The organism is Pseudomonas sp. QTF5, assembly GCF_000512695.2.
Taxonomy (GTDB): Bacteria; Pseudomonadota; Gammaproteobacteria; order Pseudomonadales; family Pseudomonadaceae; genus Aquipseudomonas.
Map to the genome: position 1 here is coordinate 114146 of NZ_AZRW02000009.1, position 57144 is coordinate 171289.

Annotated in this window: 52 protein-coding genes and 2 pseudogenes (2 of these 54 only partly in view); 19 read left to right on the forward strand and 35 right to left on the reverse strand. The window is 59.8% G+C overall.

Going from position 1 to position 57144, the window contains the following annotated elements; genetic code table 11:
- The 10 genes and pseudogenes from IC37_RS30945 to ubiE form a co-directional block, all read right to left on the reverse strand.
- Positions 1–925 (reverse strand): annotated as a pseudogene (locus tag IC37_RS30945) (methyl-accepting chemotaxis protein); its annotated part reaches 134 nt to the left of the window's first position; the annotation flags it as partial.
- A gap of 217 nt (positions 926–1142) precedes the next feature.
- A complete protein-coding gene (locus IC37_RS09930) occupies positions 1143–1850 on the reverse strand; it encodes a 16S rRNA (uracil(1498)-N(3))-methyltransferase (protein ID WP_030129239.1) in 708 nt (235 codons plus the stop codon).
- Positions 1847–2641: a twin-arginine translocase subunit TatC gene (gene tatC, locus IC37_RS09935; protein ID WP_030129238.1), complete on the reverse strand. Its 795-nt coding sequence runs from the start codon at positions 2639–2641 to the stop codon at positions 1847–1849. Before tatC ends, IC37_RS09930 begins: the two co-directional genes overlap by 4 nt.
- Positions 2638–3099, reverse strand: a complete 462-nt coding sequence (gene tatB, locus IC37_RS09940) for a Sec-independent protein translocase protein TatB (RefSeq protein ID WP_030129237.1) — start codon at positions 3097–3099, stop codon at positions 2638–2640. The genes tatC and tatB overlap by 4 nt, the downstream gene beginning before the upstream one ends.
- 10 nt (positions 3100–3109) lie before the next feature.
- Positions 3110–3388 carry a twin-arginine translocase TatA/TatE family subunit gene (locus tag IC37_RS09945; RefSeq protein WP_030129236.1) on the reverse strand — a complete coding sequence of 93 codons (279 nt, stop codon included), beginning with the start codon at positions 3386–3388 and terminating at the stop codon, positions 3110–3112.
- Positions 3389–3412: 24 nt separating this feature from the next.
- Positions 3413–3745 carry a phosphoribosyl-ATP diphosphatase gene (locus IC37_RS09950; RefSeq protein WP_007899279.1) on the reverse strand — a complete coding sequence of 111 codons (333 nt, stop codon included), beginning with the start codon at positions 3743–3745 and terminating at the stop codon, positions 3413–3415.
- A complete protein-coding gene (hisI, locus tag IC37_RS09955; RefSeq protein ID WP_030129235.1) occupies positions 3738–4139 on the reverse strand; it encodes a phosphoribosyl-AMP cyclohydrolase in 402 nt (133 codons plus the stop codon). The genes IC37_RS09950 and hisI overlap by 8 nt, the downstream gene beginning before the upstream one ends.
- A 91-nt stretch (positions 4140–4230) precedes the next feature.
- On the reverse strand, positions 4231–5835 hold the full coding sequence (gene ubiB / locus IC37_RS09960; RefSeq protein WP_030129234.1) for a ubiquinone biosynthesis regulatory protein kinase UbiB: 1605 nt from the start codon (positions 5833–5835) through the stop codon (positions 4231–4233).
- Positions 5832–6455 carry an SCP2 domain-containing protein gene (locus IC37_RS09965; protein WP_030129233.1) on the reverse strand — a complete coding sequence of 208 codons (624 nt, stop codon included), beginning with the start codon at positions 6453–6455 and terminating at the stop codon, positions 5832–5834. Before IC37_RS09965 ends, ubiB begins: the two co-directional genes overlap by 4 nt.
- A complete protein-coding gene (ubiE, locus tag IC37_RS09970) occupies positions 6455–7225 on the reverse strand; it encodes a bifunctional demethylmenaquinone methyltransferase/2-methoxy-6-polyprenyl-1,4-benzoquinol methylase UbiE (protein WP_008005057.1) in 771 nt (256 codons plus the stop codon). Before ubiE ends, IC37_RS09965 begins: the two co-directional genes overlap by 1 nt.
- A gap of 155 nt (positions 7226–7380) precedes the next feature.
- On the opposite strand from ubiE, the gene IC37_RS09975 reads away from it, so the two are divergent.
- The 3 genes from IC37_RS09975 (at position 7381) to IC37_RS09985 (ending at position 9125) form a co-directional block, all read left to right on the forward strand.
- Positions 7381–7656, forward strand: coding sequence for a polyhydroxyalkanoic acid system family protein (locus IC37_RS09975; RefSeq protein WP_030129232.1), 276 nt, complete (start codon positions 7381–7383; stop codon positions 7654–7656).
- Between the two features lie 274 nt (positions 7657–7930).
- Positions 7931–8353 (forward strand): phasin family protein, encoded by a 423-nt coding sequence (locus IC37_RS09980; RefSeq protein ID WP_030129231.1) that lies wholly within the window; start codon positions 7931–7933, stop codon positions 8351–8353.
- A 10-nt stretch (positions 8354–8363) separates the two neighbouring features.
- Positions 8364–9125, forward strand: coding sequence for a phasin family protein (locus IC37_RS09985; protein WP_030129230.1), 762 nt, complete (start codon positions 8364–8366; stop codon positions 9123–9125).
- 270 nt (positions 9126–9395) lie between these two features.
- Here the strand turns inward: IC37_RS09985 and IC37_RS09990 are convergent, their stop codons facing one another.
- The 10 genes from IC37_RS09990 to IC37_RS10035 form a co-directional block, all read right to left on the reverse strand.
- Complete coding sequence (locus IC37_RS09990; RefSeq protein WP_030129229.1) at positions 9396–10016, reverse strand: TetR/AcrR family transcriptional regulator; 621 nt, start codon at positions 10014–10016, stop codon at positions 9396–9398.
- A 59-nt stretch (positions 10017–10075) separates the two neighbouring features.
- The gene (gene phaC / locus IC37_RS09995) at positions 10076–11758 is read right to left on the reverse strand and encodes a class II poly(R)-hydroxyalkanoic acid synthase (RefSeq protein WP_030129228.1); all 1683 of its coding nucleotides are present in this window, start codon (positions 11756–11758) and stop codon (positions 10076–10078) included.
- A 129-nt stretch (positions 11759–11887) separates the two neighbouring features.
- Complete coding sequence (gene phaZ / locus IC37_RS10000) at positions 11888–12742, reverse strand: poly(3-hydroxyalkanoate) depolymerase (protein ID WP_030129227.1); 855 nt, start codon at positions 12740–12742, stop codon at positions 11888–11890.
- 134 nt (positions 12743–12876) lie between these two features.
- Complete coding sequence (gene phaC / locus IC37_RS10005) at positions 12877–14556, reverse strand: class II poly(R)-hydroxyalkanoic acid synthase (RefSeq protein ID WP_030129226.1); 1680 nt, start codon at positions 14554–14556, stop codon at positions 12877–12879.
- 242 nt (positions 14557–14798) lie between these two features.
- The gene (locus IC37_RS10010; RefSeq protein ID WP_030129225.1) at positions 14799–15176 is read right to left on the reverse strand and encodes a gamma-butyrobetaine hydroxylase-like domain-containing protein; all 378 of its coding nucleotides are present in this window, start codon (positions 15174–15176) and stop codon (positions 14799–14801) included.
- Positions 15177–15354: 178 nt separating this feature from the next.
- The gene (gene hslU, locus IC37_RS10015; RefSeq protein ID WP_030129224.1) at positions 15355–16695 is read right to left on the reverse strand and encodes an ATP-dependent protease ATPase subunit HslU; all 1341 of its coding nucleotides are present in this window, start codon (positions 16693–16695) and stop codon (positions 15355–15357) included.
- 54 nt (positions 16696–16749) lie between these two features.
- The gene (gene hslV / locus IC37_RS10020) at positions 16750–17280 is read right to left on the reverse strand and encodes an ATP-dependent protease subunit HslV (protein ID WP_030129223.1); all 531 of its coding nucleotides are present in this window, start codon (positions 17278–17280) and stop codon (positions 16750–16752) included.
- Positions 17281–17449: 169 nt separating this feature from the next.
- Positions 17450–18157 carry an SPOR domain-containing protein gene (locus tag IC37_RS10025; protein WP_030129222.1) on the reverse strand — a complete coding sequence of 236 codons (708 nt, stop codon included), beginning with the start codon at positions 18155–18157 and terminating at the stop codon, positions 17450–17452.
- Between the two features lies 1 nt (position 18158).
- Positions 18159–19895 (reverse strand): arginine--tRNA ligase, encoded by a 1737-nt coding sequence (gene argS / locus IC37_RS10030; protein WP_030129221.1) that lies wholly within the window; start codon positions 19893–19895, stop codon positions 18159–18161.
- A 213-nt stretch (positions 19896–20108) separates the two neighbouring features.
- On the reverse strand, positions 20109–22328 hold the full coding sequence (locus tag IC37_RS10035) for a primosomal protein N' (protein ID WP_030129220.1): 2220 nt from the start codon (positions 22326–22328) through the stop codon (positions 20109–20111).
- Positions 22329–22498: 170 nt separating this feature from the next.
- On the opposite strand from IC37_RS10035, the gene rpmE reads away from it, so the two are divergent.
- From rpmE to IC37_RS10050, 3 genes are all read left to right on the forward strand, one after another.
- Entirely contained in the window at positions 22499–22729 is a 231-nt protein-coding gene (gene rpmE / locus IC37_RS10040) for a 50S ribosomal protein L31 (RefSeq protein ID WP_007899231.1), read from the forward strand.
- Between the two features lie 14 nt (positions 22730–22743).
- Complete coding sequence (locus IC37_RS10045) at positions 22744–23544, forward strand: thermonuclease family protein (RefSeq protein ID WP_030129219.1); 801 nt, start codon at positions 22744–22746, stop codon at positions 23542–23544.
- A gap of 183 nt (positions 23545–23727) precedes the next feature.
- Positions 23728–24996, forward strand: a complete 1269-nt coding sequence (locus IC37_RS10050) for a malic enzyme-like NAD(P)-binding protein (RefSeq protein ID WP_030129218.1) — start codon at positions 23728–23730, stop codon at positions 24994–24996.
- A 240-nt stretch (positions 24997–25236) separates the two neighbouring features.
- Here IC37_RS10050 and IC37_RS10055 read toward each other — a convergent pair whose 3' ends face one another.
- Positions 25237–27681: a penicillin-binding protein 1A gene (locus tag IC37_RS10055; RefSeq protein WP_371916319.1), complete on the reverse strand. Its 2445-nt coding sequence runs from the start codon at positions 27679–27681 to the stop codon at positions 25237–25239.
- 217 nt (positions 27682–27898) lie between these two features.
- On the opposite strand from IC37_RS10055, the gene IC37_RS10060 reads away from it, so the two are divergent.
- The 11 genes from IC37_RS10060 (at position 27899) to hemE (ending at position 43695) form a co-directional block, all read left to right on the forward strand.
- Positions 27899–28963 carry a pilus assembly protein PilM gene (locus IC37_RS10060; protein ID WP_030129216.1) on the forward strand — a complete coding sequence of 355 codons (1065 nt, stop codon included), beginning with the start codon at positions 27899–27901 and terminating at the stop codon, positions 28961–28963.
- Positions 28963–29529 carry a PilN domain-containing protein gene (locus IC37_RS10065; protein ID WP_030129215.1) on the forward strand — a complete coding sequence of 189 codons (567 nt, stop codon included), beginning with the start codon at positions 28963–28965 and terminating at the stop codon, positions 29527–29529. Before IC37_RS10060 ends, IC37_RS10065 begins: the two co-directional genes overlap by 1 nt.
- Positions 29526–30149, forward strand: a complete 624-nt coding sequence (gene pilO, locus IC37_RS10070; RefSeq protein ID WP_030129214.1) for a type 4a pilus biogenesis protein PilO — start codon at positions 29526–29528, stop codon at positions 30147–30149. The genes IC37_RS10065 and pilO overlap by 4 nt, the downstream gene beginning before the upstream one ends.
- On the forward strand, positions 30146–30673 hold the full coding sequence (locus IC37_RS10075; protein WP_030129213.1) for a pilus assembly protein PilP: 528 nt from the start codon (positions 30146–30148) through the stop codon (positions 30671–30673). Before pilO ends, IC37_RS10075 begins: the two co-directional genes overlap by 4 nt.
- Before the next feature lie 13 nt (positions 30674–30686).
- Positions 30687–32762 carry a type IV pilus secretin PilQ gene (gene pilQ / locus IC37_RS10080; RefSeq protein ID WP_030129212.1) on the forward strand — a complete coding sequence of 692 codons (2076 nt, stop codon included), beginning with the start codon at positions 30687–30689 and terminating at the stop codon, positions 32760–32762.
- A 4-nt stretch (positions 32763–32766) separates the two neighbouring features.
- Positions 32767–33285 carry a shikimate kinase AroK gene (gene aroK, locus IC37_RS10085; protein WP_033864863.1) on the forward strand — a complete coding sequence of 173 codons (519 nt, stop codon included), beginning with the start codon at positions 32767–32769 and terminating at the stop codon, positions 33283–33285.
- Positions 33286–33436: 151 nt separating this feature from the next.
- Positions 33437–34537, forward strand: coding sequence for a 3-dehydroquinate synthase (gene aroB, locus IC37_RS10090; RefSeq protein ID WP_030129210.1), 1101 nt, complete (start codon positions 33437–33439; stop codon positions 34535–34537).
- A gap of 10 nt (positions 34538–34547) precedes the next feature.
- Entirely contained in the window at positions 34548–36131 is a 1584-nt protein-coding gene (locus IC37_RS10095; RefSeq protein WP_030129209.1) for an SPOR domain-containing protein, read from the forward strand.
- A 348-nt stretch (positions 36132–36479) separates the two neighbouring features.
- A complete protein-coding gene (gene gltB, locus IC37_RS10105) occupies positions 36480–40925 on the forward strand; it encodes a glutamate synthase large subunit (RefSeq protein WP_030129208.1) in 4446 nt (1481 codons plus the stop codon).
- Positions 40926–40957: 32 nt separating this feature from the next.
- On the forward strand, positions 40958–42376 hold the full coding sequence (locus IC37_RS10110) for an FAD-dependent oxidoreductase (protein ID WP_030129207.1): 1419 nt from the start codon (positions 40958–40960) through the stop codon (positions 42374–42376).
- 251 nt (positions 42377–42627) lie between these two features.
- Positions 42628–43695, forward strand: a complete 1068-nt coding sequence (gene hemE, locus IC37_RS10115; protein ID WP_030129206.1) for a uroporphyrinogen decarboxylase — start codon at positions 42628–42630, stop codon at positions 43693–43695.
- Positions 43696–43867: 172 nt separating this feature from the next.
- On the opposite strand, the gene IC37_RS10120 is transcribed toward hemE, so the two are convergent.
- Entirely contained in the window at positions 43868–45109 is a 1242-nt protein-coding gene (locus tag IC37_RS10120) for an MFS transporter (RefSeq protein ID WP_371916320.1), read from the reverse strand.
- 152 nt (positions 45110–45261) lie between these two features.
- Here IC37_RS10120 and IC37_RS10125 point away from each other — a divergent pair, with 152 nt between their 5' ends.
- Positions 45262–46164, forward strand: coding sequence for a LysR family transcriptional regulator (locus IC37_RS10125; RefSeq protein ID WP_030129204.1), 903 nt, complete (start codon positions 45262–45264; stop codon positions 46162–46164).
- A gap of 255 nt (positions 46165–46419) precedes the next feature.
- Here IC37_RS10125 and IC37_RS10130 read toward each other — a convergent pair whose 3' ends face one another.
- From IC37_RS10130 to IC37_RS10140, 3 genes are read right to left on the reverse strand one after another with little or no spacing between them, the layout of a single operon-like run.
- Positions 46420–46731, reverse strand: coding sequence for a ferredoxin (locus IC37_RS10130; protein WP_030129203.1), 312 nt, complete (start codon positions 46729–46731; stop codon positions 46420–46422).
- Positions 46732–46750: 19 nt separating this feature from the next.
- A complete protein-coding gene (locus IC37_RS10135) occupies positions 46751–47647 on the reverse strand; it encodes a DMT family transporter (RefSeq protein ID WP_030129202.1) in 897 nt (298 codons plus the stop codon).
- Positions 47647–48405 (reverse strand): iron-containing redox enzyme family protein, encoded by a 759-nt coding sequence (locus tag IC37_RS10140; protein WP_371916316.1) that lies wholly within the window; start codon positions 48403–48405, stop codon positions 47647–47649. Before IC37_RS10140 ends, IC37_RS10135 begins: the two co-directional genes overlap by 1 nt.
- Positions 48406–48543: 138 nt before the next feature.
- On the opposite strand from IC37_RS10140, the gene IC37_RS10145 reads away from it, so the two are divergent.
- Entirely contained in the window at positions 48544–49428 is an 885-nt protein-coding gene (locus IC37_RS10145; RefSeq protein ID WP_030129200.1) for a LysR family transcriptional regulator, read from the forward strand.
- Between the two features lie 67 nt (positions 49429–49495).
- On the opposite strand, the gene IC37_RS10150 is transcribed toward IC37_RS10145, so the two are convergent.
- From IC37_RS10150 to IC37_RS10195, 10 genes and pseudogenes are all read right to left on the reverse strand, one after another.
- Positions 49496–49747 carry a bacteriocin immunity protein gene (locus tag IC37_RS10150; protein ID WP_030129199.1) on the reverse strand — a complete coding sequence of 84 codons (252 nt, stop codon included), beginning with the start codon at positions 49745–49747 and terminating at the stop codon, positions 49496–49498.
- Positions 49744–51076, reverse strand: a pseudogene (locus IC37_RS10155) (S-type pyocin domain-containing protein). The gene IC37_RS10150 and the pseudogene IC37_RS10155 overlap by 4 nt, the downstream one beginning before the upstream one ends.
- Positions 51077–51437: 361 nt before the next feature.
- Entirely contained in the window at positions 51438–52241 is an 804-nt protein-coding gene (locus IC37_RS10160; RefSeq protein WP_030129198.1) for a hypothetical protein, read from the reverse strand.
- Positions 52242–52267: 26 nt separating this feature from the next.
- A complete protein-coding gene (locus tag IC37_RS10165) occupies positions 52268–53494 on the reverse strand; it encodes a beta-ketoacyl-ACP synthase (protein ID WP_030129197.1) in 1227 nt (408 codons plus the stop codon).
- A complete protein-coding gene (gene fabG, locus IC37_RS10170) occupies positions 53494–54222 on the reverse strand; it encodes a 3-oxoacyl-ACP reductase FabG (RefSeq protein ID WP_030129196.1) in 729 nt (242 codons plus the stop codon). The genes IC37_RS10165 and fabG overlap by 1 nt, the downstream gene beginning before the upstream one ends.
- A complete protein-coding gene (locus IC37_RS10175) occupies positions 54215–54679 on the reverse strand; it encodes a hotdog family protein (RefSeq protein ID WP_030129195.1) in 465 nt (154 codons plus the stop codon). Before IC37_RS10175 ends, fabG begins: the two co-directional genes overlap by 8 nt.
- Positions 54676–55884 carry a beta-ketoacyl-[acyl-carrier-protein] synthase family protein gene (locus IC37_RS10180; RefSeq protein WP_030129194.1) on the reverse strand — a complete coding sequence of 403 codons (1209 nt, stop codon included), beginning with the start codon at positions 55882–55884 and terminating at the stop codon, positions 54676–54678. Before IC37_RS10180 ends, IC37_RS10175 begins: the two co-directional genes overlap by 4 nt.
- Positions 55881–56363, reverse strand: a complete 483-nt coding sequence (locus IC37_RS10185) for a DUF3261 domain-containing protein (RefSeq protein WP_030129193.1) — start codon at positions 56361–56363, stop codon at positions 55881–55883. Before IC37_RS10185 ends, IC37_RS10180 begins: the two co-directional genes overlap by 4 nt.
- The gene (locus IC37_RS10190) at positions 56363–57088 is read right to left on the reverse strand and encodes a class I SAM-dependent methyltransferase (protein ID WP_030129192.1); all 726 of its coding nucleotides are present in this window, start codon (positions 57086–57088) and stop codon (positions 56363–56365) included. The genes IC37_RS10185 and IC37_RS10190 overlap by 1 nt, the downstream gene beginning before the upstream one ends.
- Positions 57085–57144, reverse strand: the end of a protein-coding gene (locus IC37_RS10195; protein ID WP_030129191.1) for an NAD(P)/FAD-dependent oxidoreductase. Its footprint extends 1188 nt past the window's final position; only the last 60 of its 1248 coding nucleotides appear in the window; the start codon falls outside the window, past its right edge — the gene reads right to left on this strand; the stop codon is at positions 57085–57087. The genes IC37_RS10190 and IC37_RS10195 overlap by 4 nt, the downstream gene beginning before the upstream one ends.

Below are 57144 nucleotides of genomic sequence, written 5' to 3' on the forward strand. Positions count from 1 at the left end.
GGGTGATGGCCCAAGCCGCGAACAAACCAAAGGCCGACGCGAGGACGGTGGCCATCAGCAGCAGGTTTTTGGCGTGTGCCGCATCGGTGTCACGCACGACGGTTTGCGAGACGGTGAGCTTTTTGCTGACGTCGAGCAGAATGTCGCCTTGCGCGCTCATACGCTTGAGGGCTGCGGCGCTGGCGACTTGGGAGTCGCGGAACTGGCTGACGGCTGCGCGGTAAGCTTTGAGCGAATCGGTCGCCTGTTGCAGATTGGCGATGTGTTGTTCCGGCAGTTGAGACGGCAGGCTCTCGAGGTTTTTCAGGGCGTTGTCGATGGCGTCCAATGCCGGCTGTTGGGCCTCGGGCTTGCCGCTGTAGGTGTAGCCACGGACCTGGAAGCGCGCTTGCTGAATCAGTTTGCTCAGGTCGATCACGCTGTTGAACTGGGCGACACTGTCGCCTTGCAACAGGGATTTTTCGACTTCAGCGACCCGGGCCACGGCGTTATCGGCGGTGGCGCCCAGTTTGCTGCGAGCATCTTCGCGGGTGGCGGTGGCCTGAGTCAGATCAGCGAACGCGCGTTTGTATTCACTGACTGCGGCCAATTGCTGGTCGATCATTGCCACGTCGGCAGGCTGTTCGATCAGCGTGCGGGCGGTTTTCAGGCCGGTATCGAGTTGGCCGGTCAGCTCGTTGACGGCGCCCGGGCCTTGTTCGCCACGGCGCATGTCGTAATCCAGGCGGGCCAGGCGCAGGTCTTTGGTCAGCTCATTGAGGCTGGAAATAAACCCAAGCGTATCGCCACGGCTGATCACACCGCTCAGGCCGGTCCAGCCGGTGAAGGTGATCAATAAGGTTAGAAGCAGCACCAGACCGAAGCCGACACCCAGTTTGCGATTGACGCTTACGTTTCCCAGTTTCTCGGCTAGCCAACGGTACATGCTGCAACTCCCCTAGGACCTAATCGGTTTTATGGGAGCTGTATCGGCCGGCGGGCAGGAATCTGTAGGCGAGTAAACACTTGTGGCGAGGGATCTTGCTCCCGCTTGGGCGCGAAGCGGCCACCGCTTTTTACCAGAAGGACCGCATTCACCGGTTTTACGACTGCTTCGCAGTCGAGCGGGGGCAAGCCCCCTCGCCACAGGTAGGTTGTTTGGCTTAAAACAGTCGCGAAAGCAGCGCGGTGACGGCGGTTTCGACCCGCAGGATGCGGTCGCCGAGTTGCACCGGTTGCAGGCCGGCCTTACCCAGCAAGTCGATCTCGTAGGGAATCCAGCCGCCTTCTGGGCCGATGGCCAGGGTCACGGGTTCGTCCAGGCCACGAGGGCAGGGCGGGTAATTACCGGGATGGCCGACCAGACCGAGGGTGCCTTCGGCAATGGCCGGCAGACGATCTTCGACAAAGGGCTTGAAGCGCTTCTCGATAACGACCTCCGGCAGCACGCTGTCCCGGGCCTGTTCAAGACCCAGGATCAATTGCTCGCGAATCGCCTCGGGTTCCAGGAACGGGGTTTGCCAGAAGCTCTTCTCGACGCGATAGCTGTTCACCAGCACGATGCGCGGCACACCCATGGCGGCCACGGTCTGAAACACCCGACGGAGCATTTTCGGTCGCGGCAGAGCCAGCACCAAAGTCAGCGGCAGCTTGGCCGGTGGCGGCTGGTCGAGGGTGACGCGTAACTCGGCTTCATCGGCGTCCAGGCGCAGCAATTCGGCCGAGCCCATCAAGCCGCCAATACGCCCGACCCGCAGGCTGTCGCCGACAACGGAACGATGGACTTCCTGCATATGAGTCAACCGGCGATCGCGCAGGATCGCCCGGTCGGCCGCAATGAAGTCGGCCTCTTCGAGGAGCAGCAGGTTCACGCTTGGGTCGCTGGCGGCTGGTCGTTGTGATCGTCAGCCGGCTGATCGTCCGGGTGCTCGCCGCGCTTGCTGATCAGGCTACCGAACAGGATGCCGATCTCGAACAGCAACCACATCGGAACAGCCAACAGCGTCTGCGAGAAGATGTCCGGCGGCGTCAGGATCATGCCGACCACGAAGCAGCCGATGATCACGTACGGACGAATCTTCTTCAGGTAGGCGACGTTGACCACGCCGATCCACACCAGCAGCACCACGGCTACAGGAATCTCGAACGCCACGCCGAAGGCGAAGAACAGCGTCATGACGAAATCGAGGTAGCTGGTGATGTCGGTCATCATTTCCACTCCGGCGGGAGTGGCGGCGGCGAAGAACTTGAAAATCAGCGGGAACACCAGGAAATAGGCGAAGGCCATGCCGGTGTAGAACAGCAGAATGCTGGACACCAGCAATGGCACTGCGATGCGCTTCTCATGTTTGTACAGACCCGGCGCGATGAAACCCCAGATCTGGTGCAGGATCACCGGAATCGCCAGGAACAGCGAGACCATCATGGTCAGCTTCAGCGGCGTCAGGAACGGCGACGACACGTCGGTGGCGATCATCGTCGCGCCGGCCGGCAGGTACTGGCGCAGCGGCGTGGAGACGAAGGTGTAGATCTGCTGGGTGAAGGCGAACAGCCCGGCAAAGATAATGAAAATCGCCGCTACACAGCGCAGCAGGCGAGTGCGCAACTCGGTGAGGTGCGAAACCAGCGGCATGTGCTGGTCGTTTTCGGGGAGATCGCTCATGAGGCTCGCGGCGGCAAAGTGGTGTCGTGAGGCGCCGGTGTTGTCGGCGCGGCGGCAGGAGCAGCAGGTTCTACGGACGCGACAACCGGCGCCGGTTCAACAGCTTTCACCGTTTCCGTCGCTGCAGCGGCAGGTGCAGCTTCTGCAGTCGGAGCATGAATCGTCTGCTCCGCCACAGGCTCAACCGGCTGAACCGGTGTGGCCTCCTGCTGAGTCGGCGTGAAGATCTTCCGCGCCTCCTGCTCCAGGGACAGAATGTGCTCGTTGTGCAGTTGCCGGCGGATCTCGTCGGCACCGATTTCACGTTCAACTTCCTGTTTGATCGCGTTGAAGCTGCGCTTCAGCCGCCCGACCCACAGGCCGGCGGTGCGCGCAGCACCCGGCAGACGCTCGGGCCCCAGCACCAGCAGGGCAACGAGGCCGACGAGCAGCAGTTCAGAGAAGCTGATACCAAACATTAGTCAGTGCTCACGAGTCTTTGCGGATCGGCTCTTCGACTTTTTGCGCCTGCACATCGATGGTGTGCGGCGGGTTCACGGACTGTGCGGCCTGCGGCTGAACAGGTGGGACCGGTTGGGCCGGGGTAACAGTCGGGTCAACCGGCTTGTCTTCATCGTTCATGGCTTTGCGAAAGCCCTTGATCGACTCGCCCACGTCGGTGCCGAGGTTTTTCAGCTTCTTGGTGCCGAACACCAGCACCACGACAACCAGGATGACGACCCAGTGTTTCCAGTCAAAAATGCCCATATTGCGTTCCTCTCTAATAGTTGTTCAGGCGGACGGGCGAGAGGCTTTCTCGGCATGTCCGGACAGACCGAAGCGACGGTCCAGTTCATCGAGCACAGCCTGTGGATGCTGCCCCAGTTGGGCGAGCATGACCATGCTGTGGAACCACAAATCGGCAGTCTCGTAGATCACATCGCTGCAGTCACCGCTGATGGCGGCATCCTTGGCGGCAATGATGGTTTCGACCGACTCTTCGCCGACTTTTTCCAGAATCTTGTTCAAGCCCTTGTGGTACAGACTGGCGACATACGAGCTGTCGGCAGCGGCGCCTTTGCGCTCTTCGAGCACCTGGGCCAGACGGGTCAAAGTGTCACTCATGTGTGTGTCCTGCGGAGTAGATAGCGTGCGGGTCTTTCAGAACCGGGTCGACAGTTTTCCAGTCGCCGTTCTCGAAGACACGGTAGAAACAGCTCTGACGGCCGGTATGGCAGGCGATGTCGCCGATCTGCTCAACCATCAGGATGATCACGTCAGCGTCACAGTCCAGGCGCATCTCATGCAGGGTTTGCACGTGGCCGGACTCTTCGCCCTTGCGCCACAGCTTGCCACGGGAACGTGACCAGTAAATGGCACGGTTCTCGGCAGCGGTCAGTTCCAGCGCTTCGCGGTTCATCCAGGCCATCATCAGGACGCGTCCGGTCTTATGATCCTGGGCAATCGCCGGCACCAGGCCATCGGTGTCCCACTTGATCTCGTCCAGCCAGTTTTTCATCTTCGACTCCGACAGCGGGCTCTACTTCAATAGTTGAGGCCAATGTTCAAATTCAGCGTTCAAACAGTGTGCCAGCCGATCATCCAACTGGCTATCGGCGAACGACCAGATACAAACCGACCGCCACCATGATCCCGGCGGGCCAGTGCCCCAGTTCGTTCAACGGGCCACCGGCGGCGAGTATCGTGCCACCGGCGAGGTGAGCGCTGCCGAGCAGGCGCATGAACCAGTCGTCCTTGCGCTTGTGCCAAGGGGGCGGCGGGTCCTTGGCATGGGGCTGGGACATGCGCTCGAGCAGGTCGCGGGCCATGTTGGTCAGGTGCGGGATTTGCTCGAACTGGCTCTGCACGTTGCCCAGCAAGGCTTTGGGGCTGACACGCTCGCGCATCCAGCGCTCGAGGAATGGCTGGGCGGTGTTCCACAGGTCGAGGTCCGGGTACAACTGACGGCCCAGGCCTTCGATGTTCAACAGGGTTTTTTGCAGCAACACCAACTGCGGCTGCACTTCCATGTTGAAGCGTCGAGCGGTCTGGAACAGGCGCATCAGCACCTGACCGAAGGAAATATCTTTTAACGGTTTTTCGAAGATCGGCTCGCACACTGTGCGAATCGCCGCTTCGAATTCGTTGAGTTTGGTTTCCGCCGGCACCCAGCCCGAATCGATGTGCAACTGCGCGACACGGCGGTAATCACGCTTGAAGAACGCGAACAGGTTGCGCGCCAGATAGTCCTGGTCTTCCGGGGTCAGGCTGCCGACGATGCCGCAGTCGATCGCGATGTACTGCGGGCTCCACGGTTGCACGGTGCTGACGAAGATGTTGCCGGGGTGCATGTCGGCGTGGAAGAAACTGTCGCGGAACACCTGGGTGAAGAAAATCTCCACACCACGCTCGGCGAGCATTTTCATGTCGGTGCGCTGGTCGGCCAGAGTCGCGAGGTCGGTGACCTGAATCCCGTAGATGCGCTCCATCACCAGCACTTTCGGCCGGCACCAGTCCCAATAGACTTGCGGCACATAGAGCAGCGGCGAACCTTCGAAATTGCGTTTCAGCTGGCTGGCGTTAGCCGCCTCGCGCAGCAGGTCGAGTTCGTCGTAGATGGTTTTTTCGTAGTCGATGACCACGTCCACCGGGTGCAGCAAGCGAGCGTCGGCCGAGAGCTTTTCCGCGGCGCGGGCAAGAATGAACAGCCACGCCAGATCCTGGGCAATGATCGGTTTCAGACCCGGGCGGATCACTTTGACGACGACTTCTTCACCGGTTTTCAGCTGCGCGGCATGCACTTGCGCCACCGAGGCCGAGGCCAGCGGTTCGACGTCGAAACGGCTGAAGACTTCACTGATTTTTTTGCCGAGCTGCTCTTCGATCAGCTTGATCGACACTTGCGAGTCGAACGGCGGCACGCGGTCCTGCAGCATCATCAGTTCATCGGCGATGTCTTCGGGCAGCAGGTCGCGGCGCGTCGAAAGGATCTGGCCGAACTTGATGAAAATCGGCCCCAGGTCCTGCAACGCCAGGCGCAATCGCATGCCACGACTCAGCTCCAGCGTCTTGCGCGGGAACCAGCGCCACGGCAAGGCGTAGCGCAGGGCCAGCAGAAACCAGGGCAGCGGCAGGGCGAACAGCAAGTCATCGAGGCGGTAGCGGATCACGACGCGCTGGATGCGCAACAAACGGCGGACGGCAAGCAGCTTCATGCGTTATCGCTTGGGTCGAGGGATCGGGAGAGGCGCTCGAAACGCGCCTCGAGACGTTCCAGATCGAGCTTGATCTGGTCCAGTTCATTGAAACGGGCTTCAGCTTCGCGCAGACCGACGAGGGTGCGCGATTCTTCGGCCAGGTATTCGCCCAGGTTCTGGTTCAGGCTGGCGAACCCTTGCTGATACCAGCGTGCGCGACTGCGCAGATGACCGCCGACCAGTTGCGTAGCGACAGGTCCGAGCCAGCGCGAGAGTTCGTACTCCCAGTCCAGTTCGAGGTCCTGAAGGATCGCCGCCAGTTCCAGCAGCACGCCACTGTCGCCGTCGAGTTCGACTTCAGGCTCATGCAGGACCGAGGTCTTGTCCTTGTTCATCGCCAATTTCAGCAGGCTTGAGGCCGGTGCACGCAAGGTGCAGTCGGCGCCGGTTTCCCACTGGGACGCCAGCATCAGGCCTTCATCGCTGGGCAGGATAAACAGTTGCAGGACCGGGCTACGGCAGTCGACGGCAATCACCTTGCCACTCAAATGCGCCAGCCGCGGCAGCGCCGTGCTGTCGAGACGCAGCACCCGGTTCAGGCCGAGCTCAACGCTGGCAAGCAGGCCGGCCAGCAACATCAGGGCTTGATGCCGCGGTGCAGGGCAACGATGCCTGCGGTCATGTTGTGGTACGTCACGCGGTCGAAACCGGCCTCGACCATCATCGACTTCAGGGTTTCCTGATTCGGGTGCATGCGGATCGATTCGGCCAGGTAGCGATAGCTTTCCGAATCATTGGTGATCAGCTTGCCCATCAACGGCATGAAGGCGAACGAGTAGGCGTCGTAGGCTTTGGACATCAGCGCGTTGGTCGGTTTGGAGAATTCCAGCACCAGCAAACGGCCGCCCGGTTTCAGCACGCGCAGCATCGAGCGCAGGGCATCTTCTTTGTGAGTCACGTTGCGCAGACCGAAAGCGATGGTGACGCAATCGAAATGGTTGTCCGGGAACGGCAGTTTTTCAGCATCGGCCTGGACGAATTCGACGTTGCCGGACACACCCAGATCCAGCAGGCGGTCACGACCGACCTTGAGCATGGATTCGTTGATGTCGGCCAACACTACCTGACCAGTCGGTCCCACAAGATGCGAAAACTTGCGGGTCAGGTCGCCAGTGCCGCCGGCGATGTCCAGCACGCGGTTACCGGTGCGCACGCCCGACAGTTCGATCGCGAAGCGCTTCCACAGACGGTGCATGCCGCCCGACAAGAGGTCGTTCATCAGGTCATACTTGGCGGCTACCGAGTGGAAAACCTCAGCGACTTTTTCCGCTTTCTGGCTTTCCGGAACGTTTTTGAAGCCGAAGTGAGTGGTGGGTTCGGCATCGCTGCCTTTGCGCTGATCAGTCATATCGCTGTCACCAAAAGAGAATGCGGGACATTCTAATCCCGGTGGCCTGCTTTGTCTTGGCAAGGCTGAAGGTAAGATAGGCAATTACCGGGACGTTTTGACGCATGCAGGGTCAAGATGTCTTGAGCAAGTCACGATAAAGCAGGAGTCATTCGATGGCCCGTATTAGTGTTGAGCGTGCCCATGGCCTGGGTAAGGAAGCGGCCCGCGAGAAGGCCGACAAGTTGGCGCAGAAACTGTCCGAACAATATGGCCTGGAGCCGCAGTGGTCCGGCGACACCCTGAATCTCAGACGCTCGGGTGTAAAAGGGGCGGTGTATGTGGGCGAGGACTCGATCAAGGTCGATGTCGAACTGGGCCTGTTGATGTCCGCCATGAGCGGCACCATCAAATCGGAAATCGAAAGGGCGCTCGATAAAGCACTGACCTGATCCATTTCCTTCTATGAAATGCGATTAATGTGGGAGCGGCGGTGCGACGATTCGACTTGCTCGCGAATGCGGTGTGTCAATCGACATCAATGCTGAATGACACACCGCATTCGCGAGCAAGTCGAATCGTCGCACCGCCGCTCCCACATTTGTTCTGCGTCTACAGGTTTTGTGTCACTTGTTAGGGTGCCGTTTCTAATTATTCTCACTACTTTGTGCCTGAGCCCGACTCTCTGCGGGCAGTTCCTCGACCCTTCTGCGCGTGAGGTGCACCATGGCCAAAGTTATTTTGAAGAAAAAAGTCGACGTTGAGACTAACGCTCCGAGCGACGTCAAATCGTATGCACGCAAAATCTGGCTGGCTGGTCTGGGTGCTTACACCAAGGTCGGTCAAGAGGGTAGCGAGTACGTTCAAGAGTTGATCAAGGCTGGTCAAGCTGTTGAAAGTAAAGGAAAAAAAGTCGTCACTGAAAAACTTGAAGCGGCCAATGCCGAGATCGATGAAGCCAAGAGTGAAGTGAGCACTTTCAAAGGCAAAGTCGAACTTCAACTCGACAAAGTCGAAAGGGCTTTCGATACACGTATCGCAAGCGCCTTGAATCGTATCGGCATTCCGTCTAAACATGACGTGGAGACACTCTCTGCTAAGCTCGATGAGCTGACGGCATTGCTCGAACGTGTCGCGCGTAAATCTTAAGGAGAACGGGATGGCTGGCAAAAAGACTACTGAAAAAGAAGGCAGCTCGTGGATCGGGAAGGTCGAAGACTACTCCCGCAAGATCTGGCTGGCTGGTTTAGGCGTGTACTCGAAGATTGACACTGACGGCAGCAAGCTCTTCGATACATTGGTCAAGGACGGTGAGAAAGCCGAGAAGCTCACCAAGAGCGCTGTCGGCAAAAAAGTCGATGCCGCCAAGGACTCCGCTTCGTCGGCCAAGTCGCGCATCAGCGGCGTGAAAGATCGCGCACTGGGCAAATGGGATGAGCTGGAAGGGGCTTTCGACAAGCGTCTGAACAGCGCCATTTCGCGCTTGGGTGTACCGAGCCGCAATGAGGTAAAAGCGCTGCACAGCAAGGTCGATACCCTGACCAAGCAAATCGAAAAACTCACCGGTGCCAAGGTTGCGCCTGTTGCGGCGAAAACCGCGGCAGCCAAACCAGCAGCCAAAAGCGTAGCCAAACCGTTGGCCAAGGCTACCGCTAAACCGGCAGCCAAAACTGCAGCGGCGAAACCTGCTGCCAAAGCGGCCGCTAAACCTGCAGCTAAAACCGCAGCGGCCAAACCGGCTGCCGCGAAGAAGCCAGCAGTGAAAAAACCGGCAGCCCCGAAAGCGGCCGCACCGAAACCAGCAGCGGCCGCCGCCAAACCGGTAACCCCGGTCAGCACGGCGAACTCCGCCGCTGCGCCGACCCCTGCTGTAACCCCGACTATCGCGCCGGCTCCGTCGACGCCAACCAGTCAGTCCTGATGATCGTTCCCACGCTCCGCGTGGGAATGCCTCACCGGACGCTCCGCGTCCATTGCGGCAGTGACGCAGAGCGTCACCGGCTGCATTCCCACGCGGAGCATGGAACGATCACGCCCTGCCTGCGAAGGTCGGGCGTTTTTGTTTGTGCATGCATTCTGGAAGGCTCCGAAGATCCAATGTGGGAGCGGGCTTGCTCGCGAAAGCGATTCATCATTCAACAGTGATGTCGATTGACACACCGATTTCGCGAGCAAGCCCGCTCCCACAGGGTCAGTCGTGCTCTTCGAGGTACTGCAACGCCAACCGCTCGGTTGCGATTTTCACCGGCGGCAGCAGATGCGGCGCCACCAGCATCATGATCTGATACACCACCAGTCTCACTTCACCTTCACGGTCGAGAATCCGCTGATAGTCCAGCGAGAACAGCAACGTCATGGTGATTTGTTCCACCAACTGCCCCAGCGCCTGGGTGTCACTGACCAACTGACCTTTAGCTTTCAACTGCGCCAGCAATGACGCCAGTGTGCGCTTCAACGCATTGAGCAGGTTGCGTATTCCCTTGGCCAGTTTCGGCAGGCGGCCGGCAAGGTTCGACAGGTCCTGGAACAGAAACCGGTAGTGGGCCAGGCGTTCGACGATCAGGTGCAGGAACAGCCAGTAATCATCAGGCGCCAATTCCACATCGGACGGTGGATCTAGCAAGGGCGTCAGCTCGGCCTGGAAACGCTCGAACAGCCCGAGGATCAGCGGTTCCTTGCCGTGGAAATGGTAGTAGAGGTTGCCCGGGCTGATGCCCATTTCGTTGGCCACTTCCATGGTGGACACATTCGGTTCGCCCTTCTGATTGAACAACTGCAGGGCACATTCGAGAATCCGGTCGCGGGTTTTCATCCAGTCTTCTTAATGGTCGAGTCATGCCACGGCCATTGGCGGCCGTGGTTCGTTGAACGTCAGCGCACGCGCACGTAAGTACCGGGTGCCGCCTCCATCGGTGGATAGTTCTGGTTGCCGAGGGCCATCTGGGTTTCGTGTTGCGCGCCGGAGCGTTCCTGAATCCAGCCCAGCCATTGTGTCCACCAACTACCGTCGACGCGCTTGGCGTCGTAATACCAGGCTCGCGGGTCGCTGCTCAGTTTCGGATTCTCGACGTAGTTCGCTTTCGGACTATTGGGCGGGTTGAGAATGCTCTGCACATGACCGCTGTTGGACAGCACAAAGCGCCGCTCGCCCCCCAGCAGCAATGTCGAGCGATACACCGCATCCCATGGGGTGATGTGATCATTCATGCCCGCCACGCTGAAACTGTCGACGGTGACTTTCTGCAGGTCGATTGGCGTGCCGCACACTTCCAGCCCGCCCGGATGATTCAGCGGGTTGTGCTTGAAGAAATCCAGCAGGTCGCCATGAAATGCCGCCGGCAGGCGCGTGTTGTCATTGTTCCAGTAGAGGATGTCGAACGCCGGCGGCTCCTTGCCCAGCAGGTAGTTATTGACGAAGTAATTCCAGATCAAATCGTTGGGCCGCATCCAGGCAAACACCCTGGCCATGTCGCGACCTTCCAGAACACCCTTCTGATACGAGCGGCGCTTGGCCGCTTCCAGCGTCTGTTCGTCGGCGAAGAGGGTGGCCGGGCTGTCTATCTGGCTGTCGAGCATACTGACCAGGTAGGTCGCACTGGACACACGTCGCAGCTGCCGCTTGGCCTGCAAATGCCCTTGCAGCGCGGCGATGGTCAGCCCGCCGGCACAGGCCCCCATCAGGTTGACCTCGCGAGCGCCGGTGATTGCCCGGCACACATTCATCGCTTCTTCGGCGGCTTCGACGTAAGACGACAACCCCCATTCGCGATGACGCACATCGGGATTGCGCCAGCTGATAATGAAGGTCTGCAAGCCGTTTTTAAGGGCGTACTGGACGAAGCTGTTGCCGGGGCTCAAGTCGAAAATGTAGTACTTGTTGATCTGTGGCGGGACAATCAGCAATGGCTTGGAATACTGCTTTTCGCTCATCGGCTTGTACTGGATCAGCTCCAGCAGCTCATTGCGAAACACCACGGAGCCGGTGGTGGTGGCGACCGTTTTGCCCACCTCGAATGCTTGTTTGGTGACTTGTCTTGGCAGACCGTCGTTGTGCATAAGGTCGTCGAGCAGATGGCCGATACCCCGCACCAGACTATTGCCGCCGGAGTTGAAAAACTCCTTGATCGCCAGCGGATTGAGCAGGGTGTTGGACGGCGCCACGGCATCGTTGATCAAGGCAAAGGCGAAGTGGGCGCGGGCACGATCGTCCGGGCTCATGTTGCTTTCGTCGATCCAGCTTTTGACTTCTTTCTGCCAGCTCAGATAGGCCTGCAGGCTGCGGCGATAAAAAGGATTGAGGCTCCACGTCGGGTCGGCAAAGCGACTGTCCTGCGGGTTGGTCGGGTGCAGGGTCTCACCCAACAGGACGCGGCCCAACTGGCCGCCCAGCTTCAAGGCATGCCGGGCCGTATACACCGGGTTGCGCAGGCCGTGGGTGGCCAGGCTGCGCAAGGTCGAAAGCAGGTCCCGGCCGCGCAGACCGGTAACCGCACTTTGTGCATTGATGAATGCAGCGGGAGTGGGCAAAGAGCCCTTCGCTGGTTTGTCGCGCATGAGTTAACACTCCTTCGTCATCAGGCCAAAAACAAACACACCCGAACAAAACACCATAGACGTTGTTACGGGTTGTTGCGCGGCACGGCCTCTTGCCGACTCCTTTTCATAAACAAAAGTCGGGATCGGTTAACCGCCCGATGGCGCCGGATGTGGATGCATTACTGCGCGCTGACGTTCTTCCTCAAGAAACTTCATGATGATCGGTGCCACCGCTTCGGCACGGGTAATCAAAAACAGATGCCCATCGTCGATGATGTGCAATTGGGCGTTGGGAATTCGCCAAGCCAACATGCGCATGTTGATCAGGGGGATCAGTGGATCGTCGTCGCCGGCCAACACCAGGGTCGGCTGGTTGATCTTGTGCAGCCAGTGAATGCTGGTCCAGCCGAGGCCGGCGAACAGCTGCCAGTAATAACCGAGTTTGCCTGCCGAGCGGACCCTGGCGGCGTGACTGGCTGCCAGGGTCGGATCGCGACGGAACGAGCCGCCATAGATCATCGGTGCGATACGGATCACATGGGATGGCTGGATGTAGCGCCGTGGGCTGGCCATCATCCACAGCACTTTCGGCTTGCCCGGCACCATCACGGCACCGGCCGCCGTGGCCGCCAATACCAGCTTCTTGCAGCGCTCGGGATAGTCATGGGCGAACTGCTGCGCCAGGGCGCCACCCCACGACACGCCGATCACGTTGACTTGCCCGTAATCGAGATAGTCGAGCATTCGCGCCGTGAGTTTCGCCAGGCCCGAAAAACGATACGGGCGGTTGGGAGTCGATGAGCCGCCGACGCCGGGTACGTCGAAGGCGATGACTTCCAGGTCCGGATCCAGAGCCTGGACGAACGGGAATATCAGCTCCAGGTTGGCGCCGATGCCGTTGAAAATCAGCAAGGGCGTCAAGTGAGGCTTGCCGGGGCGTACCGCAGTGCGGAGGGTCTGGCCATCCAGGTTGACGGTACGAAAGACGAACGGTTGCGGCATGCACGGAGCCCTGTAGGTTTTAAACGCGGATCGAGCCGTCCCGGGCCGTCGCAGAATGTTCGAGGCTGGCCTCGAGAGTGATGGGTAGAAATCGCGGCACCTCCCAGTGCCGCGGACTGCGAGTTATTTGAAGCTCAACGTTCATGCACGTAAGTGCCCGGCGAAGCCTCACCCGCTGGATAGGCCTTGTTGCCAAGGTTGGCGGGGGATTTTTTCAGTTTGCCCGAACGCTCGGCCTGCCATGCCTGCCAATGCAACCACCAGGAATCGGTGTGCTTGGTGGAGTTTTCCATCCACTCTTCGGCTTTGACCGGCATGTCGGTGCTGGTCATGTAGCGCGCTTTCGGATTGCCCGGAGGGTTCAGAATGCTCTGGATATGCCCACTGCTGGACAGTACGAACTCGACTTTACCGCCGAACAGCTGTGCGGATTTGTAGCAGGACTTCCACGGAGTGATGTGATCGTTGGTGCCGGCCAGGGAAAAGATGTCGGCGGTCACCTGCTTGAGGTCGATCGGCGTGCCGCACACTTCCAGGGCATCGGGGCGGATCAGTGGGTTGTTTTTGAACATCTCGATCAGGTCGCCGTGGAACGCCGCGGGCAACCGGGTGGTGTCGTTGTTCCAGAACAGAATGTCGAAAACCGGCGGCTCATTACCCAGCAGGTAGTTGTTGACCCAGTAGTTCCAGATCAGGTCGTTGGGGCGCATCCAGGCGAAGACTTTCGCCATGTCGCGACCTTCCAGCACACCGGCCTGGTAGGAATGGCGCTTGGCGGCTTCGAGGGTCTGCTCGTCGACGAACAGGGCCACATCGCTGTCCAGGGTGGTGTCCAACACGCTGACCAGCAGGGTGAGGGCGTTGACCTTCTTCTCGCCGATCGCTGCGTAGTGGCCCAGCAGGGCGGTGCAAGTGATGCCGCCGGAGCAGGCACCGAGCATGTTCACGTCTTTGCTGCCGGTGATCGCCGTGACGACATCGACCGCTTCCTTGAGCGCTTCGATGTAAGTCGACAGACCCCACTCGCGCTGCTCCTTGGTCGGGTTGCGCCAACTGACGATGAATGTCTGCACGTTGTTGCGCAGGCAGAAGCGCGCCAGGCTCTTGTCCGGGCTCAGGTCGAAAACGTAGAACTTGTTGATCTGTGGCGGCACCACCAGCAGCGGGCGTTCATGCACCTGCTCGGTGATCGGTCGGTACTGGATCAGCTCCAGCACGTCGTTGCGAAACACCACTGCGCCTTCAGTCACGCCCAGGCTCTTGCCGACTTCGAACGCGCCCATATTGACCTGGCTCGGCATGCCGCCGTTGTGCACCAGATCCTTGGCCAGATGGGAGAGACCGTCGAGCAGGCTTTTGCCACCGGTTTCGAAGAAGCGTTTGACCGCCGCCGGGTTGGCCGCCGTGTTGGTCGGGGCCATGGCTTCGGTCATGAGGTTAATCACAAAATGACCGCGAGCGACGTCCTTGGGCGAGAGGTTGCTGTCATCGATCCACGCGTGAAGCTCCTTGCGCCACGCCAGATAAGTTTGCAAATAACGTTTGTAGAGCGGGTTCTGACTCCAGGCCGGATCAAGGAAGCGACGGTCATCGCTTTGTGGTTGAAGCTCGGATTTTCCCAACAGCACGTTCTTGAGTTCGATGCCGAAATGGGCGACATGTTTGACACTGTGGATGGGTTGCCTGATGGCCTGGCTCAGCACCATGCGAGCAGAGCCCAAGAGATCCTTTCTACGTAGTCCAACAACAGGATTCAGCCCCAAGGTGTTTTCCGAAGCCTGAAATTTCAAGTCATCGTTAAGCTTGTTACTCATCTACGACGCTCCATTGTCCTGAGGCGAGTACCTGAGCCCAGCTGTGTAGTCACACAACAAACGCCAGGTACTACTGCTCGGGTGACCGTTAATTGCGCATAGCTACAAATGCACGGAACTTGCCAGCTCCATTGGTTACCCGAGTTTAATTTTTTTCGCAAGCGGGCCAATCGTTGACCCGGCAGCCAAGCATTCAAACAGATGGAATTAGAAAATGCCCTCTAAACAGCCAGAGGCCTGACCTAGAGCATCAGCTTGACGACGGATTCATTCGGATCACGGGTCTTTCCAGCCGCTTTGAGTTCCGCAAGATAATCACTCCAGAGATCTTCTTGGCGCACTGCCAGCTGGTACAGATATTCCCAAGTGAACAGTCCGCTGTCGTGGCCGTCGTCGAAGGTCAATTTCAGTGCGTACTGACCGGCCGGTTCGACCTTGCTCAGGCCTACGCCGATCTTGCCAAATTGCAGGACAGGTTTGCCGTGGCCCTGGACTTCGGCGGAAGGAGAATGCACGCGAAGGAACTCGGCGGGCAGGTGATATTCCTCGCCGGACGCGTATCTGAGCGTCAGGGTTTTTGAGGCTTTGTGGAGTTTGATGTCGGTGGGGAGTTGGGTCATGGCCGGCAGTCCGTCTTTGTGGGAGACCTGTTGAACCTGATCTGCAAAACACCACAGTTCTAATGTGGGAGCGGGCTTGCTCGCGAAAGCGGTGTAGCAGTCAACACAGGTGTTGAATGTTACGGCCTCTTCGCGAGCAAGCCCGCTCCCACAGGTTCGCTGACACTGTAAGTATGGCTTACAGGATATAACGGGACAGGTCTTCGTTCTGCGCCAATTCGCCCAAGTGGCTGTTGACGTAATCGGCATCGATCAGGATAGGCTTGTCCTCGTGGGTGCTGGCCAGATCACCGGCGCTGAACGACACCTCTTCGAGCAGACGCTCGAGCAGGGTGTGCAGGCGACGGGCGCCAATGTTTTCGGTTTTCTCGTTGACCTGCCAGGCGATCTCGGCGAGACGCTTGATGCCGTCCGGCTGGAACTCGATGTTCAGGCCTTCGGTTTTCAGCAGTGCACAATACTGCTCGGTGAGTGAGGCATGTGGTTCGCTGAGGATGCGCTCGAAATCTTCCGGGCTCAGGGCCTTGAGCTCAACCCGAATTGGCAGACGACCTTGCAGCTCGGGCACCAGATCGCTCGGCTTGCTCAGGTGGAACGCACCGGAAGCGATGAACAGGATATGGTCGGTCTTGACCATGCCCAGTTTAGTGTTGACGGTGCAGCCTTCGATCAGCGGCAGCAAGTCGCGCTGTACGCCCTCGCGGGACACGTCGATGCCACCGGAATTGCCACGCTTGGCGACCTTGTCGATTTCGTCGATGAACACGATGCCGTGCTGCTCAACGGCTTCCAGGGCCTTGGCCTTCAATTCTTCTTCGTTGACCAGGCGACCGGCTTCTTCGTCGCGAACCAGTTTCAGCGCTTCCTTGACCTTGAGCTTGCGGTTTTTGCGCTTGCCCTTGCCCATGTTGGCGAACAGGCTCTGCAACTGGTTGGTCATTTCTTCCATGCCCGGTGGCGCGGAGATATCGACGCCGGACACTTCGGCCACTTCGATTTCGATCTCCTTGTCATCCAGCTGACCTTCACGCAGGCGTTTGCGGAATAGCTGACGGGTGTTGGAGTCGGCCGACGGTGCGGAGTCCTCGTTGCTGAAGCCCATGCGTGCCGGTGGCAGCAAAGCGTCGAGGATGCGTTCTTCGGCGGCGTCTTCGGCGCGGTGGCGAACCTTGGTCATTTCCTGTTCGCGCAGCAGTTTGATCGCGGCGTCGGCCAGATCACGAATGATCGATTCGACGTCGCGGCCGACGTAGCCCACTTCGGTGAACTTGGTTGCTTCGACTTTGATGAACGGCGCGTTGGCGAGCTTGGCCAGGCGACGGGCGATCTCGGTTTTACCGACACCGGTCGGGCCGATCATCAGGATGTTCTTGGGGGTGACTTCGACGCGCAGCTCTTCGGGCAGCTGCATCCGGCGCCAGCGGTTGCGCAAGGCGATGGCGACGGCGCGTTTGGCATCGTCCTGGCCAATGATATGGCGATTGAGTTCGTGGACGATTTCACGGGGGGTCATGGGCATAATAATTGGCGGTCCTCAAGCAAAAGTGAGCCGTGGCGCTAGGCCGAAACAGGCTTACTCAGCGAGGTCCTGCTCCTCGATGGTGAAGGTGTGGTTGGTGAATACGCAGATGTCGCCGGCGATGCCGAGCGCTGTTTCGACAATTTCCCGGGCCGACAAATCGGTTTTCTTCAACAGGGCACTCGCGGCAGCCTGGGCGTAGCCGCCGCCGGAACCCATGGCGATCAGGCCTTCTTCGGGCTCAACCACGTCACCGTTGCCGGTGATGATCAGGGAGGCATCTTTGTTGGCGACCGCGAGCATGGCTTCGAGGCGGCTGAGGGTGCGGTCGGTGCGCCATTCTTTGGCGAGTTCGACGGCGGCGCGAACCAGGTGGCCCTGATGTTTCTCGAGCTGGCCTTCGAAACGCTCGAAGAGGGTGAAGGCGTCAGCGGTGGCCCCGGCAAAACCGGCGATAACCTGGCCGTGGTACAGGCGGCGAACTTTCTTCGCGTTGCCTTTCATTACGGTATTGCCGAGCGAAACCTGGCCGTCGCCGCCCATGACGACTTTGCCGTGGCGGCGAACTGAAACGATGGTGGTCAAGGGAGAGTCTCCACGCAGCGGGGCGAAAATGCCTTCTGCCAACTCATATGGGGGTGGTGGAGCGTTTTTCAACTGTAGGACGCGGCGGGGGACGAGCGGTGTGGGGCAGGGATGGGGTGTTGTCTGATCGATCGTTCCCACGCAGAGCGTGGGAACGATCAGTGGAAGGTCAGCGACTCTGGCGTTGTTGTAACAGCAGGTTGCTGAAACCGCTGCCAGCCAGTTGTTTCTGGGCGGTGGTCAGCTGTTCGCGGTTGCTGAACGGGCCGACCAGCACCCGATACCAGGTCTCGTCCTTCACGGTGCCGGATTCAACCGCCACGGCCTGCCCCAGCAGGATGATCTGCGCACGCACCTTGTCGGCATCGGCTTCTTTGCGGAATGAGCCTGCCTGCAGGAAGAACTTGGTCACCGGCGCAGCTTTTGCCACGGGTGGCGCTGGCGGCGGGGTGATGCCGGCCAATGCCGCTTGAGCCCGGGCGGTGTCGATCTTCGCCGCTTCCGCAGGCGTCACCGGCGTGGTCGGAATGGCCGGCACTTGCGGCGTCGGCAGAGTTTTCTCCGGCACCGCGTCCGGCGGCACGATGACTTCCGATTCCGGCAGCAAGGTGTAGAAGTCGTACTTGGGCTTCACCGGTTGCGTCGGGCTCGGCGGGGTCTTGTTGGCCTCGGCGATCTTGGTGGCTTTCTGCTGCTCGATCTTCTCGCGCTTGACGGTATCGCTGCCCTTGCCCGGCTCCAGCTTCATCAGGAACACAATGAACGCGCCGACCGTCAGGCCGATGGCCATCCACAGCCAGCCCGGGATCGGTTGCTTTGCAGGAGCTTGGTAACGGCTGGCGCCACGCTTGGGTGCAGGTTTTTTCTTGGCAGCCAACTTACATACGCTCCAGAGTTTCCAGACCCAAGAGTTCCAGGCCTTGCTTGAGAGTGCGACCGGTCAGCGCGGCGAGGCGCAGACGGCTCTGCATTTGCGCCGGGGTGTCGGCGCCGAGGATCGGGCAGTTCTCGTAGAAGCTGGAGAACAGGCCGGCAACATCGTACAGGTAGGTGCACAGGATATGCGGCGTGCCTTTGTCGGACACGTTATTCAGGATTTCGCCGAACTGCGCCAGTTTCGCCGCCAGCTCATGTTCGTGTGCGGCTTCGAGGACGATCTGTCCTTCGACTTCGCTGAAATCCTTGCCGAGTTTGCGGAACACACCGGCCACGCGGGTGTAGGCGTACAGCAGGTATGGCGCGGTGTTGCCTTCGAAGTTCAGCATCAGGTCGAAGTTGAAGCTGTAGTCGCTGGTGCGGTGCTTGGACAGGTCGGCGTATTTCACGGCGCCGATGCCCACGACCTTGGCGATGTTGCGCAACTCGTCTTCGGCAAGCGTCGGGTTCTTCTCCTTCACCAGCGTGTAGGCGCGTTCCTGGGCTTCGGTCAGCAGGTCGATCAGCTTCACGGTGCCGCCGTCACGGGTCTTGAACGGACGGCCATCGGCGCCGTTCATGGTGCCGAAGCCCATGTGTTCCATTTCCATCGGGTGCGTCACGAAGCCGGCCAGGCGCGCGACCTGGAACACTTGCTGGAAGTGCAGGGCCTGGCGCTGGTCGACGAAGTACAACGCGCGATCAGCCTTGAGCTTGCCGCTACGGTAGCGCACGGCCGCGAGGTCGGTGGTGGCGTAGAGGTAGCCGCCGTCGGCCTTGACGATGATCACCGGCAGCGGTTCGCCATCAGCGGTCTTGAATTCGTCGAGGAACACGCACTGGGCGCCGTTGCTTTCGACCAGCAGGCCAGCGGCCTTGAGGTCGTTGACCACGTTGATCAGGTCGTCGTTATAGGCGCTTTCACCCATCACGTCGGCCATGGTCAGTTTGACGTTCAACAGTTCATAGATTTTCTGGCAGTGCGACAGCGAGATGTCTTTGAACTTGGTCCACAGCGCCAGGCAGTCTGGGTCGCCGGCTTGCAGCTTGACCACCAGGCCACGGGCGCGATCAGCGAACTCTGCGGATTCGTCGAAGCGTTGTTTGGCGGCGCGGTAGAAGTTTTCCAGGTCCGACAGCTCGTCGCTGGTGATCGGGTTTTCCTGCAGATAAGCCATCAGCATGCCGAACTGGGTGCCCCAGTCGCCCACGTGGTTCTGGCGGATCACTTCGTCACCGAGGAATTCCAGAACCCGGGCCACGCCATCGCCGATGATGGTCGAACGCAAGTGGCCGACGTGCATCTCTTTGGCCAGGTTCGGCGCCGACAGGTCTACCACGGTGCGCTGCACCGGGCCGGCTTTGCGCACGCCGATGTGGTCGTCGGCCAGCGCCGCGTCCAGGCGGGTCGCCAGGGCTTGGGTGTTCTGGAAGAAGTTCAGGAAGCCAGGGCCGGCGATTTCGGCTTTGGAGACGTTCTCGTCAGCCGGCAGCGCGGCGATGATTTTCTCGGCCAGGTCACGCGGCTTCATGCCCGCAGGCTTGGCCAGCATCATGGCGATGTTGCTGGCGAAGTCGCCGTTTTTCTTGTCGCGAGAGTTTTCCACCTGGATCGCCGGCGACAGGCCTTCAGGCAACACACCTTCGTTGACGAGTTGGGTGATGGCTTGTTGGATCAGCTGGCGAATGGTGTCTTTCATGGTGTTCTCTGTCGACCGCAAGCGCGGCGGCGCTTCGATGCGCTGGTGGAAAAACTGGGTATTATCCGTGGCGAAGACGGGCTTGCCAACTATAGCGGGCAGGTTATGGATATGTGGTGACAAATAGGGCCTCTTCGCGGGCAAGCCTCGCTCCTACGGGGATGCGTTTGACCACCGTAGGAGCGAGGCTTGCCCGCGAAGGCAATCTTCCAATCAATACAAATCGACCGGATCCACATCCAGCGACCAACGCACCGCCCGCCCGCTCGGCATCTGCTCCAAAACCAGCAACCAACTGCTTAGCAATCGATGCAGCGGTGCCCGGGCCGTCGCTTGCAGCAACAACTGCGCACGATAACGTCCGGCTCGGCGCTCCATCGGCGCAGGCACTGGCCCCAGCAACTCAATCCCGGTCAGATTTTGCTCGACCAGCAAACGCTCGGCCTCGCTGCACGCTTCATCGAGGAAGCCTTCAGCCTGCCCCGGTTTATGCGCTTCGGCCCGCAGCAGCGCGAGATGCGCAAACGGCGGCAAACCGGCCGCGCGACGCTCGCTCAACGCCTGTTCGGCAAAGGCGAAATAGCCCTGTTCGGTCAGTTGCACCAGCAGTGGATGATCCGCCAGGTGCGTCTGGATAATCACTTTGCCCGGCTCTTCGGCCCGGCCCGCGCGCCCGGCGACCTGGACAATCAACTGCGCCATGCGTTCGCTGGCGCGGAAATCACCAGAGAACAATCCGCCGTCGGCATCGAGAATCGACACCAGGGTCACCCGTGGAAAGTGGTGTCCTTTGGCAAGCATCTGCGTGCCGACCAGAATGCACGGCTGGCCTTTCTGAATGGTGGCGAACAGTTGATTCATCGCATCTTTGCGTGAAGTGCTGTCGCGGTCGACCCGCAATACCGGAACACCGGGAAACAGGATGCCCAGCCGCTCTTCGGCACGCTCGGTACCAGCACCCACGGGGCGCAAATCGACTTTGCCGCATTTCGGGCAATGGCGGGGCACCCGCTCGACTTCGCCGCAATGGTGACAACGCAGTTCGCCTGAGCGCTGGTGCACGGTCATCCGCGCATCGCAGCGCTTGCACTCGGACATCCAGCCGCAGTCGTGGCACAGCAGCGTTGGGGCGAACCCTCGGCGATTGAGGAACACCAGCACCTGCTGGCCGGCGGCCAGGGTCTGACCGATGGCTTGCTGCATCGGCCCGGAAATGCCGCTGTCCAGCGGGCGACTTTTCACGTCCAGGCGCAGGAAGCGCGGTTGCTTGGCGCCACCCGCCCGCTCATTCAGGCGTAAGAGGCCGTAACGACCGGTGTAGGCGTTTTGCAGGCTTTCCAGCGAAGGCGTGGCGGATCCGAGGACAATCGGGATGTTTTCCTGCCGGGCGCGGACCAGTGCCAGGTCGCGGGCGTGGTAACGCAGGCCTTCCTGCTGTTTATAGGAGCCGTCGTGCTCTTCATCAATGATGATCAGTCCGGGGTTCTTCATCGGCGTGAACAGTGCCGAACGGGTACCGATAATAATGTCGGCCTCGCCATCCCGCGCCGCCAGCCAGGCTTCCAGGCGTTCGCGGTCATTGACTGCGGAGTGGATCAGCGCGATGCGCGCATTGAAGCGCTGCTCGAAGCGCGCCAGGGTTTGCGGGCCGAGGTTGATCTCCGGGATCAGCACCAGGGCTTGCTTGCCGGCCTCGAGCGTTTCGCGGATCAGTTGTAAATAGACTTCGGTCTTGCCGCTGCCGGTGACGCCGGCCAGCAGGAACGCGTGATAACGGTCGAACCCGGAGCGAATCGCCTCGTAAGCGGCGCGCTGCTCCGGGTTGAGCGGCAATTCGGGTTGCGCCAGCCAGTGTTCGTGGCGCACTCCGGGCGCGTGCTTGCGGATGTCTACCTGCACCAGATCCTTGGCCAGCAACAGATCGAGGCTGTCCTTGCTCAGCATCAATTTGCTCAGCAGTTGATGAGCGACGCCGTGGGGATGCTGGGCCAGGGTCGCCAGGGCTTCACGCTGTCGCGGTGCGCGGGCAATGCGCGGATCATCGAGGCTGGCGCCGGGCGCGGCGGACCAAAAACGCTCCTGACGAGCTTCGGCCAGTTCACCCTGACGCAATAATACCGGCAGCGCCCAGCTCAACGTGTCGCCGAGGCTGTGCTGGTAATACTGGGAAGTCCATAGGCACAGCTTGAACAGCGCGGGCGGCAGTGGTGGTACGGCATCGAGCAGTGCCAGGGCCGGTTTGAGTTTTTCTGCCGGTACTTCGCTGGTGTCGGTGACCTCCACCAGAATCCCGATCATCTCTCGCCTGCCGAACGGCACCCGCAAGCGCATGCCAGGGTGTAGCTGGGCGCGCAGGACTCCGGCCGGCGCGCGGTAGTCGAACAGGCGACGCAGGGGAGAAGGCAGGGCGAGGCGCAAAATGGCGTTGGGCACGCGATTGTTTTCTCGATGAGAGGGCGATGAAGAAGGCCGGGAGCCTAGCAGACGACTGGTTTAAGCGACAGCTTGCGTGAATGGCATTGTCTGGTAGAATCCGCGGCCTAATTACGTGCGGTATTCAACAATGGTGTTGAGTGGCGGCACGCTAGCCTGAGGAATACATCATGAAAGCCGATATCCATCCAACATACGAAATCACCGCAGTTACCTGCAGCTGTGGCAACAAGTTCGAAACTCGTTCGAACCTGGCCAAGCCTCTGGCGATCGACGTATGCAACGAGTGCCACCCGTTCTACACCGGTAAGCAGAAGACTCTGGATACTGGCGGCCGTGTACAGCGCTTCGCAGACCGTTTCGGCGCTTTCGGCAAGAAAGCTCCAGCAGCTGCAGAGTAAGGTTGAAGGGCCCGATGGGCTTTTCCTTGCTGATGAAAAAGGCGTCCCTCGCGGGCGCCTTTTTTATGTCTGCGATTTGGCTTTCCGGTGCCCAGGCTTTCTGCCCGGCGCCGAGCGGGCTGACGTCGGTCGCGGTGCAGCGGGTGGTGGATGGCGACACCTTGCGCCTGCGCGATGGTCGCAGCGTGCGCATGATCGGTTTGAATACGCCTGAGCTGGGCAAGCAGGGCCGTTCCGACGAGCCGTTCGCCGTGGCCGCGCGCAAACGCCTTGAAGCGCTGGTGGCTGCCAGCGACGGGCAGGTCGGTTTGCTGCCGGGTAAAGAAAGCGAGGACCATTACGGTCGCACCCTGGCGCATGTCTACGGCGTCGATGGTGCCAACTTCGAAGCGCAAATGCTCGCCGAGGGCCTCGGTTTTCAGGTGGCGGTGGCGCCGAATGTCGATTTGGTCGCCTGTCAGCAAGCCGCGGAACGCAGTGCTCGTCAGGCCGGTCTCGGGTTGTGGCGACAATCACCTGTACTGAAAGCGGAGCAGATCAGCGCCTCCGGTTTCGCCATGCTCAGTGGTCGTGTGAGCAAGGTTCAGCGCAATCGCGGCGGGGTTTGGATCGAGTTGCAGGATTCGGTTGTATTGCGGGTTGCACCCAATCTGCTTGGTCAGTTCGATGTCGCGTCGCTTGAACAGCTCAAAGGCAAGCAAGTCGAGGCTCGAGGCTGGGTAGTGGATCGTTCGCGTCGCGGCGGACTGCAGCCGGGGCAGGCGCGCTGGCTTCTGCCGCTGACCGATCCGGCGATGTTGCAGGCGGCACCGTAAGAAAAAACTGTAGACATTTTTTATATTGATTGTGAACAGTCTATCCCTTGTGTTTCGTGGCTCTTGGCCCAAAGTCGTAGGGCCGGGCGCTTGACAGGGGTGACTGGTCAGTCTTGTGAGGACTTTGCGAGGCGAGTATCCTCGGCGGTCCGTCTGTCCAACAGTAAAAAGCGGAATGCCCATATGTCTGATTTGAAAACTGCCGCTCTCGAATATCACGCCCATCCCCGTCCAGGGAAGCTGAGTGTCGAGCTCACCAAGGCCACCGCTACCGCCCGCGATCTGTCGCTGGCCTACAGCCCCGGCGTAGCCGAACCAGTACGCGAAATCGCCCGCGATCCTGAACTGGCCTACAAATACACCGGCAAGGGCAACCTGGTTGCAGTCATTTCCGATGGCACCGCGATTCTCGGCCTGGGTAACCTCGGCCCATTGGCTTCCAAGCCGGTTATGGAAGGTAAAGGTGTACTGTTCAAGCGCTTCGCCGGCATCGACGTGTTCGACATCGAAGTCGACTCCGAAAGCCCGCAAGCCTTCATCGACACCGTCAAGCGTATCTCCATCACCTTCGGTGGCATCAACCTGGAAGACATCAAGGCACCTGAGTGCTTTGAGATCGAACGCGCTCTGATCGAGCAGTGCGACATTCCGGTATTCCACGATGACCAGCACGGCACCGCAATCGTTACTGCAGCCGGCATGATCAACGCCCTGGAAATCGCTGGCAAAACCCTGGCTGACGCCAAAATCGTCTGCCTGGGCGCCGGTGCTGCGGCCATCTCCTGCATGAAATTGCTGGTGAGCATGGGCGCCAACATCGAAAACATCTACATGGTTGACCGTACCGGCGTGATCCACTCCGGCCGTGACGACCTGAACCAGTACAAGGCTGTATTCGCTCACGCGACCGAGAAGCGCACCCTGGCTGACGCGCTGGAAGGCGCTGACGTGTTCGTTGGCCTGTCCGGTCCGAACCTGCTGAGTGCTGAAGGCCTGAAATCCATGGCGGCCAACCCGATCGTGTTCGCGTGCTCGAACCCGGATCCGGAAATCTCCCCGGAACTGGCTCACGCCACCCGTGACGACGTGATCATGGCCACCGGCCGTTCGGACTACCCGAACCAGGTCAACAACGTACTGGGCTTCCCGTTCATCTTCCGTGGTGCCCTGGACGTTCGCGCCAAGCGCATCAACGAAGAAATGAAAGTGGCGGCCGCCAACGCCCTGCGTGAACTGGCCAAGCTGCCAGTGCCTCAGGAAGTGTGCGACGCCTACGGCGGCATCAAGCTGGAATTCGGTCGTGAGTACATCATTCCGAAACCAATGGATGCCCGTCTGATCACCCTGATCTCCGATGCCGTGGCCAAAGCTGCGATCGAGACCGGTGTGGCGACCCTGCCGTATCCGAAGAACTACCCGCTGAAAAGCGTGGATGACGTTTTCAACGGCTAAGCCGTTGTAGCGCTTCAACCAAAAGCCCCGGCTCTAACGAGTCGGGGCTTTTTTTTCAGCAGATGATCGTTCCCACGCTCTGCGTGGGAATGCCTCAAGGGACGCTCCGCGTTCCAGCTCTAGAAAAGGGACGCGGAGCGTCCCGGGCTGCATTCCCACGCAGAGCGTAGGAACGATCGGCAGGCCAAAAAAAGCCCCGCACTTCTTTCGAGGGCGGGGCTTTTAGGTGTTGCTACACGATCAGAACAAATCGATCGGCGCCGCTTCATCCGCTGGCAGCGGGCTGCCCGGCACATTGCCGTTGCCCAGCTCGTTCGCCGACGGTGGCGTGTCTTCGGCCTTGAACAGTTCGAAGTAGGCGCCTGGCGTGCCAGGGGTGGCTGCACGGCCGCTGATCGGGTCGACACGCAGGCTGAGAATGCCTTCCGGCTCCGCCTGGGTGTGAGGCGGCTTGTCTTTAAGGGCCGCCGCCATGTAGTTCATCCAGATAGGCAAGGCAACGGTGCCGCCGAACTCGCGTTTACCCAGGCTTTCCGGTTGGTCGAAGCCAGTCCAGACGGTGGTTACGTAATCGGCGTTATAGCCGGAGAACCAGGCGTCCTTGGATTCGTTGGTGGTGCCGGTCTTGCCTGCGATGTCGCTGCGACCCAGGGCCAGCGCACGGCGGCCGGTGCCGAGTTTGATCACATCCTCAAGCATGCTGTTGAGGATGTAGGTGGTGCGCCCATCGACGATACGGTCGGCCACGGCTGGCGTTTGTGGCACTGGCTGGGCGCTCGGCGCTTCGCCTGGAGTGGCATTGACCGTGAAGGTGTTGGAGGCCGGCACAGCGATGCCATCGCTGGCTACGGCGCCTTTCGGAACACTCGGCGGGTTGGCGACGAATAGCGTGTCGCCGTTGCGGCTTTCGATTTTATCGATGATGTATGGGGTGATCTTGTAGCCGCCGTTAGCGAATGTAGCCCAGCCAGTGGCGATCTCCATGGGGGTCAAAGTCGCGGTGCCCAGCGCCAGGGACAGGTTGCGCGGCAGATCCTGTTTGTTGAAGCCGAACTTGCTGATGTAGTCGATGGTGCGGTCGACACCCAGCGCTTGGAGCAGGCGGATCGATACCAGGTTGCGCGACTTATAGAGCGCTTCACGCATGCGGATCGGGCCGAGGAAGGTGTTGGTGTCGTTCTTCGGACGCCAGACCTTGTCCAGGTATTCGTCTACGAACACGATCGGTGCGTCGTTCACCAGGCTGGCGGCGGTGTAGCCGTTGTCCAGGGCGGCGCTGTAGACGAACGGCTTGAAGCTCGAACCCGGCTGACGCTTGGCCTGCATGGCGCGGTTGTAATTGCTCTGCTCGAAGGCGAAACCGCCGACCAGCGAACGAATGGCGCCGTTCTGCGGGTCGAGGGAAACCAGTGCGCCCTGGGCCTGTGGAATCTGGCTGAATTTGAGTGAATTGTCTGGTTGACGCTGTACGCGAATCAGATCACCGACCTGCGCGACCTCCGACGGCTGCTTCGGATTGGCGCCCATGCTGTTGGTGTTCAGGAACGGACGAGCCCACTTCATGGTGTCCCAGGCGACGTGCTCTTCGCCAGTACCCGTGCGGGTCAACACCTGTACGCCGTTCTTGTCGACCTGGGTCACGATCGCCGGTTCCAGGCCGCTGATGATTCGCTGTTTGGTCAACTCCTGAGTCCAGGCCTCTCGGGTTTTACCCGGCAGGCGTGACTCGGGGCCGCGATAACCGTGCCGTTGGTCGTAGGTCATCAAGCCTTCGTGAACCGCGGTGTTGGCCATCTCCTGCAAATTGCTCGGCACTGTGGTGGTGACACGGAAACCTTCGGTGTACGCATCGCTGCCATAGCGGCCGACCATTTCGGCACGGGCCATTTCGGCGACGTACGGTGCGTTCACTTCCGGGGTCGGCACATGGTAGCTGGCGTTCAGCGGCTCATTGATCGCGGTTGTGTAGTCGGCTTCGGTGATCTTGCCGAGCTTGTACATGCGCCCCAGGATCCAGTCGCGACGCTCCTTGCTGCGGGCCGGGTTGGCCAGCGGGTTGAAGCGTGACGGGGCTTTTGGCAGGCCGGCGATCATCGCCATCTGCGCCAGGCTGACGTCACGAATCGACTTGCCGTAATAGACCTGTGCCGCCGCCTCGATGCCATAGGCGCGGTTGCCCAGATAGATCTTGTTGACGTACAGCTCGAGGATCTCGTCCTTGGTCAACTGCCGTTCGATCTGCAGGGCCAGGAGGATTTCGGTGGTTTTGCGCGAGAAGCTGCGTTCGCTGGTCAGAAAGAAGTTTTTCGCCACCTGCATGGTGATGGTGCTGCCGCCGGACTGAATGTGTCCGCTCTTAATCAACTGCGTGGCGGCACGCATCAGGCTGCTGGGATCGACGCCGTAGTGGTTGGCGAAATTGTCGTCTTCAGCACTTAGTAACGCATTAATGAAATTGGGGGGAATGTCGGCGAAACGGATTGGCGTACGGCGCATTTCGCCAAATTCTGCGATCAACTTGTTGTCGCTGCTGTACACCCGCAAAGGAATCTGCAACTGAATGCTTCTCAGCGCCTCCACGGATGGCAATCCAGGGCTAAGGTAAAGAAAAGCGCCGCTCAGACCCAGGAGCAGTCCGCAGAAAACGGCGACGATGGACCAACCGAAAAATTTCAGCAGACGAATCAAGGCTTTTGGATATCCAGGGCAAAAAATGAATTAGGCATCAGGGTTCAGGCTATACAGAGAATGACCCGCGCTTGCAGTGAAAGCGGAAAAACGCTCGGCATTATAAGCATTTTTCCGTCGGGAGCGTCATTTGCGCTTCTGTCAAGACGGGGGGTATTGAACGCAATGGATATTACAGAGTCCGTAACTCACGGATAGTCATAGGGAATTGGTAGTGCTAGGACTCTTCAATAAAAAAGCCAATTCGCTTCTGGGGATCGACATCAGCTCCACGTCGGTGAAGCTATTGGAGCTAAGTCGCCAGGGCGACCGCTATCGGGTTGAGGCCTATGCGGTCGAACCGCTGCCCGCCAGTGCCGTGGTCGAGAAAAATATCGCCGAGCTCGAAGGCGTGGGGCAGGCTCTTGCGCGGGTGCTATCCAAGGCCAAAACCAGCCTCAGGAACGTTGCCGTGGCTGTGGCCGGTTCGGCGGTAATCACCAAGACCATCGAGATGGACGCCGGTCTTTCCGACGACGAGATGGAAAACCAGCTGAAGATCGAGGCTGATCAGTACATTCCTTATCCACTGGACGAAGTGGCGATCGACTTTGAGGTGCAGGGCGTGTCGGCGCGCAACCCCGAGCGGGTCAATGTGCTGCTGGCGGCGTGTCGCAAGGAAAACGTTGAAGTCCGTGAAGCGGCCCTGGCCTTGGCCGGGCTAACTGCGCGAGTGGTCGATGTCGAAGCCTATGCCCTGGAGCGATCGTTCGGCCTGCTGGCAACCCAGTTGGCCGCTTCTCAGGAGCGGCTGACCGTGGCGGTGGTCGACATCGGTGCCACCATGACCACCCTGAGCGTGCTGCACAACGGGCGGATCATCTACACCCGCGAACAATTGTTCGGCGGCCGTCAACTGACGGAAGAGATCCAGCGTCGTTATGGCCTGACGGTCGAACAGGCGGGGCTGGCGAAGAAACAGGGCGGTTTGCCGGACGATTACGCCAGCGAGGTCTTGCAGCCGTTTCGTGACGCGCTGGTGCAACAGGTGTCGCGTTCGTTGCAGTTTTTCTTTGCCTCCGGTCAGTACAACTCGGTCGATCACATCCTCCTGGCCGGCGGCACCGCCTCGGTCCCCGGACTGGATCGGTTGATCGAGCAGCGACTGGGTACGCCGACCCAGGTCGCCAATCCATTCTCCGACATGACCCTGAGCAGCAAGGTCAACGCCGGTGCCCTGGCGAGCGATGCCCCGGCACTGATGATCGCCTGCGGGCTGGCCCTCAGGAGTTTCGACTGATGGCGCGGATCAATCTTTTACCCTGGCGTGAAGAGTTGCGCGAAGGGCGTCGCAAACGCTTTTTGCTGGCGTTGGTTGGTGTGCTGGTGGGGTCAGTGGGCGCGCTGCTGATTGCGGACCAGGTCATTAACGGCGCCATTAATCGGCAAGTCGCCCGTAACGATTACATCGGCAAGCAGATTGCGGTGGTCGACGAGCGGATCAAACAGATCAGCGACCTGAAGGCCCGTCGACAGCAACTCGTGGAGCGCATGCGCATTATTCAGGACCTGCAGGGCAACCGGCCGATCAGCGGGAGAATTTTCGATCAGTTGGCGCGGACGTTGCCGGACGGAGTTTATTTCACCGAGGTGAAAATGGTCGGCAAAACCGTGTCCATCACCGGCGCGGCGGAGTCCAACAATCGTGTTTCGGATCTGATGCGCAATCTTGATGCGTCCGACTGGTTCGATGCGCCCAATCTCACGGAAGTCAAAGCGACTACCGCCGGTCAGCTGGATCAGGCCAATGTTTTTCAATTGACCGTCCGTCAGACTCAGCCCGCCGTTGTGGGGGTCGCTAAATGAGACTGTCCGAATGGTTCGAAGGGTTGCGCCAGATCGACATCAACGATCTGGACACCAACAACATGGGGTCCTGGCCTCCAGCGATCAAGGTCCTGGCGAGCGTCCTGCTGATGGTTCTGGTGCTGGCCCTGGGCTACAGCTTCTTGATCAGCGACCTGCAAAATCACCTGGAACTCAGGCGCGAGGAAGAGTCGACGCTCAGGGAGCAATTCGCGACCAAAGCCCATATGGCGGCGAATCTGGAGCTGTATACCCAGCAGATGAAGGAAATGGAGAACTCCTTCGGCATGCTATTACGGCAATTGCCCAGCGACACCGAAGTGCCCGGCCTGCTGGAAGACATTACCCGTACCGGTCTGGGCAGTGGCCTGGAGTTCGAAGAAATCAAGCTCCTCCCGGAGGTCACCCAGCAGTTCTACATCGAGCTTCCTATCCAGATCACCGTCACTGGCGCCTATCACGATCTGGCCACTTTCGTCAGCGGCGTGGCCGGGCTGCCGCGGATCGTCACCCTGCATGACTTCGACCTGGCGCCGGCCAATCCCGACGGCGGTCCGAAGTTGCGCATGAGCATCCTTGCCAAGACCTATCGCTACAACGACAAGGGGTTGCAGAAATGAACCCGATTCGTTGCCTGTCGATGGTTATGTGCCTGGTCATCCTGGCCGGTTGTGGCGGCGACAATGATTTCAGCGACCTGGATGCCTATTTGAACGAAGTGCGCCTGCGTGCGCCCGGCAAGATTGAACCAACGCCGACATTCCGGTCTTACCCCACATTCACCTACAACGCTGCCAACCTGCGTAGCCCGTTCTCCCGGCAGGTCAGAGTCGATCTGGCCGGGCAGAAGCACGGCTCGCGTAACGTCAAACCCGACCCCAACCGGGTCAAGCAGTACCTCGAAGGTTTCAACATCGAGCAATTTGAAATGGTCGGCACGATCTCCAATTCGAATGGCTCCTTTGCGCTGCTGCGCGGGGCGGGCGGCGTGCACCGGCTGAAAGTCGGCGATTACCTGGGGCGTAGCGATGGACGGATCGTCGCCATCAGCGGTTCGCAAGTCGACGTGGTCGAAATCGTTCCCGATGGCGAAGGTGCCTGGCTGGAACGGCCGCGAACCATCCCTTTGAAAGAGCACTCATAGTGGAACTCGAATAATGAACAGGATTTTCTCAACCTTCGGTATTTCGCTATGGATAGCGTTTCTGTCGCCGATGGTACAGGCGGCCAACCTCAAAGCGCTGGATGTCGCCGCGCTGCCCGGTGACCGTGTCGAGTTGAAGTTGTCGTTCGATGGGCCACCGCCGCAGCCCCACGGTTACACGACTGAGCAGCCTGCGCGGATTGCGCTGGATCTGCCGGGGGTCACCAGTCAGCTGGCGAACAAGAATCGGGACCTGGGTGGCGGCAATGCCCGCAGCGCCACGGTGGTTGAGGCAAAGGACCGCACACGGCTGATCATCAGCCTGACTCAATTAACCCCGTACAACGCACGCGTCGAAGGCAACACTCTGTTCGTGGTCGTCGGGCAAGAGGCCGGTAACAAGGCATCCAAACCGATCACCCCCGCACCGCGGGCAGCCACTGCGACGCCAGTGCCTGCCAGGGTCAATGCGCCCGTGGGCAAAGCCATCCGGGGCGTGGATTTCCAGCGCGGCACTCAGGGTGAGGGCAATGTGGTCATCGATCTGTCGGATCCGTCCATCGCCCCGGACATTCAGGAGCACGATGGCAAGATCATCGTCGGCTTCACCAGGACTCAACTGCCTGAGCGGTTGCGTGTGCGCCTCGACGTCAAGGATTTCGCCACGCCGGTGCAGTTCGTCAACGCCAGCGCCACGGGCGACCGGGCCATTATCAGTATCGAGCCCAGCGGTGCCTTCGATTATTCGACCTATCAGACCGACAACAAACTGACCGTCAGCATCCGTCCGATGACTGTCGATGACTTGCACAAGCGCAACGCCGAACGCTTTGCCTACACTGGCGAAAAACTCTCGCTGAATTTTCAGGACATCGATGTGCGCTCGGTGCTGCAACTGATCGCCGATTTCACCAACCTCAATCTGGTGGCCAGCGACACGGTGCAGGGCGGCATCACGTTGCGTCTGCAGAATGTGCCGTGGGATCAGGCGCTGGACCTGGTGTTGAAAACCAAAGGTCTGGATAAACGCAAGATTGGAAACGTGCTACTGGTGGCGCCGGCCGATGAAATCGCTGCTCGAGAACGCCAGGAACTGGAGTCGCAGAAGCAGATCGCTGAACTGGCGCCTCTGCGTCGCGAGCTGTTGCAGGTCAACTACGCCAAAGCCGCCGATATCGCCAAGCTGTTCCAGTCGGTGACCAGCGCCGAGGCGAAAATCGACGAGCGAGGGTCAATCACTGTCGATGAGCGAACCAACAACATCATTGCTTACCAGACCCAGGATCGGCTCGACGAACTGCGTCGCATCGTCGCGCAGCTGGATATTCCGGTGCGTCAGGTAATGATTGAGGCGCGCATCGTCGAGGCCAATGTCGATTACGACAAAAGCCTTGGCGTACGCTGGGGTGGTTCGGTGCAGAAGGGTAACTGGAACACGTCCGGGGTCAACGGCTCTTCGACCACCATTGGTACGCCGGGCAGCACCAGTACCAATTCGCCGTTCGTTGACCTGGGGACCTCTGCCAATACCTCGGGAATTGGCATCGCCTTCATTACCGACAATGTGCTGCTGGACCTTGAGCTTTCGGCCATGGAGAAAACCGGCAACGGGGAAATCGTCTCGCAGCCCAAGGTGGTCACGTCCGACAAGGAAACTGCGAAAATCCTCAAGGGCACCGAGATTCCCTATCAGGAAGCCAGCTCCAGCGGCGCTACCTCGGTGTCGTTCAAGGAGGCCTCGCTGTCCCTTGAAGTGACGCCGCAGATCACTCCAGACAACCGCATCATCATGGAGGTCAAAGTCACCAAGGACGAACCGGACTACCTGAACAAAGTGCAGGACGTGCCGCCGATAAAGAAAAACGAGGTCAACGCCAAGGTCCTGGTCAACGATGGCGAGACCATCGTTATTGGTGGTGTTTTCTCAAATACTCAGAGCAAGGTTGTAGATAAGGTGCCATTTCTCGGTGATGTGCCGTATCTTGGCCGCCTTTTCCGGCGTGACGTGGTCTCGGAGAAAAAATCCGAGCTGCTGGTGTTTCTCACTCCGCGTATCATGAACAATCAGGCGATTGCTGTGAGTCATTGATTCTGTGCGAAATTTGATTCTTGTTGGACCGATGGGGGCTGGAAAAAGCACCATCGGCCGGTTGCTGGCCAAAGAGCTGCGCCTGCCGTTCAAAGATTCCGATAAGGAAATTGAATTGCGCACGGGCGCCAATATTCCGTGGATTTTCGATAAGGAAGGCGAACCGGGCTTTCGTGACCGCGAAGAGGCGATGATTGCCGAACTGTGCGCGTTCGACGGCGTAGTGTTGGCGACCGGTGGCGGAGCGGTCATGCGCGAAGCCAATCGGCGGGCGCTGCACGCCGGTGGTCGGGTGGTGTATCTGCATGCGTCTGTCGAGCAGCAGGTCGGCCGAACGGCTCGCGACCGCAATCGGCCATTGTTGCGCACTGCCGATCCAGCCAAGACCCTGCGGGACTTGCTGGCGATCCGTGATCCGCTATATCGGGAAATCGCCGACCTGGTGGTGGAAACCGATGAGCGGCCACCGCGGATGGTGGTGCTCGACATCCTTGAACGCTTGCAGCAGCTACCTCCACGTTAATGCGCGGCGCGAAATGCGCTATCCTCGGCGTCCTGTCGCGGCCATTCAAGGTTATGGCGGCTGGCTACCGAACGGCGTCACACCAGCAGACGTCGTGGAATTCGTTAACTCAAGGCAGGGATGCCTGATTCCATCTTCACTGTGGGGACACATGCAGACACTCAAGGTCGATCTAGGCGAGCGCAGCTACCCGATTCATATTGGCGAAGGTTTGTTGGATCAGCCTGAGCTGCTGGCCCCGCATATTCGCGGGCGGCAGGTGGCGATCATCTCCAACGAGACCGTCGCGCCGCTCTACCTCGAGCGTCTGACCCGCAGTCTTGCGCAGTTCTCGGTAATTTCCGTGGTGCTGCCCGAGGGCGAAGCCTTCAAGACCTGGGAAACCCTGCAACTGATTTTCGACGGCCTGCTGACTGCCCGGCACGATCGCCGCACTACGGTAATCGCCCTGGGTGGCGGCGTGATCGGTGACATGGCCGGTTTTGCGGCCGCCTGCTACCAGCGTGGCGTCGATTTCATCCAGGTGCCGACCACGTTGTTGTCGCAAGTCGACTCCTCGGTGGGCGGCAAGACCGGGATCAATCACCCGCTGGGCAAGAACATGGTCGGCGCCTTCTATCAGCCCAACGTGGTGCTGATCGATACCGCCACCCTCAACACCCTGCCGCCCCGCGAACTGTCCGCCGGGCTGGCGGAAGTCATCAAATACGGGCTGATCTGCGACGAGCCATTTTTGACCTGGCTCGAAGAAAACGTCGATCGCCTGCGAGCGCTGGACCAGGTCGCCCTGACTTACGCCATCGAACGCTCCTGCGCGGCCAAGGCTGCGGTGGTCGGTGCCGACGAAAAAGAGACGGGCGTGCGTGCCACGTTGAATCTGGGCCATACCTTCGGCCACGCGATCGAAACTCACATGGGCTATGGTGTCTGGCTTCATGGTGAAGCAGTCGCTGCTGGCACCGTAATGGCTTTGGAGATGTCCGCGCGCCTGGGCTGGATCAGCGAACAGGAGCGTGATCGCGGTATTCGCCTGTTCCAGCGTGCCGGCCTGCCGGTCATTCCGCCGGAAGAGATGACCGAAGCCGATTTTCTCGAACACATGGCAATTGACAAGAAAGTGATCGACGGTCGTTTGCGCCTGGTGCTGCTGCGCCACATGGGCGAAGCAGCGGTGACCGACGATTATCCGAAAGAGATTTTACAGGCCACGCTAGGGGCGGATTACCGCGCCCTGGCTCAGCTTAAAGGTTAATAAGATCCCGATGACTAGTTTGCATGCCGACGAGGCTTTCCTCGGCCATTACCAGTTAAGTCATGACCCTTTCGCTCCACGGGTGCCTGGCTTCAAATTTTTCCCGGCCCAGCGCAAACCGGTGCTGGGGCAACTGCATCATCTGGCCCGTTACAGCCAGTTGTTGCTGGTAGTCACTGGCCCCCAAGGCAGCGGCAAAACCCTGTTGCGTCAGGCCCTGGTGGCCAGCACCAACAAACAGTCAGTGCAGAGCGTGGTGGTTTCCGCCCGTGGCGCCGGCGATGCGGCTGGTGTGCTGCGTCAGGTGGCTCAGGCGCTGAACGTCGAACAGGCCGAAATCGGCGCCATTCTGGCCCAGGTGGTACAGCTTGCCCTCACGGGGCAGGAAGTCTATTTGCTGGTGGATGATGCCGAGCAACTCGACGAGTCCGCTCTGGAGGCCTTGCTGGCTTTGGCCGCGGGTGCGCCGGAAGGTCGCCCGCACGTGTTCCTGTTCGGCGAGTCCTCGCTGATTGCTCAGCTTGACGCGTTGAGCCTCGAGGAAGAGCGTTTCCACGTCATCGAATTGCAGCCTTACACCGAAGAAGAAACCCGCGAATATCTGGACCAGCGTCTTGAAGGTGCCGGCCGGGGTATCGAACTTTTTACCGCGGATCAGATCTCTGATATTCACGAAAGCTCCGACGGTTGGCCTGGCACCATCAACCAGGTTGCCCGCGATGCGATGATCGAAGCCATGATTGCCAGCCGCTCAGCGGTGAAGCGTCCAAGTATGGGGTTCAACATGCCGAAGAAACACGTATTGGCGATTTCCGCCGTTGTCGTGGTCGCGGTAGCCGCCGCCTGGTTGATGCCGGGTCGCAGCAAAGCACCGACCACCGGCGCGCCTGCCAACGAACAGGCGCAACTGCCGCTGGGTCAGGGCACGCCGCAACCTAACGGCGGCGCACCGGCCGTCGAATTCGCCGGTAACTCGCAACCGATGCCATTGCCGTTGGTCGGCAACTCGCAACCGGTCATGCGTGGTCCGTTGGCTGAAGCCGCCGGCGGTATCACCGAAGGCGACGACGGCGTGCCGGTCGAAGGTTCCAGCGCTACACCGCCAACCGTGACCACCATTGCGCCGCCTGCCGGCATCCAGCCGGGCCCGGCGCCAACGCCTGTCGCCAAACCGGTTCCGGCGCCGACCCAGGTCGCGACCGCCAAACCGGCACCTGCACCTGTTGTCAAACCGGTTCCAGCTCCCGCCAAGCCGGCCGCCGCCGTCAAACCTGTCGAGAAGCCAGTCACCGTGGCCAAAGCCGCCGGTGGTAGCTGGTACGCAGGCCAGGCGCCGGGTAACTACGTGGTGCAAATCCTTGGTACCAGCTCCGAATCGGCCGCGCAAAGCTTCGTCAAGGAGCAGGGTGGCGAGTACCGTTACTTCAAGAAAGTGCTCAACGGCAAGCCGCTTTACGTCATCACCTACGGTAACTTCGCCAACCGCGATGCAGCCGTTACCGCCATCAAGGCCTTGCCAGCGAAGGTTCAGGCTGGTAAACCTTGGCCTCGCACTGTCGCCAGCGTCCAACAGGAACTGGCAACAACTCGCTGAAGATTCGGCGGCCTTACCCAGGCCGCCTCTCCAAGCACCTCAAATTTCTGCAAGTGCGCGCTGCCCGCAAGGGCGCGTGCCTTGTGGTGTCTGCGTCACAGTAGTCTTTGAGTCGCTGCGGTCAAAATTAAAAAAGTTTTGACTAGCACAGCATATCGCTTTAAACCTTTCACAAACGCGACATGGATTTGCGATATTTCGTCGTCAAATTTGTGAGCCTCTGTGTCGGTGTGTACAATGACCTCCCTTTTGCCCCCGCAAAGCTGGCGTACGTTCGGTGTGGACGGTAACTGGTTGAATTAAAAAGAAATTTGCCTCGACAAGAGGCAGCCTGGTGAGAAAGTGTCTATGAAAGCAGGTCTGTACCAACCAGATGAATTCAAGGATAACTGCGGTTTCGGCCTGATAGCTCATATGCAGGGCGAGCCCAGTCATACCCTTTTGCAAACGGCCATTGAGGCCCTGACCTGCATGACCCACCGCGGTGGGATCAACGCCGACGGCAAGACCGGTGACGGTTGCGGTCTGCTGATTCAAAAGCCGGATGTATTCCTGCGGGCCATCGCCCAGGAAACCTTCGGCGTCGAAATGCCCAAGCAATACGCCGTGGGCATGGTTTTCTTCAACCAGGATCCGGTCAAGGCCGAAGCCGCTCGCGAGAACATGAACCGCGAGATTCTGGCGGTCGGCTTGCAGTTAATTGGCTGGCGCAAAGTGCCGATCGATACCAGTGTCCTCGGCCGTCTGGCCCTCGAGCGCCTGCCGCAGATCGAACAAGTGTTCATCGGTGGTGAAGGCCTGAGCGATCAGGACATGGCGATCAAGTTGTTCAGCGCCCGGCGTCGTTCGTCCGTGACCAACGCCGCCGATGTCGATCACTACATCTGCAGCTTTTCCCACAAGACCATCATTTATAAAGGCCTGATGATGCCGGCGGATTTGACCGCCTTCTATCCGGACCTCAGTGATGAGCGCCTGCAAACCTCGATCTGCGTGTTCCACCAGCGCTTTTCGACCAATACCCTGCCGAAATGGCCGCTGGCTCAGCCATTCCGCTTCCTCGCCCACAACGGCGAGATCAACACCATCACCGGCAACCGTAATTGGGCAGTGGCCCGTCGCACCAAGTTCGCCAACGATCTGATGGATCTGGAAGAGCTCGGCCCACTGGTCAACCGCGTCGGTTCCGACTCCTCGAGCATGGACAACATGCTCGAACTGATGGTCACCGGCGGCATCGACCTGTTTCGTGGCGTGCGGATGATCATTCCGCCTGCGTGGCAGAACGTCGAAACCATGGACCCGGATCTGCGGGCGTTCTACGAATACAACTCGATGCACATGGAACCGTGGGACGGCCCGGCCGGCGTGGTCATGACCGACGGTCGCTACGCGGTGTGCCTGCTCGACCGTAACGGTCTGCGTCCGGCGCGTTGGGTCACCACCAAGAACGGCTTCATTACCCTGGCCTCGGAAATCGGCGTCTGGAACTACCAGCCTGAAGACGTGATCGCCAAGGGCCGTGTAGGCCCGGGGCAAATCTTCGCGGTGGATACCGAGACCGGTCAGATCCTCGACACCGACGCCATCGACAACCGCCTGAAGTCCCGTCATCCGTACAAGCAATGGCTGCGCAAGAATGCCCTGCGCATCCAGGCGACCATGGAAGACAACGACCACGGTTCGGCGTTCTACGACGTCGACCAGCTCAAGCAATACATGAAGATGTACCAGGTCACGTTCGAAGAACGCGACCAGGTGCTGCGTCCACTGGGCGAACAGGGCTACGAAGCCGTGGGCTCGATGGGCGACGATACGCCGATGGCCGTGCTGTCCCAGCGCGTGCGCACGCCGTACGACTATTTCCGTCAGCAGTTCGCACAGGTCACCAACCCGCCGATCGACCCGCTGCGCGAAGCCATCGTCATGTCGCTGGAAGTCTGCCTCGGTGCCGAGCGCAACATCTTCCAGGAGTCGCCGGAACACGCCTCGCGCGTGATCCTCAGCTCGCCGGTCATTTCCCCGGCCAAGTGGCGCTCGCTGATGAACCTCGATCGTCCGGGCTTCGAACGCCAGATCATCGACCTCAACTACGATGAAAGCGTCGGCCTCGAAGCGGCGATCCGCAACGTTGCCGATCAGGCTGAAGAAGCCGTTCGCGCCGGTCGCACCCAAATCGTGCTGAGCGACCGTCACATCGCCCCGGGAAAATTGCCGATCCACGCTTCGCTCGCCACCGGCGCGGTACACCACCGCCTGACCGAAAAAGGCCTGCGTTGCGACTCCAATATCCTGGTGGAAACCGCCACTGCTCGCGACCCGCATCACTTCGCCGTGCTGATCGGTTTCGGCGCTTCGGCGGTCTATCCGTTCCTGGCTTATGAAGTGCTGGGCGACCTGATCCGCACCGGCGAAGTGCTGGGCGACCTCTATGAGGTGTTCAAGAACTACCGCAAAGGCATCACCAAAGGCCTGCTCAAGATCCTCTCGAAGATGGGCATCTCGACCGTAACTTCATACCGCGGTGCGCAGCTGTTCGAAGCCATCGGTCTGTCCGAAGAAGTCTGCGAACTGAGCTTCCGTGGCGTGCCAAGCCGCATCAAGGGCGCGCGTTTCGTCGACATCGAAGCCGAGCAGAAAGCCCTGGCGGCCGAAGCCTGGAGCCCGCGCAAGCCGATCCAGCAAGGCGGCCTGCTGAAGTTCGTCCACGGTGGCGAATACCACGCCTACAACCCGGACGTGGTCAGCACCTTGCAGGCCGCTGTGCAGCAGGGCGACTACAGCAAGTTCAAGGAATACACGGCGCTGGTGGACAACCGTCCGGTGTCGATGATCCGCGACATGTTCAAGGTCAAAACCCTTGAGCAGCCGCTGGATATCAGCGAAGTCGAACCGCTGGAATCGGTTCTCAAGCGTTTCGACTCCGCCGGGATCTCCCTGGGCGCCTTGTCGCCAGAAGCCCACGAAGCCCTGGCCGAAGCCATGAATCGCCTGGGTGCGCGCTCCAACTCCGGCGAAGGCGGCGAAGACCCGGCGCGCTACGGCACCATCAAGAGCTCGAAAATCAAACAAGTTGCGACTGGCCGTTTCGGGGTCACCCCGGAATACCTGGTCAACGCCGAAGTGCTGCAGATCAAGGTCGCCCAAGGCGCCAAGCCGGGCGAAGGTGGTCAGCTGCCGGGCGGCAAGGTCAACGGTCTGATCGCCAAACTGCGTTACGCAGTGCCGGGCGTGACCCTGATCTCGCCTCCGCCGCACCACGACATCTATTCGATCGAAGACTTGTCGCAGCTGATTTTCGACCTGAAACAAGTCAACCCGAAGGCGCTGGTCTCAGTGAAGCTGGTGGCAGAAGCAGGCGTCGGCACCATCGCTGCCGGTGTGGCCAAGGCCTACGCGGACTTGATCACCATTTCCGGCTACGACGGCGGTACCGGTGCATCGCCACTGACCTCGATCAAGTACGCGGGCGCACCGTGGGAACTCGGCCTGGCCGAAACCCACCAGACCCTGCGCGGCAACGACTTGCGCGGCAAGGTTCGTGTACAGACTGACGGCGGCCTGAAAACCGGCCTCGACGTGATCAAGGCAGCGATTCTCGGCGCTGAAAGCTTCGGCTTCGGCACCGCGCCAATGATCGCCCTGGGTTGCAAATACCTGCGTATTTGCCACCTGAACAACTGCGCCACCGGCGTCGCGACTCAGAACGAGAAGCTGCGCAAGGATCACTACATCGGTACCGTCGACATGGTGGTGAATTTCTTCACCTACGTCGCCGAAGAAACCCGTGAGTGGCTGGCCAAGCTGGGCGTGCGCTCCCTCGAAGAGCTGATCGGCCGTACCGATCTGCTGGAAATCCTCGAAGGCCAGACCGCCAAGCAAAACCACCTGGACCTGACCCCGTTGCTGGGCAGCGATCACATCCCGGCAGACAAGCCTCAGTTCTGCCAGGTCGACCGCAACCCGCCGTTCGACAAAGGCCTGCTGGCCGAGAAAATGGTCGACCTGGCCACCTCGGCCATCAACGACATGAGCGGCGCCGATTTTGCCCTGGATATCTGCAACTGCGACCGTTCCATCGGCGCGCGGATCTCCGGTGAAATTGCTCGCAAGCATGGCAACCAGGGCATGGCCAACGCGCCGATCACCTTCCGCTTCAAAGGCACTGCCGGTCAGAGCTTTGGTGTGTGGAACGCCGGCGGCCTGAACATGTACCTGGAAGGCGACGCCAACGACTATGTCGGCAAGGGCATGACCGGCGGCAAGCTGGTCATCGTTCCGCCCAAGGGCAGCATCTACAAGACTCAAGACAGCGCCATTATCGGCAACACCTGCCTGTATGGCGCCACCGGGGGCAAGCTGTTCGCCGCCGGTACCGCGGGCGAGCGTTTCGCGGTGCGTAACTCCGGTGCTCACACTGTCGTGGAAGGCACTGGCGATCACTGCTGCGAGTACATGACCGGTGGTTTCGTCTGCGTTTTGGGCAAGACCGGTTACAACTTCGGCTCAGGCATGACCGGCGGTTTCGCCTACGTGCTCGACCAGGACAACACCTTCGTTGACCGGGTCAATCACGAACTGGTGGAAATCCAGCGGATCAGCGGTGAGGCGATGGAAGCCTATCGCAGCCACCTGCAACGCGTGCTGAACGAATACGTCGAGGAAACCGACAGCGAGTGGGGTCGTGAACTCGCCGAGAATCTCGATGACTATGTGCGCCGTTTCTGGCTGGTCAAGCCAAAGGCTGCCAACCTGAAATCGTTGCTTTCCAGCACCCGTGCCAACCCGCAGTGATATGCGCCTGAAGAGTTTGATGAGGTTTTAAAATGGCTGAACGTCTGAATAATGACTTCCAGTTCATCGAGGTCGGGCGCAAGGATCCGAAGAAGAAACTGTTGCGTCAACGCAAGAAAGAGTTCGTGGAAATCTACGAACCGTTCAAACCCCAGCAGTCGGCCGACCAGGCCCACCGCTGCCTGGGTTGCGGTAACCCGTATTGCGAATGGAAGTGCCCGGTGCACAACTTCATTCCCAACTGGCTGAAATTGGTGGCCGAGGGCAACATCCTCGCTGCCGCCGAGCTGTCGCACCAGACCAACACCCTGCCGGAAGTCTGCGGTCGGGTATGCCCGCAGGATCGTCTCTGCGAGGGTGCCTGCACCCTCAACGACGGCTTCGGCGCGGTGACCATCGGTTCGGTCGAGAAGTACATCACCGACACCGCGTTCGCCATGGGCTGGCGCCCGGACATGTCCAAGGTCAAACCGACCGGCAAGCGTGTCGCGGTAATCGGCGCGGGCCCTGCCGGCCTGGGCTGTGCCGACGTGCTGGTACGTGGCGGCGTGACCCCGGTGGTGTTCGACAAGAACCCGGAAATCGGCGGCCTGCTGACCTTCGGCATTCCCGAGTTCAAGCTGGAAAAGACCGTGCTGAGCAATCGCCGCGAAGTCTTTACCGGCATGGGCATCGAGTTCCGCCTGAACACCGAAATCGGCAAGGACGTAACCATCGAGCAACTGCTCGAAGAATACGATGCCGTGTTCATGGGCATGGGTACCTACACCTACATGAAGGGCGGCTTTGCCGGTGAAGATCTGCCGGGCGTGTATGACGCGCTGGACTTCCTGATCGCCAACGTCAATCGCAACCTGGGCTTTGAAAAGTCGCCGGAAGATTTCGTCGACATGAAAGGCAAGAAGGTCGTGGTGCTGGGCGGTGGCGACACAGCGATGGACTGCAACCGTACTTCGATTCGCCAGGGCGCCAAGTCGGTGACCTGCGCCTATCGTCGTGACGAAGCGAACATGCCGGGCTCGCGCAAAGAGGTGAAGAACGCCAAGGAAGAAGGCGTGAAATTCCTCTACAACCGCCAGCCGATCGCCATCGTGGGTGAAGACCGTGTCGAAGGCGTGAAGGTGGTCGAGACCCGTCTCGGCGAACCGGACGCCCGTGGCCGTCGCAGCCCCGAGCCGATCCCGGGTTCCGAAGAGATCATCCCGGCTGATGCCGTGGTCATCGCGTTCGGTTTCCGTCCAAGCCCGGCGTCGTGGTTCGAGCAGTTCAGCATCCAGACCGACAGCCAGGGCCGCGTCGTGGCGCCGGAACAAGGTCAGTACAAGCACCAGACCAGCAACCCGAAAATCTTCGCCGGTGGCGACATGGTGCGCGGTTCCGACCTGGTGGTAACGGCGATCTTCGAAGGCCGCAATGCCGCTGAAGGGATCCTGGATTACCTGGGGGTCTGATCACTTTCCAAAACTGGAATGCGATCAAATGTGGGAGCGGGCTTGCTCGCGAAGGCGGTGTAACAGTCAATATTGATGTCGACTGACTCACCGCATTCGCGAGCAAGCCCGCTCCCACATTGGTTTTGTGGTGTTGCGAAAGCTGTGTTCCACCGCGACAAATTGACCCGATAGACAAAAGGAACGGCTCTTGCCGTGCCTTTTGCGTCGCGCTCTGAGAAAATGCCCGCACTTTTTTTCCGGATGCCGACATGACTGCCCTGAAGAACGACCGTTTCCTTCGCGCCCTGCTCAAGCAACCCGTAGACGTCACCCCCGTGTGGATGATGCGTCAGGCCGGTCGCTACCTGCCTGAATACCGCGCCAGCCGTGCCAAGGCCGGTGACTTCATGAGCCTGTGCATGAACCCGGCGTTCGCTTGCGAAGTCACGATGCAGCCGCTCGACCGCTATCCGCAACTGGACGCGGCGATCCTCTTCTCCGACATCCTGACCATCCCCGATGCCATGGGCCAAGGCCTGTACTTCGAAACCGGCGAAGGTCCGCGTTTCAAGAAAGTCATCAGCACCCTGGCCGACATCGAAGCCCTGCCGATTCCTGATCCGCACAAAGACCTCGGCTACGTCATGGACGCGGTCAGCACCATCCGCCGTGAATTGAACGGCCGCGTGCCGCTGATCGGCTTCGCCGGCAGCCCATGGACCCTGGCCACCTACATGGTCGAAGGCGGCTCGTCGAAAGACTACCGCAAGACCAAAACCATGCTCTACGACAACCCGCAAGCCTTGCACCTGCTGCTGGACAAGCTCGCGCAGACGGTCACCAGCTACCTCAACGGCCAGATCATGGCCGGGGCGCAAGCGGTGCAGATATTCGATAGTTGGGGCGGTAGCCTTTCGGCGGCGGCGTACCAGGAATTCTCCCTGGCCTACATGCGCAAAATCGTCAGCGGCCTGATCCGCGAGCACGAAGGCCGCAAAGTGCCGGTCATCCTGTTCACCAAGAACGGCGGCCTGTGGCTGGAAAGCATTGCCGACGCCGGCGCCGACGCATTGGGCCTGGACTGGACCTGTGACATTGGTGAAGCCCGCCAGCGCGTGGGCAGCAAAGTCGCCCTGCAAGGGAACATGGACCCGACGGTGCTTTACGCCAAGCCAGAAGCCATTCGCACCGAAGTCGGCCGCATCCTCGCCAGTTACGGCAAAGGTAGCGGCCACGTGTTCAACCTCGGCCATGGCATTACGCCTGAAGTCGACCCAGAGCATGCTGGCGCCTTCCTGCGCGCGGTACATGAACTGTCGGCGCAGTATCACGAGTAATCGTGGCTCAATAAAAAACGCCCGGCTTATGCCGGGCGTTTTTGTATGAGACATCAGGTAGTACTCGGTCAATGTGGGAGCGGGCTTGCTCGCGAAAGCGGTTGATCATTCAGCATAGATGTCGACTGATCCGCCACCTTCGCGAGCAAGCCCGCTCCCACAGGGTTGTGCGTTAGGCTTTCACATTTTCCAATGGCGGCAACTTCGCCAGCTTCAACGCCACCAACAGCGCAATCACCAACAACCCACCAATAAACAACCCGATCCCATTCCAGCCACCCAAGTGCCAAGCCACACCACCCGCCGTACCCGCGATACTCGACCCGGCGTAATAGCTGAACAGGTACAGCGACGACGCCTGTCCTCTGGCCTTGATGGCACGGCGGCCAATCCAGCTACTGGCCACCGAATGCGCCCCGAAGAAGCCGAAGGTAAAGATCAGCATGCCGATGATCACCACCGGCAGCGGTGTGAGCATGGTCAGGGCGAGGCCGGCAATCATCAGCAAAATGGTTACCCAGAGCACTTTGCGTCGGCCAAGTTGGTCGGCCAGGGCGCCGATTTTCGCCGAGCTATAGATGCCCGACAGGTACACCACCGAGAGCAGCCCGACGAAGGCCTGATCCATGTGGTATGGCTCGGCCAGCAAGCGATAACCGATGTAGTTGAACAGCGTGACGAACGCGCCCATCAGCACGAACGCCTCGAGGAACAACAGTGGTAGACCGGCATCGCGAAAGTGCATGGTGAAGCCTTCCAGCAAGCTGCGCGGATGCAGTGAGCGGGCGCGGAAGTTGCGCGATTCCGGGAGGATTTTCCAGAACAGCGCTGCGGCAATCAGCGACAGACCACCGATGACCAGCATCGCCGTGTGCCAGCTGACGAAGTCGATCAATACCCCGACGATCAACCGTCCACACATACCGCCGATGGCATTGCCACCGATGTATAACCCCATGGCCCAGCCAAGGTGTTGCGGATGGATTTCTTCGCTCAAGTAAGTCATCGCGACCGCCGCCAGACCGCTCAACGACAGCCCCACCAGCGCCCGCATGACCAGCACGCCCTGCCAGCTCGGGATCATTGCGCTGGCCATGGTGCAGAGTGCGGCGGCGAACAGCGCGGCGACCATCACTGGTTTCCGACCGATGCGATCAGAGATGGGGCCAGTGATCAGCAAGCCGATAGCGAGCATGCCGGTGGCGACCGACAGGATCAGGCTGCTCTGGGCCGCGTTGATGGAAAACTCGCGGGACAGCAGCGGCATCATCGGCTGCACGCAGTAGAGCAGCGCGAAAGTTGCGAAGCCGCCCGAGAACAGCGCCAGCACCGTGCGCATGAACATCGGCGTGCCTTTTTCGATATAGATCTCGCTTTTCCCGACGACGATATCTTCCAGCGGAGTGGGTGGAATTTCATGGGCGAGTGGGGCGACAGCAGTTTTCACTTCAGACCTCGGAAGGGCGCAGCCGGTCAGGCAATGAAAAAATCATATAGCTGGCTAATGTTTCTATCCAATATATTGTTCGACCTGTTTGATAGGTTTGGCGACCTAATGGAGTTTTCATGGAATTGCGCCACTTACGCTACTTCATCGCCGTCGCCGAAGAACTGCATTTCGGCCGCGCTGCCCAGGTGCTGGGCATCTCGCAACCGCCGTTGAGTCAGCAGATTCAGGCGCTGGAGCAGGAGGTGGGGGCGCGCTTGTTCGAACGGACCAATCGTCGGGTCGAACTCAGCGAGGCGGGGCGGTTGTTTCTGGAAGAGGCGCGCTTAGTGCTGGCTCAGGTCGACAAAGCGGCGGACGTTGCACGGCGGGCACAGCTCGGTGAACTGGGTGAGCTGAAGATCGGCTTCACCTCGTCGGCTCCGTTCAACTCGACCATTCCCCAGGCGATCTTTTCCTTTCGCCAGCGCTTCCCGGCGGTGCACTTGAATTTGCGGGAAATGAGCAGCACCCAAGTGGCCGATGCGCTGGTGGATGAGTCGATCGAAGTCGGCATCATGCGACCGCTGGGGTTGCCGGATTCCCTCAGTGTGGTGGAATTGATGCGCGAGCCATTGGTGGCGGTGCTCAGCTCCAAACATCCGCTGGTGAGCGGCAGCGAAGACGGTTTATTCCTCTCGGCGCTGGCCCTCGAACCATTCGTATTTTTCCCACGCAGCTATGGCAGTGGTCTGTACGCCCAACTGCTCAGCCTGGCGCGGGATGCCGGCTTCAGCCCGCACTTCGCGCAAGAGGCTGGCGAGGCGATGACGATTATCGGGTTGGTGGCGGCAGGTTTGGGGGTCTCGGTGTTGCCGGCGTCGTATCAGCGTATGCGCATCGATGGCGTGGTCTATCGCCCGTTGCTGGATCCGGAAGCGGTGTCGGCGGTGTGGCTAGTGCAGCGCAAGGATCAGAAGTCGCCGATGGCCAAGGCGTTTGTAGAGTTGTTGACGCGTAAGGTTGAGCCTCTGAAGCCGTAACAACGGGCGACCTCAGTGAGGTCACCCGTTTTTCTTTACCAGGCACTACACCGAAACCTGCACCTGCAATCGTCGACCAATGACGTCCATCAAATCGCAACCATCGCGCAATGAGGTCACCAACACCCGCGCCAACTCACTGTGAACGCCTTCGCCGATAGTCTTGTTTACGGTATTCGGTCAACATCCATTGGGCGATGCGCATGTCTTCATCTGTCCAGGTCATGGCGTGGATTCCTTCTTAAGCCCCTTGGGTCACAAAGGCTTATCGGGACGGAAGAGGTGTTGATTGAGAATGCGTTCAACCTGTTGCGGCGTCTTGCACGAGAACCACAGGTTAGCTGGGTAAATCACCATGACCGGGCCGTGGTCGCAACGGCCCAGGCAGCCCGATGCGTTGGCGCGCGATGTGCCTGGTTCACCCATTTTGGCGAGCTTGCGTTTTGCTGCGCTGAGCAGTTCATGAGCGCCTGAGCCCGAGCAACTACGGCGACCATCGGGGCGCAGGTTGGTGCAGATCAGCACATGGTGTTCGTAGGCCAGGGTCGGATTTTCTGCATCATTCATAGGTGGTCACGATCTCTGTTCAAACTTTGTCGGCAGGAACCGCGACGTTCGATGGTTCCAGATTGAGGGCGAGTACGCTCGTCAGCACAATGACCGTTCCGACGATGACCATGGCCGAAGGGCGTTCACTCAAAACCAACGAGGCCATCAACATGGCTGTGGGCGGTATCAGATAAAGCGAAATGGAAGCGCGGCTCACGTTGCTGTGCGCCAGTACGTATGCCCAGGCGAGGTACGCAAGGGCGCTGGGGAAGATGCCCAGAATGAGCACCGCCAAGTTGACTGAAGTTGAGGCGTTTTGCACTTCGCTCCACAGGCCCGGGACATACACAAGGAGCAGTACCGTGCCGGACCAGATGGTGTAACACACCATCGTCAGCCCGTCATAACGATGGGCGTGGCGTTTTTGCAAGGCGAAATACAGACTCCAGGACAACGCCGCCAGCAGGATCAGTAGCCCGTGCGCGTCCAGCTCACCAAACCCACGGTCCCCGGTGACTACCACAGCGGCACCGACCAGGCCGCACAGCACGCAGATCCATTGCCAGCCGTTGACCCGATCCTTGAACGCGAAATGCGCCAATAACGTGCTGAACAGCGGCGTGGATTGTGCCAGTACGCTGGCGGCCCCGGCGCTAACGCCTTGTTGGCCATAGTTGAGGGCTATGTGATGCAGACTGACGGCAAAGAATCCCAGCACGGCCAGCAGTGGCAGGTCTTGAAGGCGGGGCAGGGAAATACGCATCACCAATGCGACCCCGGCCATGAACGTTGAGGCGATGAGAAATCGCACCAGCGCGAGATGAGCGGGCTCGTAAGCCTTTAGCCCGATGTGGATTCCAATGGGGGAATAGGCCCAGCAAAGGATTACAAAAAACGCCGCTAAAGCGATTTTTACGCTGGGCCTTGTATCCATCAAACCGTCATCCTGGACGCAACACGATTTTGCACGCTGGGCATGGCACGGGCTATACCGTTCCAGTACTGCTCGGTGATGACCAGGAAGCGGTTGAACGACGCGCTGATTTCCTCTATGTGCCGGTCGGCGGTGCATTCCTGGGTGGCGGCTTTCACGGCCTGGATCTTGTGTTCTTTTTCCGCATCTCCGATGTGGATGTAGAAGTACTCGCAGTGCTCATGAAAGTCGTCGTTATTGGCATACAGGTGCTTATAGTTGCGCGCTCCTTCGTACAGACGGGTGAGCATCGAATAGGCCAGCCACTCCTGAGCCAATAACGTGCCGAGCACATGGCGCGGATTGTTGTGGCCACCGTCGGTGTAAAGACTCAATTGTTCGCGACTAAACGTGTGGGTACTTTCCAACACAGGCAACGCCATGAGTTCGTCCATGCTGTATGGCCGATCTGCGAGACGGCTGAGAAGATCGATCAAGTAACTTTCCAGCAGAGCGAGGTGGGCTTTTTCCGGGTTGCCATAGCCCATTTCCGAGTACAGGTTTTTGACGATTTCGACCTGAGCATGCAGGTCGTTAGTGCCCATAAATGACAGGGCGACCATACGAGAGGTCTGCGTAGTGCGAGCCAGGTAGTTTCGAGCAAATACCTCAACGTCGCCGAGGGAAAGCATGCCTCCCATCCATCGTTGGTAGAACGCGTTATTCAAGGCGCCATGGGTGAACACACTTTCGGCGAGGGACTGGATTTTGCGTTGCATTGACTCCATAAAAGCTCCTGCTTATCGGAGGATGAAGGGGCGAGGCGTCACTGCAGCCCGCGCTGGTTGAAGTATCAAAAACACGCAGCCTCACTACAAGTGACTTAAACTGACTCAAGCATTCACTCTGGGTGAGCCATGGAATTGTCCCAACTGCGCATGTTCAAGACGGTTTACGATCTTGGCAGCATCGCGCGCGCCGCCGAGTTGCTGCACTGCGTGCCGTCCAACATCACCGCACGCCTCAAGTCCCTGGAGCGGGAGCTGGGCACGCCACTGTTTTTCCGCGACGGTCGAGGGTTGCGGATCACTCCTGCCGGGGAGGTATTTCTTGATTACGCGACGAAAATTCTGGGTTTGGCTGATGAGGCCCGGCGCGCGGTAGCACCCACCAATACGCCTGGCGGCCCTCTGCGCATTGGCGCCATTGAATCTAGTGCTACGGGACGGCTGCCCCGGTTATTGGCCAAGTACCATGCGCTGTACCCGCAGGTGTCGCTGGAGTTGAGCACCGGCACTTGGGCTCAACTGCTGGACGATACTCAGCATCACCGACTTGATGGGGTGATCGTTGCGGTGAACATTGAACGCCCCGGGCTCAAGCGTGCAGTGATGTACCGTGAAGATTTAATCCTCATCGCATCCGCATCCCATGGGCCTTTACGCAAGGCGGCGGATCTGCAAGGTAAGGAAATTTTCATGTGGCCCCCGGGCTGTCCGTACCGCTTCGCGCTGGAGCAGTGGCTGTTGCGCCATGACCAGGTGTTGCCGATCGTCAGCATCGCAAGCTATGGCGCTATAGTTGGCTGTGTCAGTGCCGGTGCCGGCGTTTCGTTGGTACCACGCGGGATCTATGAGCAATATCGCCACAGTGCAGGTTGGCAAGGATATGAATTCCCGGAACTGACGAGTATCGACAACCTGTTTTACTGGCATGAAAACTCAGGTCGACACCCCGCTCGGGAGGCGTTTTTGGCGCTACTGCAGACAGAGTTCCGTACACCTCAGGTAGAACCAGACTGACCAGAATTTGCCCGTTCACTGAATCCGCACCGACAAGCTCAACCTCGGCCAATATTGCCACTCGGGATCACTCGTTTTTGAATCCCGCCAGGCCATGAGCTGCACGCCACTCCTTCACTGTTTGTGCGATCCCTTCAGCTGATTCATCAGCACCTTCTTCGGGATAGAAAATTAGATCCGACCCAGAGGGATGTTCACTCATATCTTCAAAATGGAATACCAGCCTATCTATTTCCTCCTCTGTTCCATCGTGGCTGATGATGTTCTGCAACAAAGCCACAAACTCACTCTCTGTGTAGTCACTGATTTTGTTTTTCATGGTTTTTGCTTATCTTCCTTGTGGATTTCAACGTGTCGTTTTGGCGTCATTACACAAAGGTTATCTACATCAAAAACAGCGCCGCCGTGCTGAATATGCTCAATGTGATGTAGTTCGTAGCGAGCGTTTCCTCCATTCCGTTCAGTTTTCGGTGCAAATGGCGAGTTGCCATTCAGTAAGAAACTTTGGTTACTGGCTTTGAACTGGCTGAGCAGCTCGGGATCATTTCCTACGGTAGTCCAAAACGCTGCCCTGAAAGCGTCGAAGTCCCTAAACGTTTGTCCTCTTAACTGATCCGCAATCCGCGTTGGAACGGGAGCGCCTAACCCGGTGCCAGCCCCTGCAAGCCAAACCCCCGCAACATTCTCGCCCACCCCCGTAACCCCTCCGGGTTCAAACCGGGCATTGAGCACGATGTAGATCGGCTCAAGCCCCGCATCCGCAGGAAACCAGATAATCGCGTCCTGATAATCGGGTGGATGCTCCGGGTTCACCAAAGCCTTGTTGGCTTGCTCGGTGGGCGGGTACACCCATATCGTCGGCAGTGGCGGGGCGCCTTCGAGGGCCGGGATGCGTGGTATATCGTCGGGGTTCGCCGCAGGCGTCCAGATCAGGCCGATGCCGTTGCCGAGGTCGGCGACAAACTGTTCGCCTTCCTGGGTGGCCTTGATGACCGGGACAAATTCCCAGTCTTTTTTCCCGCCGGTGTAGAAGCCGTAAGCGTTGACGGAGCCGTCCGGCAAGGTCTTCACGTTGAGGCGCACACGGGTTCGCCCGGTATTCAGTTCCGCGTACTGTTCTTTCCTGTAGAAGGCGCTGTCGGGGGAAAGGCGGGTATTCGGCATCAGGAGTGCCACGGCGCCCGAGCGCGCCGGCGGCCACAACCGTGGAGCCTGATAGCAGACCGAGTGCAAGAGAGCCGCCGAGACGTTGGGCGATGGCGCCGGCCGTGGCTGAGCCTCTCACCAGTTTCAGGGGGACCCCGGCGGCTGTGATCGGCGCACCGGTGTCGAGCACGGCCCATAATCCGTAGTCGGCCAATTTCTCTACGGGGACAAATCCGGCCGGGTGGCTGTGATTGATGACGCCGTCAGGGAGGTTGCAGCTCTTGGCGAACACGCAACCCTGCGAATCGGGCTGAGTGTTGAGTGCGTCCTGTTGTTTTTTCTGATGCATCTCCCAGCGGGCGTTGGCGTCCAGTTCATTCTTTCGGTTAATGGCGGCTACCGCTGCGCCGGCGTCCTGGAAGGCTTGTATCTGCGCCTGGGTGGGTTGTTGTGTTGGGGCGGGCAGAAAATCCGGGGTGTCCGGGAAACCGAGCTTTTTCATTAGCGCTTCTTGTTCGTCCTTGGGGAATCCCAACGCGTAGCTGGGTTCGCCTAGAACCTACCGGACGGTTCAGGGGCTGGCGTTAGGACGTTTCCCAAAAGCGGCGCTGAAATTTCCTATTTCATGTTGTTGCAGGGGGAAGAAGGACATTTGCTCGGGGCGGCTGTGGCCCGGTTAATAGCGCCGGGAGCCGTGATTTTTTGCATCAAAATGAGGTTGTCCTGAGGGCTACACGACCTTGCATCGTTGCCTACAGCTGCGCCAAAAAAAGGGTGACATCACTGATGTCACCCGTTTTTTTTGCCGCTTCGCGCCCGAATGGGGGCAAGCCCCCTCACCACATTTGTTCGTGTGAGGCCGATCAGTCCACGTGCGCCAAATCACCACGCAACGCTACGCTGGACACCACCAGCCCGGCACGGCACTGGAATTTCTCGGTGTCTTTGTACAGGTCGCGCTTGTCGACGCTGGCGATATTGATGACCGCGTTGGCATCGGCTTTTTTCGCCGCGTCCTGCAGGGTCGCCAAGGCCGATTGCAGGGCCCAGAAGCAGGCGTCCTGATCAGATTTGTTGGAACCGTTGGTCTTGCGGCTGCTGCTCACGGTGTCGAGTTTGCGCACCTGCTTGGGCAAGGTTTCGCCGGCCAGGTAGAACTTGACGCTGCCGTCCAGCAGGCCGGCGTCGGTTGCACGTTTTACGCCTTCGCGAAAACTCAGGTAGGTCGGTTCATCGGCGCCTTGCTTGATGATGCCCAGTTCGTTGACCTGCTCGATGGTTGGATCGAAGGACAGCTCTTTGAGCACGTTGTCACGTAGTTTGTTGACCCAGCGGTTGTAGTTGCCGTGGATCTTGCCGTCCTTGTAGTCCAGGCCGTAGCTGCTGCGGTAGTCGATTTCGAACGAGGTCGGGGTGAACGGGATATCGACTTCGGCGTGGTGCCGGCCACGCACGGTGATGGCGGCCTTGATCATGCCCGGACGTACCGATTGCACGACCCATTCGCGGTCATTCAGGGCGGTGACGATAGCGCGGCTCATCTGCGATTGGGTGAAACCCAGGTCGGCGGAAAAGTCTTCCTTGGCGTTGTACACCGGCTTGCTGGTGCAGCCGCCCAGCACAAAGGCCAGGGCCAGCAAGGCGACGATGCGGTGAAACTGAGTCATTCCCTTCACTCCATAAGTGGTTCAGGTCAGTGCCAGCGGCGGAAAATCAACGAGGTGTTGACCCCACCAAAAGCGAAATTGTTGTTCATCACGTACTGGTTGCTCATCTGCCGGAATTCACCGCGCAGGTAATCGAGCTTGCCGCACTGTGGATCGATCTCATCGAGGTTGAAAGTGTGCACGTACTGGTCGCGGTTCATCATTTCGATGCTGAACCAGGACTCCAGCGCGCCGCAGGCTCCCAGGGTGTGACCGAGGAAACTCTTCTGTGAACTGATCGGCATGTGTTCGCCGAACAACGCGCTGGTAGCCAGTGTTTCGGCAATGTCGCCCTGTTCTGTAGCGGTGCCATGACCGTTCACATAGCCGATGGCCGAAGGCTGCAGTCCGGCGTCTTCCAGGGCGAGTTCCATGGCCCGGCGCATGGTGAGCTGCTCCGGGCGGGTGGCGTGCTGGCCGTCGGCGTTGCTGCCGAAACCGACGATCTCCGCGTGGATATGTGCGCCGCGTGCCAGGGCGTGTTCGAGCTCTTCGAGCACCAGCATGCCGCCGCCTTCACCGATCACCAGGCCATCGCGGCTAGTGTCGTAAGGGCGAGGGCTGGTTTGCGGGGCATCGTTTTTCAGGCTGGTGGCGTAGAGCGCATCGAACACCATGGCTTCGGTCGGGCACAGCTCTTCGGCGCCGCCGGCGAGCATCAGCGGCAGGCGGCCGAACTTGATCGACTCGTAGGCGTAACCGATGCCCTGGCTGCCGCTGGTGCAGGCGCTGGAGGTCGGGATCAGCCGGCCAGTAAGGCCGAAGAAGATGCTGACATTGGCCGCGGTGGTGTGCGGCATCATCCGCACGTAAGAGTTGGCGTTCAAGCCTTCGGCCACCGAGTTGAGCAGCATATTGCCGAACGCCTTGATCTCGTCGGTGCTGCCGGTGGACGAGCCGCAGGAAACGCCCATGCGCCCGTCCTTGATCGATTCGTCACCCAGCAGCCCGGCGTCCGCCAAAGCCTGTTCAGCCGCGCCAACGGCCAGGCGCGAGACGCGGCCCATGCTGCGCAGTTGCTTGCGGGTCCAGTGGCTCGGCACCTTGAAGTCATCGATCGGTCCGGCCAGGCGGGTGTTGAGTTCAGTGAAACGATCCCACTCGTCCATGCGACGGATGCCGCTGCGATTGGCGGCGAAGTTGGCGGCGATGGTGTCCCAATCGCTGCCCAGTGAGGTGATGCCGGCCATGCCGGTGACGACGACGCGCTTCATCAGCACAGGCCTCCGTTAACGGCCAGAACCTGCCGGGTGATGTACGACGCTTCCGCCGACATCAGGAAATTCACCGCACCGGCCACCTCTTCCGGGGTGCCCATGCGTTGTGCGGGGATCATTTTCATCAGTTCTTCCACCGGCACGTTTTCATCGAGCATCGCCGTGTCGATCAGGCCGGGTGCGACACAGTTAACAGTGATTTTGCGCTTGCCCAGTTCGATCGCCAGCGCCTTGGCTGCGCCGATCAGACCGGCCTTGGACGCGCTGTAATTGACCTGGCCGCGATTGCCGATCAACCCGGACACCGAAGTAATGCAGACAATTCGCCCGGCGGCGCGACGACGGATCATCGGCATCATCACCGGGTGCAGCACATTGTAGAAACCGTCGAGATTGGTGCGCATCACCAGATCCCAATCCTCCTCGCTCAGAGCTGGAAAAGCACCATCGCGGGTCAGGCCGGCGTTGAGCACCACGCCGTAATAAGCGCCGTGGGTTTCGACGTCGGCTTCAAGAATAGCTTTGCAACTGGCACGGTCGGATACGTCGAATTGCAGGATGCGCACGTTACGGCCCAAGGTTTCCACTTCGGCCTTTACCGCGATAGCGTCCGCCAGACCGCTGCGGCAATGCAGCACGATGTCATACCCGGCCCGGGCCAGACGCAACGCGATGGCGCGGCCGATACCACGGCTGGAGCCGGTGACCAGTACGGATTCAGTCATCACTCGACTCCTGGGGTTCATGAAGATATTGCGCGGCCTGAGGCGGGCGAAACACGTTCAGCCGGGCGGTGGCGTGGATGCCGGGGGCAGTGAGGTGGCATTCGAACACACCCATGCCGTTATCGTCTTCCAGCGAGCGTATCCCATGGATGGTCAATTCGGTGCCGGCGGGGAAGTGTTCCACATTGCATTCGAATTTACGGGTGCCGAGCAGGAAACCCAGTTCCACCGCATTGCCTTTCTGGCGCGCATGACAGCCGGCATATGCGGCGACGCTCTGGGCCATCAGCTCGATGCCGACCCAGGCCGGCAGGCTGCCGTCGGGGCGATTGAACAGGCCGCCGGGTCTGACGGTGAGTCGGGTGTGAATCTGCTCGTCATCGAACGACAGGATTTGCTCGATGAGGATCATGTCGCCAGCATGCGGCAGCAGTTCGGCGAGCGGCCAGGCAATCATGGGGCGTCTCCGATAATCAGGCTGACGTTATTGCCACCGAAGGCAAAGGAATTGCTCATCAGGTAGCGAGGTGCAATGGACGTCAGGTGGTCAGTCGGGGTCACCCAATGCAGGGCCGGTAATTCGGGGTCGGGCTGGCCGTCCCAGACGTGGGGCGGCAGGGCATGCTCGTGATTGTAAGCGTGGTTGTCCGCGCTCAGGCTCAACCAGCAGAATGCCGCTTCCAGGGCACCGGCAGCGCCGAGGGTATGGCCGGTCATCGGTTTGGTCGATGAACAGGGCACGCCTTGCGGGAACAGCGTCGTCACGGCCAGGCTTTCCATGGCGTCGTTGTGTTGGGTGGCGGTGCCATGCAGGTTCAGATAACCGATCTGCTGCGGTTGCAGGCCTGCGCGACTCAAGGCTTTGCGCATCGCTTGCAGGGCGCCACGGCCGGTCGGTTCCGGCGCGGAAATATGGTGCGCATCAGAGCTGGCGCCGCTGCCGAGCAGGGCAATCGGTTGGCTGTTGCCGACGTTTTTGCTCATCAGAAACAGCACCGCCGCTTCGCCGATATTGATGCCGTTGCGGTTCGCCGAAAACGGGTTGCAGCGCTGTTCGGACACCGCTTCCAGAGCCGAGAAACCGTTGAGGGTCAGCTTGCACAAACTGTCGACACCGCCGCACAACACGGCGTCGCACAGGCCCAGGTCGAGCAGTCGTTGGGCGCTCATCAACGCGCGGGCGCTGGAGGTGCAGGCGGTGGAAATCACATAGGCCGGGCCGCTCAATTGCAGCCAGTCGGCGAGAAACGTCGCCGGCGCGCCGAGTTCCTGTTGCTGATAGTCATAATCGGCAGGGAACTGATGCTCACGGATGTAATGGGCCAGACCGCTGCTGGCCTCGTGAATGCCCGAGGTGCTGGTGCCCAGGATGACGCCGATACGGTCGCGGCCGTAGGTCTGGATCGCTTGCTCGATGTCTTCGCGAATTTGCAGCGCCGCCTCCAGCAGCAGTTGATTGTTGCGACTGCTTTGATGCGCCAGCTCAGCCGGAATCGGCGCCAGCTCACCGCGCACCGCCGCGACCGGCAGCGTGCGTTCCCCCACCCAGCCGGCCTCGCTGCGCATGCCCGAGCAATCGCCGGCAAACAGGTTGCGGGCGACTTCCTGCTTGTCGCGGCCCAGTGCGCAAATCACCCCGAGGGCGTTCAGATAAGCCGTCATGGCGTGTGTTCGCCTAACGGAGTGACACGATAGTTCGGGCCTTGGGACACGTTCAATTCAAAGCTCAATGGTTGTGAATAGCGGATGTTCCAGCGCGATGGCAAGGACCGTTGCCCGCCATGCTGGAGGGCAGCGGGATAGTTGCCATGTAATTCGCCCGCTGGGGTCAATGCAAACAACAAGGCCGCGAACAATTCCCGGGCTTCCGGATTAGGCGGCAGCAGGCCGTCGGCCTGCCACTGACCATCGATCAGTTTCTGCCGTGCCACGGGAATCCCCAAAGGGTCCATCATTGACCAGCGAATACCCGGACCTTCACGCTGGATCACCAGCAGCCAGTCCTGACGCTGCTCGGCCATCTGCCGTTCGACATGCAGTTGCAGCGGCAACGCCAGGTTTGGGGTTCGCTCGGGCAGCGGTGCCTGGCTGGCGCAAGCGCTCAGCAACAGGACACAACCCAGAAGCAGGAAACGAATCATCAGGCACACCCTTCAAGGGGCTTGCGCGCGACTACATTGACCAGGGTTTCTTCCCGTTGGCCAAAGGGTTTTGGCTGGCGCAGGCCAAAGCGTTCGAGCAGGCCGAAATCCTTGGCGCGACTCCACCACAAGTAAGGGTAAGACACGTTCTGCGGGCCGAATTCAAAACCCTGCCGACGAATCATGTCCAGGTAGCCGGCGGCGCTCTTCTGCACGTGCATCGGATGGCGGAACAGCCAGCGAATCACCCACGTATCAATGTAAGCCTCGGTGGACTCGGCGAACAGCAAATAGCCGCCCGGCTTGAGCACCCGATAGAACTCGGCCAGGGCCTGATCCTGCTCGACAAGGTGATGGAAAGTCTGGTGACAGAACAGCAGATCGACGCTGGCGTCCGGCACTTTGATGCTCGCGCAGTCACTGCCGACCAGCTCTACATCCATGCCCTGGCGAGCCGCTTCTTCGCCGCTCAGGTTCAGGCTGTGAGGGTCGGCGTCCAGCCCGATCAGGCGCCGAGGCGCGAAGGTCTGGCGCAGGTACTGGAACGACTTGCCCTGGCCGCAACCGGCATCCAGCAATACCGGGTTGTCGGGCAATGGGGCGCTGAACAGGTTGCGCAAATCATTGATCGCCACTCGCAATACATGGTGCTGCCAGGTGTGACTGCGCAGGAACCAGAAACCGAAACGGGTTTCTTCGACGTAGTTGTCGCTCAAGTAACTCATGTCGGATCCTGTGCGCACAGGTCCGAAATCATCCGCAGTCGACGTTTTGGTTCGCT

What these genes read in the sequence shown, in the direction of transcription:
- tatC (WP_030129238.1), bottom strand. Translation starts at nt 2,641, where the DNA reads ATGAGCGATCTCCCCGAAAACGACCAGCACATGCCGCTGGTTTCGCAC.
- tatB (WP_030129237.1), bottom strand. Translation starts at nt 3,099, where the DNA reads ATGTTTGGTATCAGCTTCTCTGAACTGCTGCTCGTCGGCCTCGTTGCC.
- IC37_RS09945 (WP_030129236.1), bottom strand. Translation starts at nt 3,388, where the DNA reads ATGGGCATTTTTGACTGGAAACACTGGGTCGTCATCCTGGTTGTCGTG.
- IC37_RS09950 (WP_007899279.1), bottom strand. Translation starts at nt 3,745, where the DNA reads ATGAGTGACACTTTGACCCGTCTGGCCCAGGTGCTCGAAGAGCGCAAA.
- hisI (WP_030129235.1), bottom strand. Translation starts at nt 4,139, where the DNA reads ATGAAAAACTGGCTGGACGAGATCAAGTGGGACACCGATGGCCTGGTG.
- ubiB (WP_030129234.1), bottom strand. Translation starts at nt 5,835, where the DNA reads ATGAAGCTGCTTGCCGTCCGCCGTTTGTTGCGCATCCAGCGCGTCGTG.
- IC37_RS09965 (WP_030129233.1), bottom strand. Translation starts at nt 6,455, where the DNA reads ATGTTGCTGGCCGGCCTGCTTGCCAGCGTTGAGCTCGGCCTGAACCGG.
- ubiE (WP_008005057.1), bottom strand. Translation starts at nt 7,225, where the DNA reads ATGACTGATCAGCGCAAAGGCAGCGATGCCGAACCCACCACTCACTTC.
- IC37_RS09975 (WP_030129232.1), top strand. Translation starts at nt 7,381, where the DNA reads ATGGCCCGTATTAGTGTTGAGCGTGCCCATGGCCTGGGTAAGGAAGCG.
- IC37_RS09980 (WP_030129231.1), top strand. Translation starts at nt 7,931, where the DNA reads ATGGCCAAAGTTATTTTGAAGAAAAAAGTCGACGTTGAGACTAACGCT.
- IC37_RS09985 (WP_030129230.1), top strand. Translation starts at nt 8,364, where the DNA reads ATGGCTGGCAAAAAGACTACTGAAAAAGAAGGCAGCTCGTGGATCGGG.
- IC37_RS09990 (WP_030129229.1), bottom strand. Translation starts at nt 10,016, where the DNA reads ATGAAAACCCGCGACCGGATTCTCGAATGTGCCCTGCAGTTGTTCAAT.
- phaC (WP_030129228.1), bottom strand. Translation starts at nt 11,758, where the DNA reads ATGCGCGACAAACCAGCGAAGGGCTCTTTGCCCACTCCCGCTGCATTC.
- phaZ (WP_030129227.1), bottom strand. Translation starts at nt 12,742, where the DNA reads ATGCCGCAACCGTTCGTCTTTCGTACCGTCAACCTGGATGGCCAGACC.
- phaC (WP_030129226.1), bottom strand. Translation starts at nt 14,556, where the DNA reads ATGAGTAACAAGCTTAACGATGACTTGAAATTTCAGGCTTCGGAAAAC.
- IC37_RS10010 (WP_030129225.1), bottom strand. Translation starts at nt 15,176, where the DNA reads ATGACCCAACTCCCCACCGACATCAAACTCCACAAAGCCTCAAAAACC.
- hslU (WP_030129224.1), bottom strand. Translation starts at nt 16,695, where the DNA reads ATGCCCATGACCCCCCGTGAAATCGTCCACGAACTCAATCGCCATATC.
- argS (WP_030129221.1), bottom strand. Translation starts at nt 19,895, where the DNA reads ATGAAAGACACCATTCGCCAGCTGATCCAACAAGCCATCACCCAACTC.
- rpmE (WP_007899231.1), top strand. Translation starts at nt 22,499, where the DNA reads ATGAAAGCCGATATCCATCCAACATACGAAATCACCGCAGTTACCTGC.
- IC37_RS10045 (WP_030129219.1), top strand. Translation starts at nt 22,744, where the DNA reads ATGGGCTTTTCCTTGCTGATGAAAAAGGCGTCCCTCGCGGGCGCCTTT.
- IC37_RS10050 (WP_030129218.1), top strand. Translation starts at nt 23,728, where the DNA reads ATGTCTGATTTGAAAACTGCCGCTCTCGAATATCACGCCCATCCCCGT.
- IC37_RS10065 (WP_030129215.1), top strand. Translation starts at nt 28,963, where the DNA reads ATGGCGCGGATCAATCTTTTACCCTGGCGTGAAGAGTTGCGCGAAGGG.
- pilO (WP_030129214.1), top strand. Translation starts at nt 29,526, where the DNA reads ATGAGACTGTCCGAATGGTTCGAAGGGTTGCGCCAGATCGACATCAAC.
- IC37_RS10075 (WP_030129213.1), top strand. Translation starts at nt 30,146, where the DNA reads ATGAACCCGATTCGTTGCCTGTCGATGGTTATGTGCCTGGTCATCCTG.
- pilQ (WP_030129212.1), top strand. Translation starts at nt 30,687, where the DNA reads ATGAACAGGATTTTCTCAACCTTCGGTATTTCGCTATGGATAGCGTTT.
- aroB (WP_030129210.1), top strand. Translation starts at nt 33,437, where the DNA reads ATGCAGACACTCAAGGTCGATCTAGGCGAGCGCAGCTACCCGATTCAT.
- IC37_RS10095 (WP_030129209.1), top strand. Translation starts at nt 34,548, where the DNA reads ATGACTAGTTTGCATGCCGACGAGGCTTTCCTCGGCCATTACCAGTTA.
- gltB (WP_030129208.1), top strand. Translation starts at nt 36,480, where the DNA reads ATGAAAGCAGGTCTGTACCAACCAGATGAATTCAAGGATAACTGCGGT.
- IC37_RS10110 (WP_030129207.1), top strand. Translation starts at nt 40,958, where the DNA reads ATGGCTGAACGTCTGAATAATGACTTCCAGTTCATCGAGGTCGGGCGC.
- hemE (WP_030129206.1), top strand. Translation starts at nt 42,628, where the DNA reads ATGACTGCCCTGAAGAACGACCGTTTCCTTCGCGCCCTGCTCAAGCAA.
- IC37_RS10125 (WP_030129204.1), top strand. Translation starts at nt 45,262, where the DNA reads ATGGAATTGCGCCACTTACGCTACTTCATCGCCGTCGCCGAAGAACTG.
- IC37_RS10130 (WP_030129203.1), bottom strand. Translation starts at nt 46,731, where the DNA reads ATGAATGATGCAGAAAATCCGACCCTGGCCTACGAACACCATGTGCTG.
- IC37_RS10135 (WP_030129202.1), bottom strand. Translation starts at nt 47,647, where the DNA reads ATGGATACAAGGCCCAGCGTAAAAATCGCTTTAGCGGCGTTTTTTGTA.
- IC37_RS10140 (WP_371916316.1), bottom strand. Translation starts at nt 48,405, where the DNA reads ATGCAACGCAAAATCCAGTCCCTCGCCGAAAGTGTGTTCACCCATGGC.
- IC37_RS10145 (WP_030129200.1), top strand. Translation starts at nt 48,544, where the DNA reads ATGGAATTGTCCCAACTGCGCATGTTCAAGACGGTTTACGATCTTGGC.
- IC37_RS10150 (WP_030129199.1), bottom strand. Translation starts at nt 49,747, where the DNA reads ATGAAAAACAAAATCAGTGACTACACAGAGAGTGAGTTTGTGGCTTTG.
- IC37_RS10160 (WP_030129198.1), bottom strand. Translation starts at nt 52,241, where the DNA reads ATGACTCAGTTTCACCGCATCGTCGCCTTGCTGGCCCTGGCCTTTGTG.
- IC37_RS10165 (WP_030129197.1), bottom strand. Translation starts at nt 53,494, where the DNA reads ATGAAGCGCGTCGTCGTCACCGGCATGGCCGGCATCACCTCACTGGGC.
- fabG (WP_030129196.1), bottom strand. Translation starts at nt 54,222, where the DNA reads ATGACTGAATCCGTACTGGTCACCGGCTCCAGCCGTGGTATCGGCCGC.
- IC37_RS10175 (WP_030129195.1), bottom strand. Translation starts at nt 54,679, where the DNA reads ATGATTGCCTGGCCGCTCGCCGAACTGCTGCCGCATGCTGGCGACATG.
- IC37_RS10180 (WP_030129194.1), bottom strand. Translation starts at nt 55,884, where the DNA reads ATGACGGCTTATCTGAACGCCCTCGGGGTGATTTGCGCACTGGGCCGC.
- IC37_RS10185 (WP_030129193.1), bottom strand. Translation starts at nt 56,363, where the DNA reads ATGATTCGTTTCCTGCTTCTGGGTTGTGTCCTGTTGCTGAGCGCTTGC.
- IC37_RS10190 (WP_030129192.1), bottom strand. Translation starts at nt 57,088, where the DNA reads ATGAGTTACTTGAGCGACAACTACGTCGAAGAAACCCGTTTCGGTTTC.